Annotated in this window: 57 protein-coding genes and 1 pseudogene (2 of these 58 only partly in view); 34 read left to right on the top strand and 24 right to left on the bottom strand. The window is 41.3% G+C overall.

The annotated features are described in order from the left end of the window. Positions 1-1938, top strand: partial view of a glutamate synthase large subunit gene (gene gltB / locus ACFVS1_RS24000; protein WP_387551329.1) — the end only. Its footprint begins 2613 nt before the window's first position; only the last 1938 of its 4551 coding nucleotides appear in the window; its start codon lies beyond the left edge, outside the window; it ends in the stop codon at positions 1936-1938. 16 nt (positions 1939-1954) lie between these two features. Continuing rightward, positions 1955-3436 (top strand): glutamate synthase subunit beta, encoded by a 1482-nt coding sequence (locus ACFVS1_RS23995; protein ID WP_387551326.1) that lies wholly within the window; start codon positions 1955-1957, stop codon positions 3434-3436. On the opposite strand, the gene ACFVS1_RS23990 is transcribed toward ACFVS1_RS23995, so the two are convergent. From ACFVS1_RS23990 to ACFVS1_RS23980, 3 genes are all read right to left on the bottom strand, one after another. Further along, entirely contained in the window at positions 3433-3681 is a 249-nt protein-coding gene (locus ACFVS1_RS23990) for a hypothetical protein (RefSeq protein WP_387551323.1), read from the bottom strand. The genes ACFVS1_RS23995 and ACFVS1_RS23990 overlap by 4 nt on opposite strands. Before the next feature lie 641 nt (positions 3682-4322). Further along, positions 4323-4958 carry a FusB/FusC family EF-G-binding protein gene (locus ACFVS1_RS23985; RefSeq protein ID WP_387551320.1) on the bottom strand — a complete coding sequence of 212 codons (636 nt, stop codon included), beginning with the start codon at positions 4956-4958 and terminating at the stop codon, positions 4323-4325. 159 nt (positions 4959-5117) lie between these two features. Continuing rightward, on the bottom strand, positions 5118-5381 hold the full coding sequence (locus ACFVS1_RS23980; RefSeq protein ID WP_387551317.1) for a CD3324 family protein: 264 nt from the start codon (positions 5379-5381) through the stop codon (positions 5118-5120). A gap of 358 nt (positions 5382-5739) precedes the next feature. Here ACFVS1_RS23980 and ACFVS1_RS23975 point away from each other — a divergent pair, with 358 nt between their 5' ends. Beyond that, entirely contained in the window at positions 5740-6384 is a 645-nt protein-coding gene (locus ACFVS1_RS23975; RefSeq protein ID WP_387551314.1) for an SDR family oxidoreductase, read from the top strand. A 42-nt stretch (positions 6385-6426) separates the two neighbouring features. Here the strand turns inward: ACFVS1_RS23975 and ACFVS1_RS23970 are convergent, their stop codons facing one another. Next, a complete protein-coding gene (locus tag ACFVS1_RS23970; RefSeq protein ID WP_352926114.1) occupies positions 6427-6993 on the bottom strand; it encodes a sugar O-acetyltransferase in 567 nt (188 codons plus the stop codon). Positions 6994-7354: 361 nt separating this feature from the next. On the opposite strand from ACFVS1_RS23970, the gene brnQ reads away from it, so the two are divergent. From brnQ to ACFVS1_RS23950, 4 genes are all read left to right on the top strand, one after another. After that, a complete protein-coding gene (brnQ, locus tag ACFVS1_RS23965) occupies positions 7355-8686 on the top strand; it encodes a branched-chain amino acid transport system II carrier protein (RefSeq protein ID WP_387551310.1) in 1332 nt (443 codons plus the stop codon). 382 nt (positions 8687-9068) lie between these two features. Beyond that, the gene (locus ACFVS1_RS23960; protein ID WP_387551307.1) at positions 9069-9935 is read left to right on the top strand and encodes an ATP-binding protein; all 867 of its coding nucleotides are present in this window, start codon (positions 9069-9071) and stop codon (positions 9933-9935) included. 15 nt (positions 9936-9950) lie between these two features. Next, on the top strand, positions 9951-11867 hold the full coding sequence (locus ACFVS1_RS23955; RefSeq protein WP_387551304.1) for a vWA domain-containing protein: 1917 nt from the start codon (positions 9951-9953) through the stop codon (positions 11865-11867). 213 nt (positions 11868-12080) lie between these two features. Continuing rightward, entirely contained in the window at positions 12081-12779 is a 699-nt protein-coding gene (locus ACFVS1_RS23950; protein WP_387551302.1) for a hypothetical protein, read from the top strand. A 49-nt stretch (positions 12780-12828) separates the two neighbouring features. Here ACFVS1_RS23950 and ACFVS1_RS23945 read toward each other — a convergent pair whose 3' ends face one another. After that, positions 12829-12948, bottom strand: a complete 120-nt coding sequence (locus tag ACFVS1_RS23945; RefSeq protein WP_061465287.1) for a DUF4023 family protein — start codon at positions 12946-12948, stop codon at positions 12829-12831. Between the two features lie 647 nt (positions 12949-13595). Between ACFVS1_RS23945 and ACFVS1_RS23940 the strand changes: the two genes are divergently transcribed. The 6 genes and pseudogenes from ACFVS1_RS23940 to eutC form a co-directional block, all read left to right on the top strand. Continuing rightward, positions 13596-14972 (top strand): sensor histidine kinase, encoded by a 1377-nt coding sequence (locus tag ACFVS1_RS23940; RefSeq protein WP_387551298.1) that lies wholly within the window; start codon positions 13596-13598, stop codon positions 14970-14972. Between the two features lie 9 nt (positions 14973-14981). Then, positions 14982-15566, top strand: a complete 585-nt coding sequence (locus tag ACFVS1_RS23935; RefSeq protein WP_048686321.1) for an ANTAR domain-containing response regulator — start codon at positions 14982-14984, stop codon at positions 15564-15566. A 144-nt stretch (positions 15567-15710) separates the two neighbouring features. Beyond that, positions 15711-16982 (top strand): ethanolamine utilization protein EutH, encoded by a 1272-nt coding sequence (gene eutH, locus ACFVS1_RS23930; RefSeq protein WP_387551294.1) that lies wholly within the window; start codon positions 15711-15713, stop codon positions 16980-16982. Positions 16983-17000: 18 nt separating this feature from the next. Continuing rightward, entirely contained in the window at positions 17001-18407 is a 1407-nt protein-coding gene (locus ACFVS1_RS23925; RefSeq protein WP_387551291.1) for an ethanolamine ammonia-lyase reactivating factor EutA, read from the top strand. An 18-nt stretch (positions 18408-18425) separates the two neighbouring features. Next, on the top strand, positions 18426-19790 hold the full coding sequence (locus tag ACFVS1_RS23920; protein ID WP_387551288.1) for an ethanolamine ammonia-lyase subunit EutB: 1365 nt from the start codon (positions 18426-18428) through the stop codon (positions 19788-19790). A gap of 29 nt (positions 19791-19819) precedes the next feature. Beyond that, positions 19820-20545, top strand: a pseudogene (eutC, locus tag ACFVS1_RS23915) (ethanolamine ammonia-lyase subunit EutC); the annotation flags it as partial. 518 nt (positions 20546-21063) lie between these two features. Here the strand turns inward: eutC and ACFVS1_RS23910 are convergent. Next, on the bottom strand, positions 21064-21789 hold the full coding sequence (locus ACFVS1_RS23910; protein WP_387551285.1) for a DUF4261 domain-containing protein: 726 nt from the start codon (positions 21787-21789) through the stop codon (positions 21064-21066). A gap of 260 nt (positions 21790-22049) precedes the next feature. On the opposite strand from ACFVS1_RS23910, the gene ACFVS1_RS23905 reads away from it, so the two are divergent. Beyond that, entirely contained in the window at positions 22050-22769 is a 720-nt protein-coding gene (locus tag ACFVS1_RS23905) for a YebC/PmpR family DNA-binding transcriptional regulator (RefSeq protein WP_241593404.1), read from the top strand. Between the two features lie 93 nt (positions 22770-22862). Here the strand turns inward: ACFVS1_RS23905 and ACFVS1_RS23900 are convergent, their stop codons facing one another. Further along, positions 22863-24269 (bottom strand): polysaccharide deacetylase family protein, encoded by a 1407-nt coding sequence (locus ACFVS1_RS23900; protein ID WP_352926135.1) that lies wholly within the window; start codon positions 24267-24269, stop codon positions 22863-22865. 185 nt (positions 24270-24454) lie between these two features. Between ACFVS1_RS23900 and ACFVS1_RS23895 the strand changes: the two genes are divergently transcribed. Together ACFVS1_RS23895 and rsiV are read left to right on the top strand one after the other, a co-directional pair. Beyond that, positions 24455-24970: an RNA polymerase sigma factor SigV gene (locus tag ACFVS1_RS23895; RefSeq protein WP_352926137.1), complete on the top strand. Its 516-nt coding sequence runs from the start codon at positions 24455-24457 to the stop codon at positions 24968-24970. Next, positions 24955-25824, top strand: coding sequence for an anti-sigma-V factor RsiV (gene rsiV / locus ACFVS1_RS23890; protein WP_387551280.1), 870 nt, complete (start codon positions 24955-24957; stop codon positions 25822-25824). Before ACFVS1_RS23895 ends, rsiV begins: the two co-directional genes overlap by 16 nt. Positions 25825-25910: 86 nt before the next feature. Here rsiV and ACFVS1_RS23885 read toward each other — a convergent pair whose 3' ends face one another. Next, positions 25911-26135: a hypothetical protein gene (locus ACFVS1_RS23885; protein ID WP_054399041.1), complete on the bottom strand. Its 225-nt coding sequence runs from the start codon at positions 26133-26135 to the stop codon at positions 25911-25913. A gap of 338 nt (positions 26136-26473) precedes the next feature. Between ACFVS1_RS23885 and ACFVS1_RS23880 the strand changes: the two genes are divergently transcribed. Then, on the top strand, positions 26474-27964 hold the full coding sequence (locus tag ACFVS1_RS23880) for a peptide MFS transporter (RefSeq protein WP_352926141.1): 1491 nt from the start codon (positions 26474-26476) through the stop codon (positions 27962-27964). Between the two features lie 750 nt (positions 27965-28714). On the opposite strand, the gene ACFVS1_RS23875 is transcribed toward ACFVS1_RS23880, so the two are convergent. Together ACFVS1_RS23875 and ACFVS1_RS23870 are read right to left on the bottom strand one after the other, a co-directional pair. Beyond that, the gene (locus ACFVS1_RS23875; RefSeq protein ID WP_352926143.1) at positions 28715-29500 is read right to left on the bottom strand and encodes a glucose-1-dehydrogenase; all 786 of its coding nucleotides are present in this window, start codon (positions 29498-29500) and stop codon (positions 28715-28717) included. Between the two features lie 18 nt (positions 29501-29518). After that, positions 29519-30379, bottom strand: coding sequence for a GRP family sugar transporter (locus ACFVS1_RS23870; RefSeq protein ID WP_387551276.1), 861 nt, complete (start codon positions 30377-30379; stop codon positions 29519-29521). Between the two features lie 203 nt (positions 30380-30582). On the opposite strand from ACFVS1_RS23870, the gene ACFVS1_RS23865 reads away from it, so the two are divergent. Beyond that, positions 30583-31143, top strand: coding sequence for a thioredoxin family protein (locus ACFVS1_RS23865; RefSeq protein WP_387551272.1), 561 nt, complete (start codon positions 30583-30585; stop codon positions 31141-31143). A 135-nt stretch (positions 31144-31278) separates the two neighbouring features. Here ACFVS1_RS23865 and ACFVS1_RS23860 read toward each other — a convergent pair whose 3' ends face one another. After that, on the bottom strand, positions 31279-31824 hold the full coding sequence (locus tag ACFVS1_RS23860; protein WP_387551269.1) for a helix-turn-helix domain-containing protein: 546 nt from the start codon (positions 31822-31824) through the stop codon (positions 31279-31281). Between the two features lie 229 nt (positions 31825-32053). Here ACFVS1_RS23860 and ACFVS1_RS23855 point away from each other — a divergent pair, with 229 nt between their 5' ends. Genes ACFVS1_RS23855 through ACFVS1_RS23845 form a run of 3 tightly spaced genes read left to right on the top strand, consistent with a single transcriptional unit; the run spans position 32054 to position 33980 of the window. Beyond that, positions 32054-32293, top strand: coding sequence for a PLD nuclease N-terminal domain-containing protein (locus ACFVS1_RS23855; RefSeq protein ID WP_241593422.1), 240 nt, complete (start codon positions 32054-32056; stop codon positions 32291-32293). Continuing rightward, positions 32290-33195, top strand: coding sequence for an ABC transporter ATP-binding protein (locus tag ACFVS1_RS23850; RefSeq protein WP_387551265.1), 906 nt, complete (start codon positions 32290-32292; stop codon positions 33193-33195). Before ACFVS1_RS23855 ends, ACFVS1_RS23850 begins: the two co-directional genes overlap by 4 nt. After that, a complete protein-coding gene (locus ACFVS1_RS23845) occupies positions 33192-33980 on the top strand; it encodes an ABC transporter permease (RefSeq protein ID WP_387551262.1) in 789 nt (262 codons plus the stop codon). Before ACFVS1_RS23850 ends, ACFVS1_RS23845 begins: the two co-directional genes overlap by 4 nt. Before the next feature lie 199 nt (positions 33981-34179). Here ACFVS1_RS23845 and ACFVS1_RS23840 read toward each other — a convergent pair whose 3' ends face one another. Beyond that, positions 34180-35571: a hypothetical protein gene (locus tag ACFVS1_RS23840; RefSeq protein WP_352926157.1), complete on the bottom strand. Its 1392-nt coding sequence runs from the start codon at positions 35569-35571 to the stop codon at positions 34180-34182. A 158-nt stretch (positions 35572-35729) separates the two neighbouring features. Here ACFVS1_RS23840 and ACFVS1_RS23835 point away from each other — a divergent pair, with 158 nt between their 5' ends. From ACFVS1_RS23835 to ACFVS1_RS23815, 5 genes are all read left to right on the top strand, one after another. Then, on the top strand, positions 35730-36794 hold the full coding sequence (locus tag ACFVS1_RS23835; RefSeq protein WP_352926159.1) for a C45 family autoproteolytic acyltransferase/hydrolase: 1065 nt from the start codon (positions 35730-35732) through the stop codon (positions 36792-36794). A 210-nt stretch (positions 36795-37004) separates the two neighbouring features. Continuing rightward, positions 37005-37295, top strand: a complete 291-nt coding sequence (locus ACFVS1_RS23830) for a DUF3817 domain-containing protein (protein WP_034305497.1) — start codon at positions 37005-37007, stop codon at positions 37293-37295. A 157-nt stretch (positions 37296-37452) separates the two neighbouring features. After that, entirely contained in the window at positions 37453-38220 is a 768-nt protein-coding gene (locus ACFVS1_RS23825) for an ABC transporter ATP-binding protein (protein WP_352926161.1), read from the top strand. Beyond that, positions 38207-40126 carry an ABC transporter permease gene (locus ACFVS1_RS23820; RefSeq protein WP_387551256.1) on the top strand — a complete coding sequence of 640 codons (1920 nt, stop codon included), beginning with the start codon at positions 38207-38209 and terminating at the stop codon, positions 40124-40126. The genes ACFVS1_RS23825 and ACFVS1_RS23820 overlap by 14 nt, the downstream gene beginning before the upstream one ends. Before the next feature lie 5 nt (positions 40127-40131). Then, entirely contained in the window at positions 40132-40485 is a 354-nt protein-coding gene (locus tag ACFVS1_RS23815) for a YxeA family protein (protein ID WP_387551253.1), read from the top strand. Positions 40486-40530: 45 nt separating this feature from the next. On the opposite strand, the gene ACFVS1_RS23810 is transcribed toward ACFVS1_RS23815, so the two are convergent. Then, positions 40531-41919 (bottom strand): sensor histidine kinase, encoded by a 1389-nt coding sequence (locus ACFVS1_RS23810; RefSeq protein ID WP_387551250.1) that lies wholly within the window; start codon positions 41917-41919, stop codon positions 40531-40533. Further along, the gene (locus ACFVS1_RS23805; protein ID WP_387551247.1) at positions 41916-42626 is read right to left on the bottom strand and encodes a response regulator transcription factor; all 711 of its coding nucleotides are present in this window, start codon (positions 42624-42626) and stop codon (positions 41916-41918) included. Before ACFVS1_RS23805 ends, ACFVS1_RS23810 begins: the two co-directional genes overlap by 4 nt. A 329-nt stretch (positions 42627-42955) precedes the next feature. On the opposite strand from ACFVS1_RS23805, the gene ACFVS1_RS23800 reads away from it, so the two are divergent. Beyond that, positions 42956-44131, top strand: coding sequence for an MFS transporter (locus tag ACFVS1_RS23800; protein ID WP_387551244.1), 1176 nt, complete (start codon positions 42956-42958; stop codon positions 44129-44131). A 73-nt stretch (positions 44132-44204) separates the two neighbouring features. On the opposite strand, the gene ACFVS1_RS23795 is transcribed toward ACFVS1_RS23800, so the two are convergent. The 8 genes from ACFVS1_RS23795 to ACFVS1_RS23760 form a co-directional block, all read right to left on the bottom strand. Then, positions 44205-44942: an amino acid ABC transporter ATP-binding protein gene (locus ACFVS1_RS23795; protein WP_352926172.1), complete on the bottom strand. Its 738-nt coding sequence runs from the start codon at positions 44940-44942 to the stop codon at positions 44205-44207. 29 nt (positions 44943-44971) lie between these two features. After that, positions 44972-45676 (bottom strand): amino acid ABC transporter permease, encoded by a 705-nt coding sequence (locus ACFVS1_RS23790; RefSeq protein ID WP_387551429.1) that lies wholly within the window; start codon positions 45674-45676, stop codon positions 44972-44974. Continuing rightward, positions 45660-46484, bottom strand: coding sequence for an amino acid ABC transporter substrate-binding protein (locus ACFVS1_RS23785; protein WP_387551240.1), 825 nt, complete (start codon positions 46482-46484; stop codon positions 45660-45662). The genes ACFVS1_RS23790 and ACFVS1_RS23785 overlap by 17 nt, the downstream gene beginning before the upstream one ends. 285 nt (positions 46485-46769) lie before the next feature. Beyond that, positions 46770-48350 carry an S-layer protein gene (locus ACFVS1_RS23780; protein ID WP_387551237.1) on the bottom strand — a complete coding sequence of 527 codons (1581 nt, stop codon included), beginning with the start codon at positions 48348-48350 and terminating at the stop codon, positions 46770-46772. Between the two features lie 237 nt (positions 48351-48587). Then, positions 48588-49172: a YjgB family protein gene (locus ACFVS1_RS23775; protein WP_387551234.1), complete on the bottom strand. Its 585-nt coding sequence runs from the start codon at positions 49170-49172 to the stop codon at positions 48588-48590. A 289-nt stretch (positions 49173-49461) separates the two neighbouring features. Further along, complete coding sequence (locus ACFVS1_RS23770; RefSeq protein WP_387551231.1) at positions 49462-49932, bottom strand: DinB family protein; 471 nt, start codon at positions 49930-49932, stop codon at positions 49462-49464. A gap of 257 nt (positions 49933-50189) precedes the next feature. After that, a complete protein-coding gene (locus ACFVS1_RS23765) occupies positions 50190-50663 on the bottom strand; it encodes a GNAT family N-acetyltransferase (protein WP_387551228.1) in 474 nt (157 codons plus the stop codon). A 57-nt stretch (positions 50664-50720) separates the two neighbouring features. Then, positions 50721-50906 (bottom strand): hypothetical protein, encoded by a 186-nt coding sequence (locus tag ACFVS1_RS23760; RefSeq protein ID WP_387551225.1) that lies wholly within the window; start codon positions 50904-50906, stop codon positions 50721-50723. Between the two features lie 210 nt (positions 50907-51116). Here ACFVS1_RS23760 and ACFVS1_RS23755 point away from each other — a divergent pair, with 210 nt between their 5' ends. From ACFVS1_RS23755 to ACFVS1_RS23735, 5 genes are all read left to right on the top strand, one after another. Continuing rightward, complete coding sequence (locus ACFVS1_RS23755) at positions 51117-52007, top strand: TIGR01777 family oxidoreductase (RefSeq protein WP_387551222.1); 891 nt, start codon at positions 51117-51119, stop codon at positions 52005-52007. Between the two features lie 61 nt (positions 52008-52068). Further along, positions 52069-53247 (top strand): LL-diaminopimelate aminotransferase, encoded by a 1179-nt coding sequence (locus ACFVS1_RS23750; protein ID WP_387551220.1) that lies wholly within the window; start codon positions 52069-52071, stop codon positions 53245-53247. After that, positions 53237-53386: a hypothetical protein gene (locus tag ACFVS1_RS23745; RefSeq protein WP_387551217.1), complete on the top strand. Its 150-nt coding sequence runs from the start codon at positions 53237-53239 to the stop codon at positions 53384-53386. The genes ACFVS1_RS23750 and ACFVS1_RS23745 overlap by 11 nt, the downstream gene beginning before the upstream one ends. 196 nt (positions 53387-53582) lie before the next feature. Further along, on the top strand, positions 53583-53855 hold the full coding sequence (locus tag ACFVS1_RS23740; RefSeq protein ID WP_137019549.1) for a phage holin: 273 nt from the start codon (positions 53583-53585) through the stop codon (positions 53853-53855). Between the two features lie 199 nt (positions 53856-54054). Continuing rightward, a complete protein-coding gene (locus ACFVS1_RS23735) occupies positions 54055-54534 on the top strand; it encodes a C40 family peptidase (protein ID WP_387551214.1) in 480 nt (159 codons plus the stop codon). Between the two features lie 86 nt (positions 54535-54620). Here ACFVS1_RS23735 and ACFVS1_RS23730 read toward each other — a convergent pair whose 3' ends face one another. Both ACFVS1_RS23730 and ACFVS1_RS23725 read right to left on the bottom strand, forming a co-directional pair. Beyond that, positions 54621-55157: a GDYXXLXY domain-containing protein gene (locus tag ACFVS1_RS23730; RefSeq protein WP_387551211.1), complete on the bottom strand. Its 537-nt coding sequence runs from the start codon at positions 55155-55157 to the stop codon at positions 54621-54623. Then, positions 55150-56208 carry a DUF2157 domain-containing protein gene (locus tag ACFVS1_RS23725; RefSeq protein WP_352926188.1) on the bottom strand — a complete coding sequence of 353 codons (1059 nt, stop codon included), beginning with the start codon at positions 56206-56208 and terminating at the stop codon, positions 55150-55152. The genes ACFVS1_RS23730 and ACFVS1_RS23725 overlap by 8 nt, the downstream gene beginning before the upstream one ends. A gap of 226 nt (positions 56209-56434) precedes the next feature. Between ACFVS1_RS23725 and ACFVS1_RS23720 the strand changes: the two genes are divergently transcribed. Together ACFVS1_RS23720 and ACFVS1_RS23715 are read left to right on the top strand one after the other, a co-directional pair. After that, positions 56435-56755 carry a PadR family transcriptional regulator gene (locus ACFVS1_RS23720; RefSeq protein ID WP_352926189.1) on the top strand — a complete coding sequence of 107 codons (321 nt, stop codon included), beginning with the start codon at positions 56435-56437 and terminating at the stop codon, positions 56753-56755. Next, on the top strand, positions 56752-57242 hold the 5' portion of the coding sequence (locus ACFVS1_RS23715) for a DUF1700 domain-containing protein (RefSeq protein ID WP_241593478.1). The gene runs 64 nt beyond the window's last position; only the first 491 of its 555 coding nucleotides appear in the window; the start codon lies at positions 56752-56754; its stop codon lies beyond the right edge, outside the window. Before ACFVS1_RS23720 ends, ACFVS1_RS23715 begins: the two co-directional genes overlap by 4 nt.

Genomic DNA, 57242 nt, shown 5'->3' with positions numbered 1-57242 from the left:
GGTTCATTGAGTCAGGAAGCGCATGAAACATTAGCGATTGCGATGAACCGTTTAGGCGGAAAAAGCAATAGCGGTGAAGGCGGGGAACACCCTAGCCGTTACCAATTGGATGAAAATGGCGATGACCGCCGCAGCGGAATTAAACAAATTGCGTCCGGTCGTTTTGGAGTGAAAAGCCATTACCTTGTTAATGCCGATGAGCTTCAAATCAAAATGGCGCAAGGTGCAAAGCCGGGTGAAGGCGGCCAGCTGCCTGGAAACAAAGTATACCCTTGGGTCGCAGAGGTCCGGGGTTCCACACCGGGAGTAGGCCTTATTTCACCGCCTCCGCATCATGATATCTACTCAATTGAAGATCTGGCACAGCTGATCCATGATTTGAAAAATGCGAACCGTGATGCCAGGATCAGCGTCAAGCTTGTGTCAAAAGCAGGTGTAGGCACGATTGCAGCCGGTGTGGCTAAAGGTGCCGCAGATGTCATCGTTATCAGCGGGTATGATGGCGGTACGGGTGCATCACCAAAAACTAGTATCAAACATACTGGTCTTCCTTGGGAGCTGGGCCTTGCCGAAGCACACCAAACATTGATGCTGAATGGCCTTCGCAGCCGTGTAGTCCTTGAAACGGATGGGAAATTAATGACGGGACGCGATGTGGTCATGGCAGCTATCCTTGGAGCGGAAGAATTCGGCTTTGCTACAGCACCGCTTGTGGTTCTTGGCTGTGTCATGATGCGTGCTTGCCATTTGGATACATGTCCTGTCGGGGTAGCTACTCAAAACCCTGAGCTTCGCAGCAAATTCACAGGAGATCCGGATCATGTCGTGAATTTCATGCGCTTCATCGCCGAGGAAGTTCGGGAGACGATGGCTGAACTTGGTTTTAGAACAGTGGAAGAAATGGTCGGCCGCACTGACGTTTTACAAGTGAGCGAGCGGGCACAAAACCATTGGAAAGCGAAGCATCTGGACTTGACGACACTACTTTTCCAACCGGAAGGGATACGTACGTATCAACTTCCTCAAAACCATAAAATAGAAGAATCCTTGGATATCCGTGAGATTTTACCTGTTGTTGAGCCTGCTTTAAATGATCAAACCCAGGTGGATGCCAGCTTCCCGATTACAAACGTGAACCGTGTGGTCGGAACGATTGTCGGCAGTGAAGTATCCAAACGCTATGGTGAAGAAGGGTTGCCTGAAGATACGATCACACTTCGTTTTACAGGATCGGCGGGCCAGAGCTTCGGTGCATTCATTCCAAAAGGGATGTCCATGTATTTGACAGGGGATGTCAATGATTATGTTGGGAAAGGCTTATCTGGCGGAAAAATCATTGTCACGGCACCTTCTGGCAATCAGATCGAGGCCGGGGACAATGTAATTGCCGGAAATATCGCCTTATACGGTGCAACAAGCGGCGAGGCCTACATTAATGGCCGTGCGGGAGAACGATTTGCGGTACGGAACAGTGGAGTCAATGTTGTTGTTGAAGGAATTGGAGACCATGGCTGTGAGTATATGACAGGCGGGCGCGTGGTCATTCTTGGCGGCGTCGGGAAAAACTTTGCGGCAGGCATGTCAGGCGGCATCGCATATGTACTGGCTGATGACGCAGAAGAATTCAAGTCATTATGCAATGGTGAAATGATAGAATTCGAGACACTTGATCATATGGATGATGCAAACGAGGTAAAAGAGATGCTTTACAGCCACCTTCATTATACAGAAAGTGCCAAAGCATCGTATGTACTGGAGAACTGGGAGGATTTCGCTAAGAAATTCGTAAAAGTCATTCCGAAGGATTACAAACGGATGATCAAAAGCATCAATGAGCAAAAGCATGCAGGGCTGACGGATGAAGAAGCGATCATGAGTGCATTTCAAGCAAATGCCGTTCAAGATAAAAAAATCACTAAACAAGCTGTGATGCAGTAAGGAAGGGGAGAGAAAGATGGGAAAAGCAACAGGATTTATGGATTATCCGAGAGAAAAACCAAAAGACCGGAATCCTCTCACTCGTTTAAACGACTGGAGAGAGTATACAGCTCCTTTCTCTGATGAAAAGTTAAGTAAACAGGGAGCGCGGTGTATGGACTGCGCCACCCCTTTCTGCCATATGGGCATGGAATTGAACCGGGTCACAACGGGCTGTCCGATTCATAATCTGATTCCGGAGTGGAATGATTTGGTGTACCGCGGCAGATGGAAAGAAGCATTGGACCGTTTATCGAAAACAAATAATTTCCCTGAATTCACCGGGCGCGTCTGCCCGGCCCCTTGTGAAGGGTCTTGTACGGTGGCGATAAGCGATCCTGCCGTTACCATTAAGAACATTGAACGGACCATCATCGATAAAGGATTTGAAAATGGCTGGATCACGCCTCGCATCCCTGAAAGCAGGACCGGCAAGAAAATTGCCATCATCGGTTCAGGCCCGGCAGGATTGGCAAGTGCCGACCAGTTGAATCAAGCAGGTCATTCGGTCACGGTTTATGAGCGTTCAGACCGTGCAGGCGGGCTGTTGACATACGGTATCCCGAACATGAAGCTTGAAAAAGATGTCGTTGCACGCCGGATCAAATTATTGACCCAGGAAGGCATCGATTTCATTACCAATACAGAAGTGGGCAAAGATATTTCAGCCGAAGAACTGCAAGATCAATATGATGCAGTCATCCTTTGCACAGGTGCCCAAAAGCAGCGTGACCTTGTAATTGAAGGACGCGAGGCAGCAGGCATTCACCTTGCGATGGATTACTTGACGACTTCGACTAAAAGCCTGCTGGACTCCAATTTTGAAGACGGCAAGTTCATAGACACAAAGGGGAAGGACGTCATCGTCATCGGCGGCGGGGATACAGGAGCTGACTGTGTCGCAACTGCCCTTCGTCAAGAATGTAAGAGCGTCGTACAATTCGGGAAGCATCCAATCCTTCCGACGGTCCGTACATCCGATAATATGTGGCCAGCCTACCCGAATGTGTTTTCCCTTGATTATGCATATGAGGAAGCGGAAGCGAAATTCGGTGCAGATCCGCGTCAATACTCAATCCAAACAAAGAAGATTGTAGCCGATGAAAATGGCAACGTGAAAGAATTGCACACAATCTCAATGGAAAAAATCAAAGGCGATGACGGAATGTACATTTTCAGGGAAGTTCCAGGAACTGAAAAAGTATGGCCTGCACAATTCGTTTTCATCGCAATCGGATTTGAAGGAACGGAAATGCCGCTATTAACTCAATTTGGCGTAGAAACAATCAATCAAAAAATTGATGCCGTTTATGGCGATTACAGAACAAATGTCGAAGGAGTCTTCGCTGCCGGAGATGCAAGGAGAGGGCAAAGCCTCATCGTTTGGGCAATCAATGAAGGCCGTGAAGTAGCGAGAGAAGTAGACCGCTACTTGATGGGAGCATCGGTATTGCCTTAAAAGCAAAAAAAGGAAGTGCCATTATGGTGCTTCTTTATTTGTGTGGGGATGTGGTACACACGAGTAAAACAACCGAATTCACGAGTGAAACGCCAAAACTCACGAGTAAATGGTGGAAACTCACGAGTAAAACGCCGAAACTCACGAGTAAATGCCCCGAATTCACGAGTAAAACGCCGAAACTCACGAGTAAATGCCCCGAATTCACGAGTAAAACGCCAAAACTCAAAAAGTAACGAACTCAAAAATTATCAATCATGTAACGGAAAACAACACGTTTAGGAGATTCCTAAGCGTGTTATTTATTATGATTTAAAACTAGCTGGCAAGTATTGTTCACAGACGATGATGTCATCGTCTTTTAGAAAATGGGGATGTGTTTCCAACAATATGGTTTTGAGGTGTCTGGCATCCTCTCACTTTTGTACGCACAAATTAATGGAAACGACAGCTGATTTACAGCTTCATCTACTGTTCTCTCAAATTCCTCTATGATGTGCAGCGGCTCTTCATAGGGTTGCCCATTCCACATGTGCTCATGATCGGAAGGAGATTTTATTTTCAACATAGGGCTGTACCATTTTATTAAAGTATTCTTCGATTGCAGGAGGATGATAACTGCCGCTTAAACAATAGAAATCGAAGTTGTTCACAAAATGAAGGAAATCCATTTGATCTCCCGCTGCGATGCCATCTTGGATATAACTTAAAACCTGGTTAATGTTTTTTGATCTTCAAACAACTGATCATTTTGCTTTTCAATCTATCATTCCTTCTTTCATGTATCGCTTCAATCATACTTAAATTTCCATAGGCAGGACAAAATGAGCATTTTTTAACAAGGACAAAAAGCAATCCTTCGCAAATGAAGGATTGCTTTTCCGGATTATTTCAGCCGCTCGAATAGGTCGGTCATTTTATCCAAATTGCTTATGTTCTGGTTGCATTTCATACTGTCCAGACAAATATAATTCCCTTTTTTAATGAAAGTACCTTGGACGGTTCCTTTTGTTTCAGACATGAACATCCCTACTTCTTCAAAGCGGCTGCATATGGCACAGATCCCTTTTTTGTTGGCAGGTTTAATGGTTCCGTGCAATCCGGTGAGTTTATTATGATGGGGTGCAATGATGTATTTCTTTCCGGATCCGAGATCATCCCATCCCAAGTAGGTAATCTCTCTCAAATCGATGTTTTCCAACAAAGGGGCTTTCAATTTCTTTGCTTTCGGAAATAATTTTTTTATCGTTTTTTCGGTTACTTCTTTAAAGGGGATCACAAATGGCTTTACCTGTAAAAGAAAGGCTTCGGCATGGGCGGGATCCTTGATGGTATCTACTGGATCCAGCAGTTGTTGTTGCTCTTCGCTCAAGTCACTGAATAAGCCTAGAACTCGTTCTTTGGCGACTGTTTTCAGGGTGTTGATCACATCCTTATCGTTGGCAGTCGCGTGTCCATTTATGAGAATCTTCGTTTGGGATTTTATGAAGTTGTACTGCTCGCTCCTGATAAAAGGTTCCATTTTCTTCACTCCTGTTTCTGTTGCTCAATACTTGCCACAGTGTACCGTTTCTCTTTACTTTACAGAAATCGCATCTGCTTTAAAAGGGGGAAAACGACTAAGAAACGTACTCGGCATACGAATAGCACTGATATCATTATCAGTGCTACTCCTGCAATTCTATTTAGAATAAACGATTTTCTTGATGGTTTCCTCGGAGAGAAAATGTTCCTCGGCTAATTGATGGATGGAATGCCCGTGTTTGAATGCATATTTTATAGAGGCATTTCGGTCATCGATCATTTCCCTTGATCCCGAACGGGTTCCCCATTTGTGATGTGCCTTTTCAGGTTTAGGGATATATATGGTTTCACCTTGCACATATTTTTGAATTTCAACGATCAGCTTTTCAGGCAAAACGGCCGTTGCTTTTACATATCTCATTTCTGCCAGCCCCTTATTCTTTTTTAAGAATGAAATAAGGTGCAAAGCCGAATATTAGAAATGATAAGGCGGGCGATTAAATTTAGATTAATTCAACCCCATGCAAAGTATCGCCTCCAATACTAGGCTTTGCATGAGATGCTGCAGAAGGTGGCATTAACATTCGTATTGCCATCTTTACACCTCCCCTTTGTGTTTCTGATGAACACGTATTGTTCTTATTATAAAATAGATAAGGGTGGTTGCCAAACTTTTTCCAATGTTAAAGCTGAATCGGCGGGCTGATTGTTTGATAATGTTTTGAGTCCATGAAATAATTTGAAAGGAAACCAAACTAACCATTATGGGAGCTGACTTTATGAAAGTATTCGTAGTTGGGGCAAATGGGCAGATCGGTAAACATCTTGTAGATTTATTAAAAGAAAGCCCCGATCATAGTGTACGGGCAATGGTTCGCAAAGAGGAACAAAGTGAGCATTTAGAGAAAAAAGGAATTGAATCTGCAGTCGTCAGTTTAACTGGAACAGTGGATGAGATTGTGAATGCGGCAAAAGGCTGTGATGCCATCGTGTTTACTGCAGGGTCCGGAGGAAGCACCGGTGCTGATCAAACGCTGTTGATTGATCTGGATGGTGCAGTTAAAACGATTGAAGCGGCAGAAAGCTTGGGAATCGACCGATTCATTATGGTGAGTGCTTTTCAGGCCAATAATCGCGAAAATTGGAATGAAGCGATCAAACCGTATTATGTGGCCAAGCACTATGCAGATAGGGCATTGCTACAAAGCGATTTAAATTATACGATCATTCGGCCTGGCGGTCTGGTGAATGAACCGGGAACGGGAAAAGTGACAGCCGCCGAGGAATTGGAAAGAGGTTCGATTGCCCGTGAAGATGTGGCCCGAACGATTCTTGCGTCATTGACTGAGGAAAATACCTACAAGCGTTCTTTTGATTTAATCTCTGGCGATACTGCAATCGCGGAGGCATTGAGGAAAATTTAACGAAAAAAGGAGGCAGAGCCACTCAGGCGGAGTGGGCTCTGCTTATTTAATTCCTTCAATATGCTTGATGACCTTCGCTGGGTTTCCACCGACGACAACGCCTTCAGGAACATCCTTTGTTACGACGGCACCTGAGGCGACGACGGAATGACTCCCTATTGTAACGCCAGGATTGATGATGGCCCTTCCGCCAATCCATACATGATCCCCTATCGTAACCGGCTTTCCGTATTCCACTCCAGAACTGCGTTCAAAGGGATCCAGCGGATGTGTGGCTGTATAGATATGCACGCCGGGAGCCAACATGCAATCCCTGCCAATTTTCACTTCACAAACATCCAAAATGACACAATCAAAATTAGCATAAAAGTTTTCCCCGACAGAAATGTTGTATCCATAGTCACAACGGAAAGTGGGTTCAATATATACATTTAGCCCAGAGGAACCTAAAAGCCGCTTCAGCAATGCACTCCGTTCATCCCCTTGGCTTTCCGTAGTCTGATTGTATAACCGGGTCAATTTTCTGGCATTTTCCCTGTCTCTGATTAATTCCGGATCAGCGGCCATGTAAGGTTTCCCGCTCACCATCTTTTCTTTTTCAGTATTCATGTGTACTCCTCCTGTTTCTTTTTTTATATAGTTTAGATAAATATCTGAATATTAAAACATTTTTTTGCAAAATAAATTGCAGTACTTTTTACTCAACTTTTCTGTTGAATCTAATGCCTCACTCGTTTTCTTGAAAAGAAGTAAGAAAAGAAAGATTTTTCCGAATAATGAATGAGATAGCTTTGACAAACGTTCCGCCGGATTTTATAGTAAGGAGAGTTATGGATGATTCATAGTTTCATGAAGGTCCATTTTAACAGATAAGTAGAATGGTTCGAAGTTCATGTCACTTTTTTTACCGGAAATAGATGGACAACTCTTTTCTTCATTAAGATCATCACAAAACAATGGAGGGTTCTATATGTCACAGAAAGCACCGCTGTCTTTTGTCATTGTAACAGGATTAATGCTTTTTGCTTTGTTTTTTGGTGCAGGAAACTTAATTTTTCCTGCCATGCTCGGTCAATCCGCGGGGACCAATTTATGGTCGGCCAGTTTAGGATTCATCATTACTGGTGTTGGACTGCCATTCATTACAATATTGGCCTTTGGTTTTTCGGGAAAAAATGATGTTCAATCGCTTGCAAGCAGGGCGCACCCGTTATTCGGAATCATTTTCACAGTCGTACTTTATTTATCTTTGGGACCGCTTTTCGCGCTTCCAAGAACGGGAAGTGTATCCTACGAAATAGGGATTAAACCTTTCCTATCTAATGATGCCAGTTTTTTACCATTGCTGGTCTTCACGATCATATACTTTGGAATTGCCTGTTTGTTATCCATCAATCCATCAAAAATGCTCGATATCGTCGGAAAAATATTAACACCGCTATTATTGATTTTCATCGGGATTCTCATAGTGGTGGCCATCATTAACCCAATGGGTGAAATCCAGTCACCAGCGACTGATTATTCAGATAATTCTTTCTTCAAGGGATTTAAAGAAGGCTATTTGACCATGGATACGCTGGCTGGATTTGCATTTGGGATCATTGTCATCAACGCGTTCAAAGATAGAGGGATAACATCAAGAAAAGAAGTGTTAGGCTACTGTCTGAAAGCCGGCTTAATAGCTGCCACCTTGTTGGTGATCGTTTATGCGTCCATAACTTATGTGGGGGCAACAAGTGTGGAAAAACTAGGTCAACTGGGGAATGGCGGAGACGTTTTGGCTCAAGCCTCGAATCATTTTTTTGGACCGGCTGGTGCCGTATTATTAGGGTTGATAGTAATCGCTGCTTGCCTGACTACAAGCATCGGTTTGATAACGGCTTGTGCTACGTATTTCAATAAAATACTGCCTGCCGTATCGTATAAATCATATGTCGTCATCTTCTCCGTTTTCAGTGCGGCTGTTGCCAATGTAGGTTTGACCAAGCTCATTTCCATTACAGTCCCTGTGTTAACGGCGCTTTATCCCGTGGCGATCGTTTTGATTGTTCTTACGTTCTTCCATTCCTTATTCAAAGGGAAATCGGAGGTATATTTAGGAAGCTTATTATTAACGGCCATCATCAGCATAATGGATGGAATAGTGGCATCAGGCATTAAAATGGATGCCGTTTCGGACCTTTTCACTCAATACCTTCCACTATATAGTGTAGGGGTGGGATGGGTGATTCCTGCCATCATCGGCGGTGTATTGGGCTATATGGTTTACCTGATGAAAGGTGACCCTAAGGAAGCCTATTAAGGGATATCATTCACTTTCATCGAATCTTGAAAGGAGCTGTCTTGATGACAGCTCCTTAGTTTGTCTGCAAAAGTGAGTTCGGCACCTCGAACCATGATTTTAAAACAGGACTAAATTACATGTTTTTTACTATAACCTCGTTGGATTGTAGAGATTTGCGACACCCTGCCGAATATCTGGCTAGCCAAGACCCCACAGGCGCTTTCGGTGAGGAGGCTTGGCAGACAGTCGGCGGAAAGGGAGCGGATTTCTGAATGGAAAAATGCAGGACAAACTCGCTTTACTCCGGTCTGGGAGCTGTCTTGATGACAGCTCCTTTTCTTAGTGTTTGTTTTTAATGGGAAAGAGCCTTAAAATGTTCAGAAAGGGGTGTAGGAACATAATGATCAATCGATTACCAATAGAAATAGCAAATATATTACAAGCTAGCAAAAAGAATCCTGCTCAATTTGAGGAATTGATCAGGAGCGGCGGATATCTGCCTCCCGAGATGGAGTTGATGGTGGATGCCATCACGGCCTTAAGCATGGGGAAGAATATCCTTTTGAAGGGTCCGACGGGGGCTGGAAAGACAAAGTTTGCCGAGACATTATCGAATTTATTCAACCAGCCGATGTTCAGTGTCAACTGCTCAGTCGACTTGGATGCCGAGAGCTTACTGGGCTTCAAGACGTTGGCTTACAAAGAGGAAAAACAGGTGATAGAATTCGTACCTGGACCTGTGACCAATTCGATGAATCACGGTCACTTCCTATATATAGATGAGATCAACATGGCAAAACCTGAAACTCTGCCGCTTATCAATGGTGTGCTTGATTACAGAAGGACCATAACGAATCCGTTCACGAATGAAGTCATAACGGCAAAAGAAGGCTTTAATGTGATTGCTGCAATCAACGAAGGGTATGTCGGTACAGTGCCGCTGAATGAAGCGTTAAAAAATAGGTTTGTCGTCATTGAAGTTCCTTATATCGAAGGGGAGCAGCTAAAGCGATTGATAGAAACCAATACAAAGTTGAAGGACCCAAGAAGTATTGAATTGTTCGTTAAACTGTCGAGTGATTTGATAAATGCCGTGAATCAAGGGAAAGTGGCTGAAGATGCGGCATCGATCAGGGCTTTGCTTGATGCTTGCGATCTGAGTGTGTTGATCCCGCCGAAACGGGCGATTCTTCGTTCCATTGTAGATAAGTTGGACGAGGAACGGGAGCGTGAGTTTGTAAAGAACTTGGCTGACACATTATTCTAACTAGGAGAATGCCAAATGAAGTATATCCGGTTCAATGATTCAATAATAGATACGGCTCTTTTTTTACAGCTGCAGGATCTCTCGACTGTTTTATCTGGCATTCCTGAGCTGGAATTCGAATACAATTATGGCTCCTTCATTGATTTGGTCGAAAATAAGGTCACAGCCAGTCACTTTTGGGAAAATGGCAATAAGGAAGTGAAGGAAGCGGGACTGAAAACGGACGTGCTCCTTAGAACGATAGGTACGCTGCATCATACCACAATCCAGAGTATGAAGGATTATCAGGACATCATTGGGGAATGTTCGCTGCCGAAGTTTTCAGCCCAATTATTCGCTTTACTGGAAGATTTAAGATTGGAAGAATTGGTGAAGAAAGAAAGGCCAGGCACGAAAAAATGGTTTTCGGTAAGGGGAGCTTACCTTAAACAATATTTTGAAAGCCAGTTGGCGACGAATGTCACAAGAAGTTTTGCACTGGATGAATTATACTGCCTCATCTATTTACTGCTTCAATCTGACAGGCCGGATCCGATTTTTCCAAGGGCCAATGTAAGGCAGCTTGAAGAACTGGAGAAACTCAAACCGTTCATCCATTCCGTCTTTGAAGCCACTAAAACCAGTGATATCACTAGGATTTGCGAGCAAATCGTTTTCCGTGTGAACGATGGATACGAGGATACGATGAATGAGTATTTCATCTTCCCCATTGCAAATGTGGAAAAGTATAAATCAAATACCTTATTTGATGAACTGACAAGAAATGATGAACTGTTGAACGATGATACAGAAGATGCAGACGAAGAAAAAAGTGAGTTCATTGATGAAAAATTCTCGACTTGGCACCGGGAGAATAAGAACGGCGAGAGTAATTCGACATTTCTTCAATTTGAATTGGAGCAGGGAACGAAAACAAGTCTGATGGGCGGCGGTGCCCGGGAAGCGGAAGATGCAGACCAAGCACTGGCTTCGATCCAGGGTTCATCAGGGGAAAGTCAACAAAAGGAATACAATCAGCAGGAAACGCTGGAGAAGAAACAAACCAATATGGGCAAAAGCGGTGAACATCCATTTGGTGAAGAAAATAAAGACGTTGTCCAAGTGATCAAGGAAGCAAAAATTCCAACACTAACGGAAGAGAAGCGCTACCGTGAGTTTGTTGCGGATATCGAACCGTTTAAGAGAAAACTCTCCAGTACAATTGAAAAAACACTGGAAAATAAAAAGAACGCGCCAAGAAAAGATTTGGCTTTTGGCCGTTTATCGAAGAAATTACTGCCGCTTGTATTTGAAGAGAATCCACGGGTTTTTTATAAAAAGAACCAGGATTCAAATGAAATGGATGCCGTATTCACATTGCTTATCGATTGCTCGGCTTCCATGCATAACAAGATGGATGAAACGAAAAGGGGGGTGGTCCTGTTTCATGAAGTACTGAAGAAATTAAGGATCCCCCACTCGATCGTGGGATTTTGGGAAGATGCAAATGAAGTGAGAGAAGGATATCAGCCAAACTACTTCCATGTGATCCAATCCCATTCCGATTCTCTTTATCTAAACTCAGGAGCTAAAATCATGCAACTTGAGCCAGAGGAAGACAACCGGGATGGATACAGTATCAGGGTTGCCGCAAAGGAATTGGAAAAAAGACGCGAAAAAAACCGTTTCTTGCTCGTGTTTTCCGATGGTGAACCGGCAGCTGCCGATTATGATCAAAATGGCATTGTCGATACACATCTTGCTGTTTCGGAAGCCAGGAAAAAAGGCATAGAAGTCATCGGCCTGTTTCTAGCAGATGGAGGCATCGAGGAAAGTGAAGAAATGACGATGAAAAACATTTATGGCAAAGAACGCCTAATGATTCCAAGCGTAGCGGAATTGCCAGAGCAATTTACACCGCTGCTAAAAAAGCTGCTGCTGAAGAGCATATGAGAAACGAAGTTCCCCCACTCGTCATTTAAAACAAGCACATGCATTTGATTAGAATATTAGTCAAAAAACGCAATAGGATTCAAGATCTTACTGCGTTTTTTGTTTGTCATGCCAGTTATTTGCAATAATTGAATATATTGAAGGGGAATTGAAAAAATGAATGCGATTCTTTTGTGGGGATTTGGGTAAACCATAGATGAGGAAGTGATCATTTTGTTGAATTTACTTTTTATGTTGCTTTATCTTATAATCATTATTCTTGTTATTGAAATATCGGTTACCTTGATGAAATTGACTGGATTAAAAAGCACAGTGGCAAGATTTCAGGTTATCTCCATGCTGACGGGTACCGGTTTTACAACTGACGAGTCAAAATCCATTATTGATCATCCCATTCGAAGGAAAATAAGCATGTTCTTGATTTTATTTGGTGCTTTCTCGCTTGCTGTCATCATTTCATCGATTAGTACATTGCTTACAGATGATCTGCGCTTGATGGAGTTAAGCATCATTATAGGGATACTGGTGGTTTTAACCATTTTAGTGAAAGCTCCATTCCTGAATAATAGAATATCGAATAAGATGAAAAGTGAAATGTACAATCATTATGAATTATGGGAACACCCGATAGAGGAGGTCCTGTTTTTAGAAGAGGAAGACGTGGTCATGGAAATCGATATTTATGAGAACTCCCAATTCATCGATGTCAAAGCCTTTGATGTCATTTCAGATGGAGCCGACATCAATATTTTATTTATTGAAAGCGGAGAAGTGAAAATCAGAAAAGAGCTATATGAGTATAAAATCAAATTAGGGGATAACCTCTTTTTATATGGAAATAAAGAAGAGATAGAAGAAACATTTTCTAATGAAATCGAAGAGATGAAGAAGAAGAAAAGTGCATCAGACTGAAAAGATCCCAGCCTGAATTTAAGGCTGGGATCTTTTGAAGAGGGCTTCATTAATGTTTTTTATTCGGTAATTTCTGAGCGGGATTCCCATTGCCTTGACGGCGGAAATTGCCTTCTTCCTTTTTCTGCTGCTCTTGAATGCTTTCAACAAACTCCTTTGAACTTTTCATGGAATGTACCTCCTCCGTTATTTTCTTTTTTACTATAACCAGAAGAGGTGGAATTCATGAGTAATGCATGTGATCTGACTTCATTAACGGGGAGAAAAGACTAACTATCATAAGAAGCATGGACACTACATGCAAAAAAGGAAGCCTCTGGACGAAGTTATGAATGATGTATCCATTACACAACCATATTCCATCAATTGCTTCCGCACGACCACTAGCATTGCACCACCCGAAACGCCTCGAAGTCCTTCATTAATACCCTTCAAAAATTTCTGTTAAATATAACGCGGAAATTAAACCAAAAAGGATTCCTTACGCCTTTCTAAGATGGACACACCTTTGCCGATACACTGGATATATTTTTTTAAGATATTGGATTTCAAAAATGAATTGTCAAGATTCGATTCAGATGATTGAATTGAGTAATAAAACCTGTACTCAATTAAACTGAATTCAAAAAAGTGAAGCAGACCTACTACCTATAGGATCGATACAGTTTTATTGTTTGGAAAATATCCCTTTAAGTATCACAATCTAGTGTTAGAATACATTACATTAGAATATTTTGAATATTGACAAAAATATGGACGATATCTATAATAATCAATAATAATATCCATGAATAAACGTTTATTGGAGTTTTGCCTATGGAACGGACAATGACTGTCCGCGATTTATGTGAGGTGCATACTCATTTACTGGACAATGATATTCAAATTCTTGAAAACCTATCAACGAATTTATCGTTGATAGCTAATTTGAATAAAGCGAATGTATTTATTGATTGTCCGGTGCTTGAAGGGAAGCATGCCATTGTCGTCGCAGAGGCATGCGGGCATTCCGTGAATTCGGTTTATGATTATCCGGTTGTCGGGAAATTTGCCTATGAGGCTTTCGAACCGGCCGTATTTTATGTATTGCGTACCGGAAAGGACATGTTCGTGAATCGGGCATTGACTCAAGAGGGAGCAATGGTCCAGCAAAGTGTCGTTCCCATCAAGGGGGAATCCAATCGGGTCATCGCCGTTTTGATCATGGAAAAGGTGATAGACGAAGAACCTGAAGCTTCAAATCAGTTTGATAGGCAAGATCAAAAGAATTCCTTAGTTCCTGAATTTATCGAGGAGTCCATTTTCCTGATTAATAATCAAAATCTGCTTGTTTATACGAATCCTTCTGCCATTAACTTAGTGTCGGAAATGTGCATGACGGAATGTGTCTTAGGGGTATCCATTTTCGACTATTTTCCTGACTTTGCCGAAGTTCTTGCTTCAAAAGAGGACATTTTAATGAAGGAAATGAACATTGGTAAAAAGATTTTCCAAATAAAGAAATTCCACTTGGGCAATAAGAATTCCAATGAAACGTTCATCATCATCCGGGACCTGACTGAACTGCGGGATAAAGAGAGAGAGCTGATTAGCAAATCAGTAGCCATTCGTGAAATTCATCATAGGGTGAAGAATAATTTGCAGACAGTTGCCAGTTTACTTCGGCTGCAAATGAGGATAGGGGCCCCTGAAGAAATCAAGCCCCATTTATTGGTCAGCCTGAACCGGGTGTTAAGCATCTCGACAGTTTACGAAATCATTTTGGCAAGCAGTAAGGTCGACCATGTGGATCTTCTGGAGCTTATTAGGAAAATAGGCGATATGATTGTTCATACGGAGGATCAAGCTCGTCAAAGCCTAAGCATTGAATATAGTGGTGGTGAGTTTCATTCCATAGATTCCGACATTGGCATTTCTGTCGCGCTGGTGGTGAATGAGCTCATTCATAATTGTGTGAAGCATGCTTTCAAGGAAGGGACGGAAGGGAAGATTACCGTATGCTTGCAAAAGGATGGTCCTGAATTGGTAATTCAAGTTAGAGACGATGGCATTGGATATTCACCTGCAATGAAACCAACTTTAGGGCTGGATATCATCCGCATGACGGTGGAAAATGATTTGGATGGGGAGTTTTCGATTCATCGGATTAAAGAAGGTACCCTGGCTTCTGTAAGATTTCCATACAAGAGGTAGGTGGGAGAAGTGGTCAAGAGGATTTTGGTCGTGGAGGATGAATCGATTGTTCTGCTTGATATAACGATCATGCTCAAGGATGCAGGCTTCGATGTGGTAGGACATGCCCGTAATGGCGAGAAGGCGATTGAATTGGCACATGCATTACAGCCGGATCTCGTTTTGATGGATATCAAAATGCCAAAAATGAATGGGCTTAAGGCTAGCGATGTGATATCCAATACCTTTCAGATTCCGGTCCTGCTTTTAACCGCATTCAGCCAGCGTGAATATATCGATGAGGCGAAGCGGGCGAATATCGTCGGTTATCTTGTAAAGCCGATTACGGAGGCGAATTTGATTCCGGCAGTGGAGATAGCTTTGCTGCAAGCAGCCAATACAAAGAAGTATCAGGAACGAAATGCTCAATTGGATGAAACGCTCACAAATCGTAAAGTCATTGAAAAGGCAAAAGGAATCATCATGAAAAGGAAGAATGTAACTGAAGAAATCGCTTACAATAAACTGAGAAGGTTAAGCATGGATAAGCAGCTTTCCATGGAGACGGTGGCACGACGAATCATTGCAAATGATCAAAAACAAGTAAATAGATGAAGCAATGGCGCTTTGATGGACCAAATTGGTTGTAGGCAGGCATTTCTGCCGAAAAACCTGAATTTGGGCTATAAGAGGCGTCTTTTTTATACCCTTTTTTAAAGTCGATAGGCCAAATCAAATCCGAATTCAGGGGGAATATGTATGGAGATGGTAGGTAAATTCGTTATTTATATCATTATGGTGTGTGCCGTTGTCGGTGCTATTGCATCGATTAAAGACAGTGAGCAGGGCTTGGGGAAACAGTTCATGGAAGGTTTGCATACCGTTGGCCATATATTTATCCCGGCAGCTGGTATCATGGCTTCGATTCCTTATTTATCATGGTTCATCGATACAGTATGCGGCCCGATTTTCGCTGCGATCGGTGCAGATCCTGCCCTCGCCGCAACAACGATTTTGGCAACGGATATGGGGGGTTACCAATTAGCTGCCGAGCTGCAGGAATCATATGAAGGCTGGATCATGGCGATGATTGTCGGCTTTATGTCTGGGGCAACGATTGTATTCTCGATTCCAATGGGGCTTGCAATGCTGGAGAAGCGTGATCATAAATACATGGCACTTGGTGTCATGTCAGGAATCCTGACGATTCCGATTGGCGCTTTTATCTCAAGCGTGCTTGTGGTGGCAACGAATTCGAAGATCCGCGAAGTGATTTCCACAAATGCGGATTCTACTTACGAATTCGCGTTGAGCTACTTGAAAATTGCCCTGAATCTTTCCCCTCTTCTTATTTTTGTCGTCTTGCTGGCGTTAGGTCTTTATTTCCTGCCGGATTTGATGATCAAAGGTTTCATGTGGTTTGGAAAAATATTGGATGCCGCGATAAAACTTATACTCGTGTTTTCAATCGTGGAAATTTTCACCGGACTGTTTTCTAATGTATTTGGTGCTTGGGGTTTCCATCCGATCATGGCCGATAAGGCAGACCAGTTTCGTGCCCTGGAAACGGCCGGGTATATCGGGATCATGCTGGCAGGTGCTTTTCCAATGATTTACCTGATTCAAAAATATGCAGGCAAGCCTTTGGAAGCGATGGGCGGGAAAATCGGATTGAGCAAAGCTGGGAGTGCAGGGATATTAGCCACGGTAGCCAATATATTAGCAATGTTCAAGCTTGTTAAAGAAATGCCGCCGAAGGATAAGGTCATAAACATTTCCTTCGCTGTGTGTGCAGCCTTCCTATTAGGCGATCATTTATCATTCACAGCCAACTTTCAACCCTCCTTGATATTACCGATCATTGTCGGAAAGCTATCTGCCGGAGCGATTGGAATCGGTCTTGCTTACTGGCTGTCCGTTCCGAAAGCTTTGGAATTAGAAGAAAAGGATCGTGCAGCAGGGGTTATCGGCATAAATGAATATAAAACGAAAAGCGAGGAAGAAAAAAGCAACGAAATCCAAGTGGTGTAAAACTGGGGTGTGATTTTAATGTATGAACAGGTGGAACGAATCATCAGTGCAGGAATTGATATTGGCACCAGTACGACGAAACTTGTTATCAGCGAGCTTTCGCTTAGGAATGTGGCGGGTGGCGGACAGGTACCAAAAATCGAAATTACCGATAAGGAAGTTCTATATCGAAGTCCCATTTTCAGGACCCCGCTTGTATCAGAGACGGTAATTGATATACCTGCTGTTCAAAGAATGGTGGAAAGTGAATACCAAAATGCGGGAATCACATTCGATAACATACAAACAGGGGCTGTCATCATCACTGGGGAAACGGCAACCAAACAAAATGCAGAAGAAATGGTATACCGGTTATCTAAAGCGGCGGGGGAATTCCTTGTAGCGGCAGCCGGCCCGGATTTGGAGGGAATCATTGCCGCCAAGGGGTCCGGTGCCTATCAACATTCCATCAAGACAAGAAAGACTGTAGCGAACATAGACATTGGCGGTGGAACGGCGAATATTGCCGTATACCGTTCTGGCATGCTTTGCGGAACTTGCACACTGCATATAGGAGGCCGTTTGGTGGAGTGGGAGGGGGCAAAGGTTAAGGTTGCTTCTTCAATAGGAAAATGGCTGAAATCAAAGGGGCTCTCTCCTTTGAATGGTGATGGGGCAATCATCGCAAATGAAATGGCAAAGGCACTTTCGAGGTTTTTGGCTGGTTCATTCACAAAAGAAGATGAACTTCTTTTAGTGGGGAAGGAGCCATCATGGGAAGGACGAATCGATGTGTTGATGTTCACGGGTGGTGTCAGTGATTGCATCTATCATCAAGAACGGGAGGACAAAAGCTTCCGGGATATCGGCATGATGCTTGCGGCCTCTATTAAGGAAAATGGAGAATTGGCTGGATGGGAGTGGGAACAGCCTGTTGAAACGGTTCGGGCGACTGTTCTTGGAGCAGGCGCACATACAACTGAAATCAGCGGAGCAACCATCGAGGTGAATGATTCTCATCTGCCAGTTCGTAATATCCCAGTCTATCGGGTCGATTTTCATGGCGTGCTTGATGATGTAACCGCGAAAATGGCACAAGCTGTTAAGGATGCGATCACAATATACGACGCCTTGCAGGAGGGGCTTAATTTTGCCTTTTATTTAACGAATTTACCTTATCAATCATTTCGGGACATTCACCGGCTCGCAGTCGCTTGTACCGAGGCTTTGATGCAAAAACCGAATCGGCAGCAGCCTCTGATCATTGTCATGGATAGTGATTATGGGAAGGCACTTGGTCAAACCATTCTAGCGAACCAACCGGATCTGCCGGTCATCTGCATTGATCAGACAGTAGTGGAACATGGTGATTATTTGGATATAGGAAGGCTGCTGCGGACAGGGGTCGTTCCAGTTGTAGTAAAAACGCTAACCTTTCACAGTTAGGAAAAGGAGGATTATACGATGAAATTATCCACTCAATACTTTGGGGAAATCCATCAATTCAAATCGTTGAAAGAAGTACTGGCCAAAGCGAATGAAGAGAAATCAGGAGATAGGCTTGCGGGAATTGCAGCAGATTCCGTCCAAGAACGGATTGCGGCGAAAGCGGTGCTTAGCGAATTGACTTTGGCTGACATCAGGAACTATCCCCTGCTCTCCCCGGAAGAGGATGAGGTGTCGCGGATCATAGATGGTCTCATCAATGGGACCATCTATCAATCCGTGAAGAACTGGAGCGTTGCCGAGCTGCGTGAATATATTTTGAGTGACGAAACGACCGGCGAGGATTTAAAGCGATTAAGCAGGGGATTGAATAGTGAAATGATTGCTGCGGCAGCCAAGTTAATGTCGAACCTCGACCTTATTCATGCAGCCAATAAAATCGAAGTGCTCACCAAGAATAATAGCACGATCGGATACAAAGGAACGCTTGCTTCGCGACTTCAGCCTAACCACCCGACCGACAATGTGGATGGCATGCTGGCTTCTTTAAAAGAAGGCCTCTCCTATGGAGTCGGGGATGCACTCATTGGAATCAACCCTGTCGATGATTCGGTCGAAAGCGTAAAGCGGCTGCTTCATGCTACACAGGATGTCATCCAGAAGTGGGACATTCCGACCCAAAATTGTGTGCTTGCGCATGTGACCACGCAAATGAAGGCCGTACAGCAGGGGGCGCCTGCTGATATGATCTTTCAAAGCATAGCCGGAACGGAAACGGCCAATCGCTCTTTTGGAATTAACGTACAATTGCTCGAAGAAGCTAATGAGATCGTGAAGGCCTATGGGACCGGCACAGGTCCGCAGCATCTTTATTTTGAAACGGGGCAAGGCTCGGAGTTATCGGCTGAAGCGCATTTCGGTATCGATCAGGTGACGCTTGAAGCCAGGAACTATGGATTTGCCCGCTACTTTGATCCGTACATTGTCAATACGGTCGTCGGATTCATCGGACCTGAATATCTTTATAACAGCAAGCAGGTCATCCGAGCCGGGTTAGAAGACCATTTCATGGGAAAAATGCATGGATTGCCGATGGGTGTGGATATTTGCTATACGAATCATATGAAGGCGGATCAAAATGATATTGAGGACTTGGGTGTTCTTTTAACGGCAGCTGGTGTGAATTTCATCATCGCAACTCCGATGGGGGATGACTGCATGTTAAACTATCAGTCTTTGAGTTACCACGATATAGCGACTTTGAGGCAAACGATGGATAAGCGGCCTGCCCCATTATATGAAGCTTGGCTGGAGAAGATGGAGATTATGGAGAATGGAAAATTAACGAAGCGTGCCGGTGATCCAACTATATTTAACAATTAGGAGTGGATGATATGGGGATGAATAAGGAAGATTTGGATGCCTTGATGGCGAAAACCCCTGCGCGAATAGGTGTAGGCAGGTCAGGGACCCGGCCGAAAACGGATTCTTGGCTGAAATTCCGTTTTGACCATGCGGCGGCCGTCGATGCTGTATATGGTGAAGTCAGTGATATTCTTTTGAAACGCTTGGATTTATTCAAGGTGAAAACGAAGGCCGATGATAAGGAAGTCTATTTACGGCGGCCGGATTATGGCAGAAAGCTTTCGGATGAAGCAAAGCGGGTGATAGAAGCTAAATGCAAAAAGGCTCCAACAGTTCAAATCATCATTTCCGATGGCTTAAGTGCCAAGGCGATCGAAGAAAATGTGGAGGACGTCTATTTATCTTTCAAACAATCTTTGATGGTGGCAGATCTGGATACGGGTACACCTTTTTATATTGAAAAGGGCCGGGTTGCCGTGATGGATGATATCGGTGAAATCCTTGGTCCTGAGGTCATTGTTCTGTTGATTGGTGAACGGCCTGGTCTAGTCAGTGCTGAATCATTGAGCGCTTATATTTGCTATAAGCCACGTTTGGGCACCATTGAAGCAGAAAGGATGGTCATTTCCAACATTCATAAAGGAGGGATTCCCCCGGTTGAAGCTGGAGCACATCTTGGCACGGTCATTCAAAAGATCCTCAAATACCAAGCGAGCGGCATGTCCCTCGTGAAAAAGGAACATGAAGAAGAAAAGCGTGAAAAACTCGGTTGAAAAAAGTGAAGGAGCGAATCACTTCTCTTAGTTTGCAGGCAAAAAGGGGTTTGGAATGTTTTCATCCCAAACCTTGATTAAAACAAGGATAAACTTTATTGTTTTCAACGTTGATTTCCACTACAGGCACACGCTTTCAGCGGGCGGTCCGGGAGCTTCCTCGGCGCTCTTTGCGCCTGTGGAGTCTCCCTTAGAAGCGCTTTCCCCGCAGGAGTATCGTACCTTCCATTTCAATCAACTTTGTTTAAAACTTTAGATTGAACTCCTATTGTCTAAAAGTTTGTAACGGTCTCATCTCGAACCATGATTACAATATAAGACTAGATTATTCTTGATGTTTTTTACTGTAATCCTTATTGGATTGAGGAAATTTGCGACACTCCTGCCGAGGAGGCCTGGCAGACAGTCGGCGGAAAGGGAGCGGATTTCTGAAATCAGCTGGCACGTTTTTAAATAAAAACTGCAGGCATACTCGATTTATTGAATTTGCCTGCAGTCTGGGGGAGCGAATCGCTCCTCTATTTACTTGTTCCTAAATTCCATAATCCAAACGGGTTGTAGAAGGGATGGTCTTCTTCATATCTAAAATCCTGAAGGCCCGTCAATATAAAGTCGGGTGCATCTTGCTGAATGCTAAACGTTTCGCCATTCTTAAAGAGAGGCCGTTCACCTACATGGTAATAATTAAATGTGTTAAGCAGAGCAGCCGCCTCTTTCGGGCTCATTGTGTTAAGTGTCACGGCATCCGGAAGACCGAAGGCTTTCATTCCGAATGAACAATAATAGTCTTCCTCTCCGATGATCGTGACAAAATGGGCATATACCGAGAGAATATCGGGGCTATGATGTAGATGCTGCCAATCTTCTTTTGAATGGGCAATTCCAGCGGTTTCTATCTTCACTGCCATTCCGCCTGCCCTTAGGATCGCTGCCCCGGCATCAATCAAATCGATAACAGTTCCGGTATTGGATATATCGGCTATTATATAAACGGTATAGGTATGGTCATGGATTTCCTCTAATGCATTCTCTGAAAAGGCGTCTTTACTTGCGTAAGAAAAGCTCTCTTTTAAAGTGGGTTCATAATCATGGATCTCCGCCTGAAACGTAATGTTTTTATCACTGTTATGAAAAACATTCCCGGCTAACAGATACCCTTCGCTTTGGGAAGCGACCGTTTGAATCAATTCTGTCCGGTCCTTCCATTTACCGGGTATCCCGATGATGATTTGGTTGTCCTTCATGGATCATCTCTCCTTTCCAATCACTTCATACTATACCACTGCTGATGATTTCCATAGTATTTCAAAAAAAATAATGCCAATCACCGATAAATGCCAGTGAGGGATGTGCAGGACTTTTTCAAAATTATACAATTGATGTATAATATAATCTAGTAAACGTATAGCCTATCTTCATAGGAATTCCCCTTGTGGGTTTTCTCATAGGGCCGTATCTTAATAATCTATTCGTATATATCAATGATGAAAGAGAGTGGAATATAATGGGTCGTAAGTGGAATAACATAAAAGAAAAAAAAGCGTCAAAAGATGCTAATACTAGTCGGATTTATGCTAAGTTCGGACGGGAAATATATGTAGTGGCAAAACAAGGTGAACCAGATCCAGAATCCAATCAGGCATTAAGGGTCGTGCTTGAGCGTGCGAAAACGTACAATGTTCCAAGAGCGATCATTGACCGTGCGATCGAAAAAGCCAAAGGCGGTTCAGAAGAAAACTATGACGAACTTCGTTATGAAGGGTTCGGTCCAAATGGTTCAATGGTCATCGTGGATGCATTGACAAACAACGTGAACCGGACAGCATCTGATGTACGTGCCGCATTTGGGAAAAATGGCGGGAATATGGGTGTCAGCGGATCTGTTGCTTATATGTTCGATGCAACGGCTGTCATCGGGATTGAAGGTAAAACGGCTGATGACGTTCTTGAACTGTTAATGGAAGCGGATGTTGATGTACGTGACATCATTGAAGAAGAAGAAAGTGTCATCGTTTATGCCGAACCTGAACAATTCCATGCTGTACAACAAGCATTCAAGGATTCAGGAATCAGCGATTTTACAGTGGCAGAGCTGACGATGCTTGCACAAAATGACCTAACCCTTCCAGAAGATGCACAAGCACAATTCGAAAAGATGATTGATGCATTGGAAGATTTGGAAGATGTTCAACAAGTTTATCATAATGTAGATCTTGGTGAATGAAATAACAAGCAGACCTTTGCTATATGATCAAAGGTCTGCTTATTTTATATGAAAGAAAAGAGCCTGTTTACGAAACAGGCTCTTTTCTTTTGATTATTCACTTATGGTAATTCCGGAAAGTTCACGATCCTTCTTTACCTTTTCCAATTCCGAGATTGTGACAAGTTGATAACCTTGGTCATGCAGTTGTTTGATGATTTTTCCTGCAGCCTGGGCGCTAGTTTGGTAGATATCATGCATTAAGATGATACTGCCATCTTTGGCTTTGCTCATCACTTTGTTTACGATTTTCTTTTCATTCCGTTCTTTCCAATCTTCGGGATCGATATCCCAAAGTGTGACTTTCATATCCTCCATGTATTCACGCACATTATTGTTAATCGCTCCATATGGGGGACGGACGAGATTTGGCTCTGCCCCTGTAGCTTTTTCTACAGCGTCTTGGGTCTTTTCGATTTGATCTTCGATTTTGCTTTTGCTTAAGCGCGTCAGCTGCGGATGATCCCATGAATGGTTGCCGATCTCATTTCCTTGCTGCAGCATTTTTTGAAGAACTTCCGGATAGTGCTGAACGCGGCTTCCAAGCACGAAAAACGTCGCGTGACCATCATACTTTTTCAGGTTTTCAAGAATGGACATGGTATGACTTGGATGCGGCCCGTCATCGAACGTCAAGGCAATGACCTTTTTTGAAGGGTCGATCCATTCATTTTGCACGGGCAGTTTGGCAACGATATGTTTCGGCTGCCATTCCTTTACACGATCCTCATTCAAATCTTGACTTTGATAGGAATCTAGCAAACTATCTTTAAAAAGTTCCTTCTTGATGGCTATTGTATGGGTCTTGGTTGAATGATCAGTCTTAACGTAGAATACAAGCGTATTTTTCAAGACTGAAAAAGAATTGAAGTTGGCTGCCTTCAGTTTGTTTTCCTTTTTAATGAGACTGTTTGAAATGCCTTCTTCTTCCTTCTCCGTTAACTCTTCAAAAACAATATCGGATAAAACGGATAAATAATCAGTATCCGTGGCAAAGATGTCTTCTATGGAGAGCTTTTGCTGAGATGGAATATCATAAGTGAAGATCTGGGTTCCAGACTGCTTCTTTCCTTCCACTTGCTCATATTTATCGAAGGAAATCGTAATGGTCTGTTTGCTGAAATGGAGGATTGTATAGGTGAGGTTAAGCTCTGAAGCTTTGCCGTCGGATGCTTTCCATTTCTTTTCATAATCCTTAATTTCTTTCTTTATGTAGGCTTCTAGCTGCTTGTCGATATTTTCTAAATGCAGAACGGGCCTGCTGGCTGAATATCCGCCTTTCGTATTATCTTTCACATACGTTTGAATATCGGCTTCTGGGTAATTTATATCGGTTGTATAGGCCGAAACCGTTCTTTTCTTATCAAAAGCAAGGCTTTTGATGGCTAACCCCAACGTTCCCACAGCAGCTGTTAGACAAAATAGAAAAACAAAGACTTTTTTATAATTTAATTTACTCATGATGCACTCCACCTCGATAATCATTCTACTATATAGACGCGCCAAAAGCCTTAAAAGTTTGTTAAAAATTTCATTTTTTTATTTTTATATATTTCCTTGTTCATTTTCAAACTTTAATGGCTGCACAAACGTCTATCCTTTGTACCCAGGATACGTAATTTAAATGTAAGGAGCTCTTTCATGCAATGAAAAATCTAGATATGAATCAATTAATCGCGGCCCGGATAACCGAACGGCAAGAAAATTTGTACAGACTTGCTTTTTACTATGTTAAAAACCAGGAGGATGCGCTTGATATCGTGCAGGAATCAATCAGGAAAGCACTGGCCTCCAGCAGTAAAATCAAAGACGCTGCTTCTATAGATAGCTGGTTATATAAGATCATCGTCCGAACGGCATTGGATGTTTTGCGGAAGAAAAAGAAACTGACCGTCGCCGATGATGAAACAATAGAATACTTACGCAGCGGTGAGGAAGATCACTACCCTGACCTGGATTTACAAAAGGCCCTTGAAGGACTTTCGGTCAAGTACAAAACGGTAGTCGTTCTCCGTTTCTTCGAGGACCTGAAGCTGGATGAGATAGCGGAAGTACTGGAAGAGAACGTAAGCACGATTAAAACGAGATTATATAAAGCGCTGCAACTATTGCGGATCAACATGACTGAACGGGAGGAAACAAAAAGATGGAAAAAAAACTAAAAGATCTGCGGGAAGAATATCTTAAAACACCCATACCAAAGGAATTGAATGATGTCGTCCAAGCAGCCTTGAATGAAAAGCCCAGGAAGAAGCCAAGGGTTGGCAGGAATATCCTTGTGTCAGCGGCAGCGGCGCTACTGATTGTGACAGCTTCCGTAAACATCAGTCCGGCAGCGGCGAAAGCCATGAGCGATATTCCAATAGTCGAGAAAGTCATCAAAGTGATTACCTTTGTCGAATGGAAAGAAGAAGCGAATAATTCCTCAGCAGTAATCAAAACACCTGCTATATCCGGTCTGGAGAATAAAAAGCTCGAAAATAGCTTGAATGATAAATATTTAGCGGAAAGCAAGCAGCTTTATAAGGAATTCACGGACTCCATGTCAAAACTGAAGGAAGGGGAACAGGGCAATATCTCGGTGGAAAGCGGATATGTGATATTGGCGGATAATGAAACGATATTATCTGTACAGCGTTATACGGATACGATTCAGGCCTCAAGTTCTACAGAAAGTCAATTCGATACAGTCGACAAAAAAAACGAAGTGCTATTAACGTTAAATAGCTTATTTAAAGATGATCGTTATCTTCAGGTGATCAGTGAAAACATCAAGGAACAGATGAAGCGGCAGATGGCTGAAGATCCGGAAAAGATATATTGGGTCGAAGAAAATGACCTTACTGCGTTTAAAGGCATCGATGAAAACCAAAACTTTTATATTAACGAAGATGGCAAGCTAGTCATTGCTTTTAACAGCTACGAAGCTGCGCCGGGATATATGGGGGCCGTCGAGTTCATCATCCCGACAAAGGTGCTGTCAGACCTTCTTGTTGGCGATCAATATATCCATTAAAATGGCCTATTGGAATTCTTATGACGGGCGGAAGGTTTTTAAAACGGCACAATACCCATCGAAAAAGACGAACCAACGTTACTTGATTACAGTAACCTTGGTTCGTCTCTTTTTTGTTCGAATTTCATCTGATCCAGTTCCAGCCTCATTTTTTCCGTCTCCATAAGGAAGTTTTCATGTTTAAGTTTTTCAAGTTCCAATTCAACTTGTAGCATCTTGTGTTTGTTTTTTGACTGTTTTTCGAAATGGCTTGTCAGTATGGCGATTATAGGAATGGAAAAAATCATCACGACGGTTATGATTCCGAACATTATGGAGCCTCCTCGTTTTTATATCTAGTATACGGTGAATAGAAAGGTTGTGGTGGGGTTATTTCAAAATTCGTCATTTCCGATTCGCATTAATAAATGGATGGCAACCAAAGTGATATGAACGTAATACCATGGGTGAAGTTAGGGCAATATATCATTGATGGTCGATTCCTATAAGACTTTATAGAGTGTTTTCTTCTGTATAATACCAACTTTTGCATATGTGGTGGAAAGCCACTTCTATATTATTTTGAAATTAATTATTTAAATATACTAAATATTTGTTTACAATAGAGAAAATTAAATGTTATTATACAATAATAAAAGGAGGGCTAGGTATGGCAACGATAAATAAACAGAAAATTGTGGATAGTGTACCTCAAAAAGGTTTCTTTGGAAACCCTAAAGGACTTTTCACCCTTTTCTTTACTGAGTTCTGGGAGCGTTTCTCCTACTATGGCATGAGGGCCATTCTTGTATACTATATGTATTACGAAGTTTCTAAAGGGGGACTTGGCCTTGATGAAACTACTGCTCTTTCCCTTGTATCCATCTACGGATCTTTAGTATATATGTCAGGAATAATTGGCGGCTGGCTCGCCGATAGGGTTTTCGGGACTTCAAAAGCCGTATTATACGGTGGTATCTTGATCATGCTTGGGCATATAGTCCTTGCTGTACCAGGCAATCTCTCCATGTTCTTTGTTTCCATGGTACTCATTGTTCTGGGTACTGGTTTATTAAAACCGAATGTTTCCAGCATTGTCGGTGAAATTTACGCAGAAAATGATGAACGCCGGGATTCCGGTTTCAGTATATTCTATATGGGTATCAACATGGGTGCATTCCTTTCACCACTCATTGTTGGTTCAGTCATGAACTACAGCTTCCACCTTGGGTTTGGTATATCAGCAATTGGTATGTTAATTGGACTTATCGTCTTTGTTGCAACAAAGAAAAAGAACCTGGGCTTGGCTGGAACTTTTCCTGCTAACCCATTATCACAAAATGAAAAGAAAAAAGTATTCACTAAATTGGGTATAGCTGTACTTATCATAGCTGTCATCATTGGCATCACGGCTTCTGCAGGCATCTTAACGATTGAAACCTTTATTAACCTTGTAGGTATTCTAGGAATCGTTATTCCGACCCTTTATTTCATTTTCATGTATCGCAGCCCAAAAACGACTTCTGTTGAACGTTCACGCTTGCTTGCTTATATTCCTTTGTTCATAGCAGCTGTCATGTTCTGGGCGATTCAAGAGCAAGGTGCAACAATATTGGCAAACTATGCAGATAAACGGACACAGTTGAATTTTGCTGGAATCGAAATAAACCCGGCATGGTTCCAATCTTTGAACCCTTTGTTCATCATAACCCTTGCACCAGTATTCGCATGGTTATGGATTAAACTAGGAAAGCGTCAGCCGACGATTCCTCAAAAATTCTCAATCGGTCTACTGTTCGCCGGTCTATCATTCCTGGTGATCCTGCTTCCTGTTTATTTCGGTGGATCAGACGCATTAGTCAATCCGCTATGGCTTGTACTTAGCTATTTCCTTGTAGTACTTGGAGAACTTTGTTTATCTCCTGTAGGACTTTCAGCTACTACAAAATTAGCTCCAGCTGCATTCTCGGCACAAACGATGAGCCTGTGGTTCCTGGCAAGTGCAGCAGCACAAGCACTGAACGCACAAATCGTCAGATTCTACACACCTCAAACCGAAATGGCTTATTTTGGAGTGATCGGTGTTGCCTCAATGGTTCTTGGACTTGTCCTGATGGCCTTATCACCAAAGATTCAAGGCTACATGAAAGGCATTCGCTAACGCATTAAAAAAGATGACCCCCGAATTAACGGGGTCATCTTTTTTTCATTTTTCGTGCCCACGAAAATTCTCGAATGGGTGCTATATCGATTTTTATTTGAGGTCGTGATTCAAACCTTTAACTTTTTTTTTATAGGATCCACAGTAAACACTAAGAAAAAAAATAAAATAATCTTGGGAATGGGCTCGATATCAAAGATAAAAAAAATACAATATCCTAAAATGAAATATATCGAAAATAGAATACCTAAGTACAATCTATTTTTCATTTAAACCCACCTCATTCCTTAATAAAATAAATATCTGGCTATGGAACGAGCTGAGTATCCATCCCAATTCCGCTTAACGCAATGGTCTTGCTTAGCTTTTTTTCCGGCTGCAGCGGCATTATTCCATTTAGAAGTTGAAATACCTATTCCTATTGCGAAAACACCCATACCTGTACCTATATACTTATTTGTTTTTTTTTTGCCATTATCATTACCTCCTCACTATATATCTAGTGATTCAATAATAAACTAAGTTTCAAATTGATAGATTCCAAAAGTGATCAGTGGAATTTTAGAAATGATACTGTTGCCAGGTAGAAATAAACGAATATGAAAAAAAGAGCATCCTTTATAGGATTGCTCTTTTTTTCGGTTGTAAGAACCTTTTCCTTTATTGGGTCAAACGCGTCATTTCACCAATGGTTTTCTTATTGGTTTTATTCGTTTTAGTCAATGAACTGGTTCATACCATTAGTTAAGTTCAGCCTTTTCCTGCCTGGAATCCTGGATACTTGGTCATTCCGCCATCAGCATATAAGGTCATTCCCGTTACGTAGCTAGATTCGGCGGAAGCTAGCCAAGCGGCACAAGCCGCAATTTGTTCCGGTTTTCCGATATATCCCATCGGTATCAGGTCGATGACTTCTTGTTTAGATTTTGGATCATTGAATTTTTCGGCATTGATGGGTGTGTCGATTGCTCCAGGTGAAATATTATTAATGCGAATCCCTTTAGGAGCATATTCAAGTGCAAGGGTTTCTGTCATCATCTTGACTCCGCCCTTACTTGCTGCATAGTGGACAAAATGAGGCCAAGGGATCCGGTCATGAACGGAAGACATGTTAATGATATTCCCCTTGATGCCATGATCGAGCATATAACTGATTGCTTCTCTGCTTGCCAGGAACATTCCGGTTAGATTTACATCGATGACTTTCTGCCAATCTTCAAGAGTCAATTTTTCGCTGGGCACTTCATTTTCAATACCAGCATTGTTGATCATGATGTCGATTGTGCCAAAGGTGTCCGCAGCGAATGAAAGCAATTTCTTCACATCGGCCTCCTTTGAAACGTCGCCTTGAATGGCTGCGGCTTTCCCGCCTGCCGCTTCAATCGTTTTGATGATTTCTTTATGGTCGTCATTTTCCGTGTGATAATTCAATACGACATGTGCCTTTTCTTTACCGAATCTTTCGGCCATGGCTTTTCCTAACCCTTTTGCCGCCCCAGTGATCACTACAACTTTTTTCTCTAAATCTTCATACATCATTTATCGCTCCCTTGACTATTCTTTTGTAAAGCCGATCATGATTCCGCCAGCAATTACGAGTGCACACCCTGTGATGACGAAAACCATTTGCTTTTTGGATTTTTTTTCTCCTAAAAGAAAGATGCCGCCTAAAGTGGAAATGACGATCCCCATTTGGGAAAATGAGAATGCGATGGCAACGCCTACTTTTGGATTTGCCAGCAGGAGGCCGATATTACCGACTGCCCACATCATTCCGGTTAGAATATTTCTTCCGGCATATTTATTAAACGGTTTATGTTTAATGGATAGGAGCAGGGCAGCCAGGAACATGCCAATTGCTTGCGGCAGGATCGCAGACCATCCGTCAACTTCATTCCATCTGACGACAATGACATATGTAACATAACCCACTGTTGAAATGGCAAGATATAAAACCCCTTTTTTCATGCTTCCTGCTTTTTTGTTTTCACCATCGCCGTAGCTAGTCAGCAAGACACCTGTAATCAAACAGATTATTGCAACGATGCCAATGATGATTGTCGTCTTGTCATTCCATTCCCTAAAAATGATAACTGCAAAAAATGTATTTCCCAGAATTTGCAGTCCTGTTGAAATTGGAACGGTTTTCGATACCCCGATTTCCTTGACGCTGTTGAATTGAAATAACTGCCCGAATGCCCAGCCTATCCCCGAAATGATACCGACAATCCACACTGTACTGCTCCATTCCGGCGGATTGATGAAAGACATCATGATGGCGAACAGTAATGAACCGATTGTAATGCCAAGTGTTTGATTATAAGAGTTGCCTCCGAGTTTTTCGGAAACAAGCACTAAGCTGCCCCATGTCAATGCAGGGAGTAGCGCAAAGAGAAAACCTTCCACAAATTTCATCTCCTAAACTAGAAAACAATGTTTTAATGAATATAAAATAGTTAGTTAGTAAGCTATTGAATGTATATAGAGTTTTCCCCTTATACGGGAAAGAAAACATGGTTTTAATTTACCAATTTGGAATTTTATTTTTCAGTGTGGAAACAATGAAAAAATAAGGGGTTTATGGTACTTTTAACTTAAAAACAGTTAGGAGAATTAATATGACGACACTGAATGAATGGTTTGAAAAGGGGATTCCCGCTAAAGAATTTGTATCTTCGATGAAAGTTCATAAAGAAAACTTACAATCAATTCAGGAGGGTTTTTCTGTTTCTGCAGAGGACCAAGGTTTTTTTGATGAATTAAAGACAAAGGAACTTCGAGCCATTGTCATTACGGAAGACTGGTGCGGAGACGCAATGATGAACATTCCAATACTGCTGAATATAGCTGAAGCGGCAAATATTGAAACTCGGATGGTTTTACGAGATCAAAATCTTGAACTGATGGATCAATACTTAACGAATGGAACAGCGCGTTCAATTCCCATTTTTATATTCATTGATAAGAATGGTGAAGAAAAAGCTGTTTGGGGACCACGTGCACCAAAGGTACAAGAGTATGTAATGGAGTTAAGATCAGACCTGCCGGCCAAGGATGATGAACGTTTCGAGTCAGCGCAAATAGCAGTCATCAAAAAGATAACTGCAGCTTTTGCTGAAGAAAAACACCTGTGGGATGAAGTATACAGCAGTATCAAGGAAACATTGGGAAGCTGCTGACAGCGGGGCTAACCCTTTTTAACCTTCCCTAATGAAGGGCTGTTTCAAAACGGAGACTGCAACCATTTTGATTGATGAATCTATAGTATTCATGGTTCTTTTAGTCCAAGGTTTGGGAACAGCCTTTTCATTTACTTATGATTCCGGAATGATTGTTACGCCGATTGTTCGAATAGGAGAATCTTGTGTAGCACTCTGATTCGAAGCATTGTAGTACTTTACCATTAAATCGTTCAATTCATTTTGAAAGTTACTAAAGCTTTCATCATCAAGCTTTAGTTCTAAAAGGGAAAAGGTTGAACCATCTTCAGCGTAATCTCTTTCTTCTAATTTAGTAAGATAGTTTTGATATTGAGTCATAAGGGATAATTGATAATAAGAAAAGTAGTTCACCTTTTTCTCATTAGAATATTTTTTCCATTCTTCCCCGCTAAGTCGCGCCTCTTCTTCATTTAAAACATAGTATTTTTCGGAAACGGATCTCACTTTTTTCTCTTTTACAATGCGGATGACCCCTGAATCAAATAGAACCTGTATATGTCTATATAATGTTGCTTGGGGTACATCTTTAATGATTTTTAACATTTCCAATGGTGTTAAACCATTTTCCCTGTTTCTCATTAAAGCTTGGGTAATCTTCATTCTTACAGGATGCATTAAAATTTCAGCTTTATTAATCATTTTATTCTCCTCACATTGGAAATTAAATAATTTCAATTGTAAATAATCCATGTCTTCATGTAACAAGGCTTAATAAATAGGACTATATTTTTATTGTTATTCATAATGATAATATTATCATTATGAATAACAATAAAACCTCAAACAATATTTTATCTGGAAAAAAGTAGGTGAAAAACCCCATGTTAAATGTTATCATTAATGATAATGAAAATAAGGAGTGGTATATATGAAATTGCATTATGGATGGGACGAGTTTAAAGATATTGATTTCATGCCTATTCTGCCGATTATTATACCGGTAATCGCTATTGGGATGATTTTAATCCTTATTGCATTAATTGATTTATACAGAAATCGAAAGACACGGAAAAATGTTTTATTGTGGACACTCATCATTATTTTTGCAAATACTATCGGTCCAATTCTTTACTTCGTTATTGGTAGAAAGGACAGTGACAGAATATGAAATTGGAGATTAATAATGTCACAAAAAAATTCAAAGAAAAAATAGCCGTCAATAATTTTTCAATGGAATTGCAATCTGGAGAATGTGTTGGATTGATAGGGCCCAATGGGGCTGGTAAGTCGACACTAATAAAAGTCATTGCAGATATTATTGATCCAACTATGGGTGAGGTATTGCTTGACGGTAAGAAAATTTCAAAAATGAAAAAGGAAATAGGCTACTTACCACAATACCCTAACTTCTTTCAATGGATGACTGCCAAAGAAACCCTTACATTCATGGGGCAGCTCTCGGGTATCAAAAAGGAAGAATTATTAAGCGGCATTCCAGAGATATTGTCGAAGGTAGGGTTGAGCGGTGAAGAGAATACAAAGGTGCGGACTTTTTCAGGCGGAATGAAACAAAGGCTTGGAATTGCACAGGCGCTGTTACATAAACCAGCATTGATTGTCATGGATGAACCGGTTTCTGCATTAGATCCGATCGGCCGGAGAGAAGTGTTAAATATCATAAAAGAGATAAAGAAAGATACGACCATTTTATTATCGACGCATATATTAAGCGATGCAGAAGAGATATGTGAGAGGTTTGTCATTATAAAAAGTGGTGAAAAAATTGAGGACACAACAATTTCTGAATTATTAACCAGGAATAGCGGAAATAAAATCAATGTCGAGATAACCTCTAGAAGTCAAAAATGGATTGAACATGTTAAAAGCTTGAACTTTGTCAAAGGTGTAGAGGTAATCGGAAATAAATTGAAGATAGAAGTGGAAAATATTGATTCAAACAAGAATATGTTGCTTGCGAATGCTTTGGAGCATAATGTTGATCTTATAAGGTTCGAAATAGATAACGATACATTGGAAGAGATTTTCTTGAAATTGGTGGTGGAAAAATGAGTGATTTTGCCGTTTTAGCTAAAAAGGAATTTGTTCAGATGGTACGTGAATATAAAGTGATTTGGCTGCCGCTTGTATTTATATTTTTAGGAATAACTCAACCAGTCGTAAGTTATTATTTACCTTCAATTTTAGAGGCACTGGGCGGGAGCCAAGGGATCACCATTGATCCAAGCATGGCAGCCCAAAAAGGCGGCGAAGTTCTGGCTAGTACCTTAGGGTCTCAATTTGATCAGCTAGGGATCATGATCATCATCGTTTCCACGATGGGAGTCGTACAATCCGATAAAGCAAATGGTATGCTGGCTTTCATTCTTACAAGGCCTGTGACGGTAGGATCTTACATAAGCGGGAAAATCATTTCCAATTATCTGTTTGTTGCCTTCAGTGTAGCATTGGGATATTCGGTTTCATATCTGTATGCGGTTTTCTTGTTTACGAGTGTTGATTTTACGGATTTAATAGTGGCTTTGCTATTCTATCTGCTGTGGATCCTATTTATCGTTTCATTCACGATGATGATCAGTACCATTTTTAATAGTCAGGGTATTATTGCATTAATTTCGATAGTATTTCTCCTCGGCTGTAGAATCATAGTTGGATTAAGTCCCGCAATGGACAATGTGAATCCAGCAAGCATGAGTAAACATGCCATGGAAGTACTGGTTTTAGGCACAGTCGATTCACAGGCGATTTGGGGTGCATTAGCGGCACTTGCATTGACCGCAGTAGCGATATTGGTAACGAACATATGGATTTCAAAAAAGAAGTTCAATAACGAATAAGTTGAGTATGAAGGAAAAATATATGACGAATACAGTTATATCTCCGAAAATGGGAATATATCAACGAAATCTATAGTTATATCTCCGAAAATAAAAATATATCAGCGTAATCTACAGTTATACGATTGAAATGAAAAAGGACTGATTTTTTACTCAGTCCTTTTTCAATATAAAGCCTGCATAAATCAGCGCAGGTCGATTAAATGAGAAACATCGCGACTATCGTTGTCACTGCTAAACCAATGGATACAGGAAGCAGATTCCGGCGGGCGAGTTCAAAGGGACTAACATTACATATAGCTGCGGCTGGTATCAGTGCCCATGGAATCAGAGTCCCTCCGCCAACCCAAATCGCGGTTATTTGCCCGAGTGCGGTCAAGGTGGCGGTTCCGCCTCCGATTGCCGTGCCAAAAAGTTTGGCGACAGATCCCGCTAAAGAAATGCCTGAGAAGCCCGATCCATCCAAGCCAGTGATGGCACCGATGCCCGTTAATGTGACGGCGGCTATTTCTTTCGTTAAAGGAACGGAGGCCGCTAAGGCGGCACCGAGGTCATTGACGATGCCGAGGGATGTTTTTGGTAAGTAGTCACCGATGATCTGATTGAATCCAGAATCACCTAGATAGAAGAATGCGGCAATCGGAATGACGGGTCCGAATACTTTAAAGCCAAATTGAAAACCCTGAATCAAATAGGCCGTTGATTTTTCAAGTCCTTGTTGTTTATGTGCGACAAGGGATAAAATCAGCAAAATGAAAACGGCAGTACCCCCAACCAATGCCGTTGCATCTCCGCCTTGCAGCTTCAAAATCGACAATGCCACAACATCCAACAGAAAGGCAATCGGAATGAAAATGGCAAAAAACCTCTTTTGTCTCAATGTAAGCAGATCTTCATTCATTGTCTGATCTTGGACAATCCCCTCATTATCCTCAGCCTTGATTTTTCCCAGCTTCATATCCCGCTTTAAAAGGATAAAGGCGGAGATGGTGGTGACGACCCCCATTGTAATGACAAGGGGGATGCTTGCAGCGATGACATCACCGACTGGTATGGAAGCAGCATCACCCGTAAGTTTAGGTGCAGCCTGAATGATGAAATCCCCTGATAATGCTATTCCGTGACCAAAAAGGTTCATCGCCATCGCCACGCCAAGGGCTGGTAAACCAGCCCGTAAAGCAACGGGGAGCAGAACAGCCCCAAGTAAGGCAACGGCAGGTGATGGCCAGAAAAACCAGGATATCATCATCATGACGATTCCGATTACCCAAAAGGCAAGTGTAGGATTTTTAATGAATTTCGCAAACGGTGCAATCATGACATCATTAATGCCCGACCTCGTTAAAACCGTGCTCATGGCAACGATGATTGAAATGATTAAAATCGTGGACATTAATTCCGTGATGGCAAAAATGAAGCTGTTGAATATCCCGCTTACGGATGAGGCTAAACTGCCTGTAGCCACTAAAGCCAAAAGGAAAATGCCAATTATGCAGATGAGGGTAGTATCACGACGTTTTACCATAAACCCAATTATCAATGCAATGAATACAACATAAATCCAATGGAGTGCCGTTAATTCCATCTCCATGATCCGTCCCCCTCATAAATATGCCTAGTTACAGATTATGAGGGAGGTACGGGGTGGTGAGTTGTTTCAAAAATTTTAAAGGCATATCTTCTTTATTTTCAACAATACTTCAAGTATCCTTAGTTTGAATAGCAACTACTGTAAATGAGGGATAAGCCGTGAAGCAAATATATAGTGATGTCATACAATTTCGGGGTACACATTATGAGTTTGGATACATGCAAGGGGAGGAATTAAAAGATTCATTAACGGTAAAAAATCGTGAAGATCAGTGGAAGATCAGACAGCCTCGGTTTACGGTTGAAGAAGAAGAGGTCAAGAAAGCCATTACGCAATTCGCCCCTGGAGTTTGGGAAGAATTACTTGGATTGCAAGAAGCGCTGAAATGGCCAATTGACCGCGTGCTGCAAGAGTTTGGTGGATACCGATTGGATTATGTTCGGTCGGGCTGTTCCATCATGACAGGCGATGATTATCTCATTCGCAATTATGATTACCACCCGAAGACCTATGAAGGACGCTATGTCTTATTCCAGCCAACCGATCAAGGGTATTCAAGCATCGGCCCTAGTCAGCGAGGGACTGGCCGGATGGATGGAATGAATGAAAAAGGTTTGGTGATAGGCTATAACTTCATGAATCGCAAGAACCCCGGTGATGGTTTTATTTGCTGCATGATTGGCAGACTGATTGTTGAATCTTGTGCGAACGTTCAGGAAGCGGTCGCGATGTTGAAGGAAATCCCGCATCGTCATTCTTTCACTTACGTCGTCTATGATAAAAGCGGAAGTACCTATATTGTGGAAACCTCCCCGAGAAATGTAGAGGTGCGTACGTCAAATGCCTGTACAAATCACTTTGAAATCATGAAAAATGAAAACCGTAACCATCTTATCGATTCAAAACGCCGATTGGGGATCATCCAAGATCAGGAAGGGAAACTTTCATCTGCATACGATGCTTATAGGTTGTTTAATGATACCAATCAAGGTGTCTTCTCGGATTTGTATAGCAGCTGGGCAGGAACGATCCATACATCCGCTTATTTACCTAAGGAGATGAAAGCTTGGATTGCCTTGGGAGGGAACCAGGAGCCAACTTCAATAGATTTTGCAAAATGGCTCGAAGGGGAAGATGTTGAGTTAAAACGAATCAAAGGTGTAATTGATACGGATATTCCCTTCGTGCATATGGATGAGGGAGCGAATTGGTTTCGGAATTGAACGTTTGAAGTGATGAATCTGAACCTTACTTTCTTAAAAGGCCCAATCCTTGGATTGGGCTTCTTTTGTTGTTCTATTTTTAGGAAAACCTGGTACTATTTATTAGTGGGTGTCACCGTAATATAATATGATAAGAGTAACAGATTTGGATTTGGGACAAGAAGTTGGATTTGTGTGCTGTACTTGTACAATGAATAAGGGGATGTGCGAATGTTTTCGACAGCTATTGGTTGGTTTCGATTTATTACAATAATTGAGGGAATCTCATATGTTTTATTGCTTGCCATTGGTATGCCCATTAAGTACATATTGGATATTGGGGAAGCAACACTCATTTTAGGCAGCATCCATGGTTTCTTATTTGTCGTATTTGGGCTTTTATTACTTTATGTGAGCATCATATCAAAATGGTCCTTTTTAAAAATGGCGATGATTTTCATCGTTTCATTCATTCCATTCGGTAATTTTGTAATCGATCGCAGGCTATTGAAGCAAAGTTAAATACTTTTACTTTAAAAATATCCATAAAAAACGTCTTCCTATTTAAATGGCAGGCGTTTTTTTTATGGATTTAAGCTTGCTGTAAGGTTGGCACAAACATGCTGTAAGAATGGGCATGTAAAGTATAAGTATCAACAATACTGAAGAGGTGAAACAAATGGAACCATTATTAAAAGTGGAAAATATAAAAAAAACTTATGGTAAATCAAGCGCTGCCTACACAGCGTTAGAAAATATATCTTTTGACATTCATGAAGGGGAGTTTGTAGGGATCATGGGACCTTCTGGAGCAGGGAAATCGACGTTGCTCAATTTGTTGGCAACCATTGATTCGCCGACTGAAGGGGAAATTTTCATGAACGATACGAGCATTCACGAAATGAAAGGGGCTGACTTAACGGACTTCAGACGTGATAATCTTGGTTTCATCTTCCAGGATTATAATTTGCTAGACTCACTGACTGTGAAGGAAAATATATTATTACCACTGGCGATTGCAAAAGTTCCAGCGAAAGAAATTACTGCCTTGGTGAATCGTATTGCTAAAGTATTTGGGATTGAAGGTTTATTAGCTAAATATCCATACCAGATCTCCGGTGGGCAAAAGCAAAGAACAGCTGCAGCTAGAGCGCTTGTGACAGAGCCTGCATTGATCCTGGCTGATGAGCCAACAGGTGCACTTGATTCAAAATCAGCAACAGGCCTTCTGGAAAGCTTAAGTGAACTAAATGAAAATAATAATTCCACCATCATGCTGGTGACACATGATGCATATGCCGCAAGCTTCTGCCGACGGATCATTTTCATCAAGGATGGGACGCTTTCAACAGAAATTTATCGTCGTGGCCAAACACGTAAAGCTTTCTTCCAAGAAATTATGGATGTCCTTGCAACAATTGGAGGTGAGGTAGATGACGTTATTTAGTCTGGCGAGAAAGAATATTGGTCGAAACCTCTCCCAATATTTTTTATATATTGCATCCATGGTATTTAGCATTATCATCTATTTTACATTTGTAACGTTAAAATATAGCGACACAGTTGCAGAACAAACGGCTTCATCACAGAAACTGGATTCATTGATGAGTGGTGCCGCAGTTATCCTAATTTTTTTCGTTGCCATTTTTATTGCCTATTCCAATTCATTCTTTATGAAAAAGCGTAAAAAAGAAGTGGCATTATATGCATTGCTTGGCGTACGTAATCGTCAGATTGGTTTTATGCTCTTCTTTGAAAACCTATTGCTAGGTTTGGTTTCATTGGTTGTGGGAATTTTACTTGGATTTCTTTGTTCAAAAGGGTTCATGACGTTTTTGATCTATTTAATGGGCTATGATGTCATCGCACCATTTACATTTTCGGGATCTGCAGCTTTGAACACCTCTATCGTATTTCTGATTATTTTCTTGGTGACATCTTTCCAGGGCTATCGTTTAATTTATCAATTTAAACTAATCGATCTCTTCCATGCATCGAAAAAAGGAGAGGCAGCTCCGAAGCCATCGATGACTGTAGCTTTTCTGGGAGTTTCCCTGATTGTCATGGGTTATTGGTTGGCGATGCAAGATCTTTTTAGTTCTAAAGTGTGGGAAAAGGTCGGCTTTTTAATGACGGCACTCATCATTTTGACAACGGTTATTGTCGGTACGTTTTTGTTGTTTCATAGCGTGACAGGCTTTGTGTTGGCCGTGATTAAGAAAAATGAAAAATGGCTTTGGAAGGGCCTGCATCTGATGACGATCTCGCAACTGCTATATCGTATACGGGGTAATGCACGGACATTGACCGTAATTGCAGTGTTAAGTGCTACAACGGTAACGGCAGGCGGTGCGGTTTATGGCCTTTATTATAACGCGAATGACCAAGTTATGACCGTTGATCCGAACACCTTCATGTATCAGCAAACTGATGCAAAAAGCGATCAGCAAGTCAGCGCTGTATTGCCAGATACAAAGTATGATGAAAATGTCGAAGCACTATCAGTCACATTTAATACGAAAGAACTTAGCAGGGGATCAGCATTCGATAGCTCTGATAAAAGGATTTACACGATAATCGATGAAAGAACATATAACAAATTAGCTGAAGTACAAGGTAGGGAAGCGTTGCTTGTGAATAATGGCAAAGCAGTCATTTTGGATATTGGATTTGACAAAAGATTCTCACCTGAATACAAGGACAAGACGATCAGGACAGAAAACAACACAGCGATAACATTTCAAAGCTTTAAAACACAAACAGTTTTAAATGCCAAAACCGCAGGCATTGCAGTGGTCGTATCGAATGATCAATTTAAATCATTGCAAAAAGAAGGGGAAGCCCTAAACTATCGTGTTATCGGAGTTGATCAAGCTTCCACTGATTTATCGAGGGAAATTGCAGAACAATTGCCTGAAGAAGCGCTATTTTCCAGTGCCCCTCAAGATTTTCAAACAAGCATTGAAGGTGTAGGCTCCTTGCTCTTTATCGGAAGTTTTCTTGGTCTTGTTTTTTTAGCGGCAACAGGCAGTATCATTTACTTTAAAGTTTTAACGGAAGCTGAGGAAGATAAGTCACAATACAATATGCTTCATAAAATGGGCGTTAACGCAAAAGAAATGCGGAAATCCATTGCATCACAAGTGTTTGTAATCTTTTTCGTTCCACTGGCAGTGGGGTTATTACACAGTGCGGTCGCTTTAAAAGCCTTCTCCGGCTTATTGATGATGGACCTGGCAAAACCTGTGTTGATCTGGATGATCGCTTATACCGTTATTTACGGTCTGTATTATATCTTAACGGTAGCGTCCTATAATCGTATTATCACACAAAATAATGAAACAGAAGGATGATCGAGATGAAGAAATTTATTATGGTAGTTGGCATTTTGATTATACTGGGAGCGGCAGGGGTCTTCGCGCTTACTAAAATAGACTTTAACCGCATGAATGCCGCTAACTATTATTTGCAAATTACAGAGGATGGGGTACAACATGAAACCAAACTGGATGATGGTACAGTGATGACTTACTATTCTTATATGCTGGACGCCAAAAATGCAGCTGGTGAAACGATACCCCTTGAATTCACGGCACAAAAAAATCTTCGAAAAGACGCTTACTTGAGGATGTACGTGAAAAATGGTGATGAGGTTTCGTCATATGATGAAGTGAAATTTGAGGATATCCCAAAAAAGGCACGAACAAAATAAATGAAAGAAGGGCTGTCTGTAAATTATGGACAGCCCTTTGAATAATTATAAAAGTATCGTAATTGTGGTTCCCTTATTTTCAACGCTAGTCAAATCAAGTTTACCTTTATGAGCCAGAATAATGTCCCTTGCAATGGCCATTCCTAAACCGGTCCCATGTGTACTGGCAGTATTCGTACCACGATAGTAGCGTTCAAAAACCTGTTCCAAGTCTTTGTCGGGAATACCGCGGCCATTATCGGCAATGGTAATTTTGGTATGAAGTTCCGATTGTGGACCAATATCATCAATTTGTATCTTCACGACGACATTTTCATCATTGTGCACGAGCGCATTGTAGATAAAGTTAAAAATCGCCCGTTTCAGTAATTTTTTATCCACATTATGTGTTGCTTTATCCACATTTGCCTCAAATTCAACCTGTTTATCACCAAATTGTGAATCATTTAAAAGCTCGATCGTCATTTCTCTTATAAACCCAACGATATCAACCTCTTCAAAATGCAAAGGAAGTCGCTGGTTGCGCAAACGCATCGTTAAATTGAGATCATCCAACAAATCTTTTATATATACGGACTGTCTATTAATAATGGATGTAAACTCATGCAATTCCTGTGGTGTTAATTCAGTGGCATTATCCTTCATCCATTCTGTATACCCATGGATGGAGGCAAGTGGTGTCTTCATGTCATGAGAAACATTGCTAATCCATTCCTCACGCATTTGGTCGAGTTGATCACGTTCCTTTTCATACTGATCCAACTTTATAGATAGTTCATTCATATTGCGAAATACATCTTCATAAACGCCTTTTGGTATACTCATCTTTTTGAAACGTCTTTCGCGAAGCTGCTTTATTCCTTCTATTAAAGTATTAAGTGGTGTCGTTAATCTTTTACCAAATAATAGTCCAATGACTAGGGCGATAATAATATCCACGGTTAAAAACAGTAAAAGTATGATGTTGATGTACTTTAAAATGTTAACATAATTGTAGGACATTACATAACGGCCTATTCCTCGATCTTTAACCCCTACAAAATAGCTGAAATCATGAGCTTCGCCGACAAAAACAGTCGTCTCTGCATCCATTTCTTTATACTTATACATTTGGACGATTTCAACAGGAGAATATACGGTTTGCAATTTTTGAGGTGTGTAATAGGCAGCAACTTGTTCACCCTTATCATTCAAAAATTGTATCCAGGCGTTATTGTTCCGCAGTTTTTCCCGCCCTTCTTCATTTACCATCGGTTTGTCATCTATCAGTTCTACATATTGTGAAAAAGATCGGCTAAAGTTTTCCGCAGATTCCTCTTCCGTGTCAAAATGAACAAAGAGTAAGCATAAAAGTAAAATTGTATTTACGATCCCTACGATTACAACAATTGTCACAACGGATCCTAAAAAGCGCCGTGTCAATTTCCACTTCATCTTGTTTCACCCTTGGTTTGTAATTTATAACCAAGTCCTTTAACGGTTATTAAAAAAGAAGGATTTGAAGGATCTGCTTCGATTTTTTCGCGTAAACGGCGAATATGAACCATAACTGTATTATCAGAGCCAAAGAAATCATCGGCCCACACATGTTCAAATAAAGTTTCCTTGCTCAAAATCTGATTTGGGTGATGCATAAAACAGCTCATCAGTCCGATTTCTTTAGCTGTGAGCTCTAGCGCTTTGCCATCCTTTTTCACTTCATTTTCATTTGCACTAAGCTCAAAAGGACCAACTTGAAATTTTTTCGGAGCAGCTTTTTCCTCTGAAAAGCCCGCACGCCTCAGCTGCGCCTTTACCCGATATGCAACTTCCTTCGGACTGAATGGCTTGGTAATATAATCATCCCCGCCAATCGCCAACCCTAAAAGCTTATCAATTTCCTCATCCTTTGCCGACAAAAATAAAATGGGCACATTCGACACTTCACGAATTTGCTTGCATAAATCATAGCCCTCACCATCTGGCAGCATAATATCCAGCAAGACCAGTGATGGATCGAACTTCTGAAACTTTGCCCACCCTTCCGCAATCGTCCCCGCCGTAACAATATTCGCGATCCCTTCTTTATGTAAAACCGTCTCCATGAGACGTGCCAAATCCTCTTCATCGTCAATAATTAAAATCCACTGGTCATTAGACATTCTTTTACCTCCTAAACATCAATCATACCCTACAGTATAGAGTACCCCTTAACAAAAAATAAGGGGAGGGAAAGTTTTTTACGAACTCATCCATTATTTTCACGAAAGTTCCATTACATGAAAAATTAATGTTGAGATCAGGAAACCTGTTGTCTGTTCTGTATTTAGTTAAGGTGGTATGGATAAGAAGATTGTGCTTCATACTGATTTGGTAAAGGTTGTATGATAAACTGTTTAAAGTATTGTTAGGAAGATTATGCTAAGTAATATGATTCAGGAGTTCATTGCCGTATGCAGCGAATGTGGAAGAGTAAAAGGAGAAAAAAATAATGGAAACAAAAAAGGTGTTACCCGTTCTTTTTTTAGTGATGTTTTTAGTCATGGTCGGATTCGGGATCATCATTCCCGTCATTCCGTTTCTTGCAGAAAAGGTTGGTGGCAGTCCTACTGAGCTTGGACTTTTAATGGCTGTTTATTCATTAATGCAATTGTTTTTTGCCCCGGTGTGGGGGCGTATATCTGACCGGATAGGACGTAAGCCTGTCATGATAATCGGAATTGCTGGCTTGGCTCTTTCGTTTTTTATCACGGCTTCGGCAGATTCCTTATGGGTATTATTTGTAGCAAGGATCATTGGCGGGATTTTGTCATCGGCAAACATGCCGACCGCAATGGCGTATGTGGCTGATATCACGACGCCGGAAGATCGAGGAAAAGGGATGGGAATCATCGGTGCCGCTACAGGGCTTGGATTCATCTTTGGACCGGCGATTGGCGGGGTATTCTCCAAATCAAGTTTGAATTTACCGTTTTACATTGCTGGAATATCCTCCTTGATTACTTTATTCTTAGTGATTGCGTTACTGAAGGAATCACATACCGTTGAAAAGAGGGCCCAACAGTCAAAAAATAAAGAGTCCATGTGGAAAGCCTTTAAAGGGCCTCTTAAAACCATGTTCTTTCTGCAATTGATCGTCACCCTTTCAATGGCAGGACTCGAAACGACTTTTGCCTATTTTGCAGCCAAAAAGGCTGATATAAGCCTTGTCCAATTAGGCTATATCTTTATGATCATGGGGTTTGGCAGTGCGATCGTTCAAGGTGGATTAGTAGGTAGGATGACAAAGAAATATGGGGAGGGCGCGGTCATCCGAATGGGAATCATCGTATCGGCAGTTGGTTTCATCCTCATCTTGTTTTCTTCCGGTTTTTGGACATCGGCGGTCTTCCTGACGATTTTCGGAGTGGGTAATGGGTTCATCCGGCCGGCAATTTCGGCACTGCTGACCAAAAGTTCCATGACGGGCCATGGCAGTGTCACTGGACTTCTATCTTCCTTCGACTCGTTCGGCAGGATTGCAGGTCCTCCGATAGGCGGTTGGTTATTTTCCATTTCGATTGATTTGCCATTTATATCAGGAGCAATCCTTTCCGTTTTTGCTTTGCTTCTCTTTCAGTTATATCATGCACGGACACAGACTAAACAGGTCCAAGCATCTCATTAATTTTATGGTGGTCAAAAAACCCCCCATTTCTAAAAATGGGGGGCTGCAAGCGGTGCTATTCAAGCACCGTTTTTTATTGAATCATATTGAGGAATTTACGTGTGCGCGCTTCTTTAGGGTTTGTGAAAATCTGCTCGGGTGTTCCCCGCTCCATTATTTTTCCTTCATCCATGAAAATGACTTCGTCGGCGACTTCACGGGCGAAACGCATTTCATGGGTTACCACGATCATGGTCATGCCTTCTTCTTTCGCAAGGTCTTTCATGACCTGTAACACGTCTCCAACTAGTTCGGGATCTAAAGCTGAAGTGGGTTCATCGAATAGCATGACCTTTGGCTCCATGGCCAGGGCCCTTGCAATTCCGACTCGTTGCTGCTGTCCGCCGGACAATTGAAAGGGATAAAAATCGATTTTTTCACCTAAGCCGACTTTTGTAAGCAGGGCAGCAGCCGTTTCCTTCGCTTGCTGTTTGGCTATGTTTTTTACAATGATGGGGCCTTCCATTACATTTTCCAATGCTGTTTTGTGGGGGAAAAGGTTATAGCTTTGGAAAACCATCCCTGTCAAACTGCGAAAAGAAGTAATCGAATTCTTTCTAACGGTTTTTTTGAAGTCCATTACCGTTTCATCGATTTCAATCGTCCCGTCCGTTGGTACCTCAAGGAGATTCAAACACCGAAGAAAGGTTGTTTTACCTGAACCCGAAGGACCGATCAATACAATGACTTTACCTTGCTCCACTTCCAAATCGATGCCCTTTAATACTTCAAGGTCACCAAACGATTTATGAAGATTCTTAATGTTGATCATTTTAAAATCTCCTTTAACTACTGCGGTTCTTATTTTGCTACATAACGATTAAGTCTGTCCTCTAAGCTTCCTTGAATGAAAGATAGAATAGTGCACAAAATCCAATATAAAGCAGCTGCTTCTATGTAAAGTAGTAGAAATTCATAGTTTTTTGCAGCGATTTCTTGAGCTTTACGGAATAATTCCGTTACAAGAATGAGTGAGGCAAGCGATGTATCTTTTAAAAGGCTAATGAACGTATTGGATAATGGGGGAATGGATACCCGCGCAGCTTGAGGCAAAATGATGCGCTTTAAAGCCTGGGTATATGTCATCCCGATCGAATAGCCTGCTTCCCATTGCCCTTTTGGTATGGATAAAATGGCTGCTCGGATAATTTCCGAAGCATATGCTCCTACATTTAAAGAGAATCCTATAATAGCCGATATGAAAGGATTGATCGTTACACCTAAATTTGGAAGTCCATAGAAAATGATAAATAATTGCACAAGTAAAGGTGTCCCGCGGATGATTGACACATATACACGCGCAATTATTTGAAGAATCCTTATGGAAGATAATCTAGCCAATGCTGTGAGTACAGCAAGAATAAGGCCGAGAACGAATGTGATCAATGTTAGTGGAATCGTATATTGAATAGCTCCCTCTATCATAGGATAGAGGGAGGTTTGAGCGATTGAAACAAGCTGGTTCATACGCTCGGGGTCAGCGAAAATATTACTTAGGAGAAACATCTTCACCAAACCATTTATCCGAGATCTTCGCGTACGTGCCGTCGTCTTTCATTGCCTTAAGTGCTTTGTTTACTTCTTCCACTAATTTGCCGCTGTCTTTTCTGAACATTAAACCACTTGCGGCTCCGCTTTCTTCCTCATCAGCCACTTTGATAGGTGCATCCGGGTGTTGCTTTTTATAATCAAGATACGATAATTTGTCATTGATCGTGGCATCTACACGTTTAGAGACAATAAGCTGTACGGATTGAGAAAATCCTTCAACGCCTGTAACTTCAGCACCATGTGATTTGGCTAGATCATTGTAATTACTCGTTAAAGATTGTGCAGAGGTCTTGCCTTTCAAGTCATCGAAGGATTTAATATCCTTATTATCCTTGTGTACCAGTAATACCGCTCCTGATTGAATATAGGGGTCAGAGAAATCATATTTTTTTTGACGGTCTTCATCGATGCCCACTTGGTTTGCGATCATATCAAAACGTTTTGCATCCAAGCCTGCAAACATGCCGTCCCATTGTGTTTCCTTGAATTCAGCTTTCACTCCAAGGCGTTTTGCCACTTCTTTGGCAATTTCAACATCAAACCCCGTTAGTTTATCTGAATCATCGTGGAATGTGAAAGGAGGATATGTTCCCTCTGTTCCAACAGTTAATACGCCATCTTTTTTGACTTTATCATATAGACTTTCTTGAGATGAAGATTTATTGTCGGTATCGTTTGCCTCATTTTTGGTATTGGTACCACAAGCAGTAAGTACGACCGTGAAAGCTAACAATAGCGATAAAAGTGTAACCATTTTTTTCATTTTGGTAAACCTCCTAGTAATCTGATAGGGATTGATACTCTGTGATACTATACAAGAAAAGGAAAAAAGTCAATGAAAATAACTTATATCATTAGTGTTAATGAATCTTGGTGAATTATACGGTTTTTCTCGCATTGAAGTGAAAATAAAACTAAAAGAAAGATGTATCGTTATCTAGGGAATGAGCTGAACCTATATCCATTCTAAGGAGACAAAAAGCCCCTTATCCACGTCATCTATTAGCTAAGTGGAAGAGGGGCTTTTTGGACTGTCCAGAACTTTAACTTAACGTTTTTTATCCTCTACACTGACGAAGATAGGGTTCGAATAGAACCAAAGGTCTTTATAGTTACGTTTGTTTATTTCCAAAAAGCGTGTTTCGTTATCCTCGATTTCAGTACTTGCATCGATCAGCGGTTCACCGTCCATCGTTTCTCCAGGGACATTTTCCCTTAGATTCGTGCCACGCAAACGGAAATATTGATCCTTATTTGCTTTGACTTTGTAAGTGATGGTAGGAAAACCATCGCGATCGGTTTTCCAGTCTTTACTTGTAAAGCGTTTAACCACTTTTGTCGTATCATTGGTGGCTTTATTATAAGCAGGTGTTCCAGGTTCTGCTTTCCCGGTTACTTCCCCGGAAATTAAATCCACGTGATCCACCTTGACCGGGTCCCCATTATTGTTCTTTTGGGGGCTCTTAAATCGGATGGTGATCTTGACCATCTGTCCTTCCTTCACTTTAAGATCCCCGCCCATACCTGCCTTGTTGTTTCCTTTTTTAGCATGGAAATCAAGGGCGTCGATCAAGTCACCAAAAACGGAAAAGGATTTCCCTGATCGCATGCCATCAAGGACGGATTGCATCGATGAACCATTTACCCATGTATAATTCTTGGAATATTCACCTGGCCAGTAGCCGCTAGAGTATAGGCGGTTTTCACTGATTTCAAAATGGGAGTCCGAATTGGAAAAGTTCCAGAACTTACGACCTTCCCCAAGAAGCGCATCCCATGCACCTCCTACCTTAGCGAGCATGTAATCGGAACCGCCATAGGTCCGGTTTTCCGGTGTTATCAGATTTAAACCGCCTCTATCCGGCTCCATCTGGTTACCAGGCATACCTTCAAATCCGAACATGACATCCGGGGCTATATTGTTGAAGTCGCGAAAATCAGATATGTTGTACACCCTTTTTCTTGACGGGTGGTTCAATATGGCATAACTTGTATTCTTATAATTTTTCTCGAGCCATGCCAATGCTGTTCGAGCATCCTCGGATGTCTTATTGGCTCTTCGATCCTGTGCTTTCCAGACGGCTACATCATCAGGATCAAACATCTTTTCATCCTGGTTGGTGAACAGATATTCGAACTGATTGCCAGCATTCAGACTTTTCGGAGATCCCGGCTGGTCTCCCAGAATGCCTATGCCGACATGCTCGTATGTGGGCATATCCCATTCGAAGCCTGAAAAGATGACTTTATTTTTAAATTTGCCCTCTTTTTGCAGTTGCTGCATTTTCGGGGCTTGATATTGTATGATTCCCTGAGATAGCGGTATCGGCCCGCCTGGAATCAAATTTCCCTCAGCATCCCTTGAAGACATCCTCAGGTGGTCGGAAATTCCCATCCAATCCATACCATACTTATCAAATGCTTTATTTAGCAAGCTCTCAAGGCTCTGTGATCCCTCGGCGTCATCGGACTGAGTGGTATGGGCATGATATTCCCCCTTCATCCATCTGCCTCCCGGATTTGTCTGATTGTCTGCTGCATCTTTTGCAGCAACCGCGGCTGGAAGGCCTTGAAAGAGGATGGCTATGCTTAGAACCGATACTGTGAAAGCCCTGAATTTGTTAATCATTTTACCGACACCCTCCATATATTGAAATAATGTTGAACATGTTCATTTTATTGTGAAAATATGAAGAGCCCGTTTGGGGGGAGTGTGGATTTTGTAAATTAAATGACCGGTTTGCTTCCATAATATGTTACAGGGAGGTGAAGCCGTTTGGAAGTTGGAGGGGAAAGGAGGGGAGGGGCATGAAACAAAAAAGGCTGTAGAGAAAGTTTTCTTTCTCTACAGCCTGCGACAACTATATTATTTAGCTTCGAGTAGATTGATATGATTTACAGTTTGATCTTCACCGACAATGAATTGCAGTTCATAATTCCCTGTCTTGTAAATGTAGTTGATTTCATTCGTACTGGAAATATGGCGTATTTCGTCAGCACTGCCGAGTTGTTTTCCTAAAACTTTAGGAGTGATGCTTCCTAGGTTATGGTCACGTTCTACATTTGTCCCAAAATATCGGATTTGTGAGATGGTTTTGTCATCGTTATAGGTAAATGCAAATCCTGGATGCCCCATTTCTGCGTGGTAATAGTCAAAACTCTCATCTGTGTTACCTGGCTCAGGGGGAGGACCAAATGCCTCATATACTTCATTTTTTGTGTTTTCATTAATTTTCAAACCCACGGCAGTATAAGGCATTTCCCCTGAAAAAGCTTTGTTGTAGATTTCATGTAAGGTGGTAAGAGCGTGTTCCTCAGCTATGCCAGAAGCGGAATCCATTGTGGGTGCAGCCCCAACCGGTTCTGTTGGAAACGATGCACCTGCCCCTAAAAGAGAGCCTGTTAGAATAACGGCGCTAACCATTCTGGCCGCTGGTTTTTTAGATAACATTTCTTATCCCTCCTATATCATTACTTTTCCACAATTTTCTTACATGAAACATTTACTTGGTGATTGATTGGAATGTTTGGTTATGGTGGAGCATCAAGAACATTTCATAGTCTTTCATTTTGTGACCGCTTTACTTACATTTTTAAGAATATATAACAAAGATGATAGATTTGATTATGGTTGAGCTGTCTTTGAACTCAGGTTATAGGTCAATAAGGGATGTTTCATGCCTCCGAAAAAATAAAAAAGGTGCTTCACCGTGATGAAACACCTTTTGAAAATGATGCAGTTAATCCCAAATGCTAATTCTAAGAGCTCCAGCAGTTCTTAAGTAGTCCAATAATTGACCAGTATGTACAGTCTCATGATAAGCGATCCTTAGCAACATATCTCCTAAATCCCTGATATACCCAATATCGGAGCGATCAATTTTAATAGTGGATAAGTCGTCCTCACTGAAGGACATGATTGTTTCCAAAAACTCACGCCTGTAAGGTTCCGCAAACTTTAATTCGGCTTCGACAGAGATAAGCGGCTGTTTTTCAAAGGGTGATTCATAAACGGATAAGCTGCCTTGATTTTTAATGGATAAATGATAGTAATGCTCACTATCAAGGACATGTCTAACCATTTCTAAACAGCTCATTGCCTTGTCGTCTGGCTTCCAATGCAGTGTGCTTTTAGGTATTGAAGTCCATAGTTTAATGTTTCTTCTTCTAACCTCTTCCAGATTCAAGATAATAAGTTCTATCGATTTCATAAAGATCCCCCTTTTAGCAGGTATACATTTACTATACAAGAATGAAAGGTGGAAATTATGGGATTTATTTGAAAGAATAGAAAATTAAATGAATGATTAGAGGTAGTGAATTTATTGCTTATTCTTACTATTATTTATAAGAGTACAAGGAAAATGCCTATGAACCCATGCAGAATTTACAGGCGGTTTCATACCCTGGTTTTGTATGGAGGAACTTTTTAATTACGCAAAGAGGGGAAAGGTGGCACTTGTTATGTTTATATAAAGGATTGAATTAGAATGTCATCTTGATAAGTTAAAATTGGTTTAAAGCCAAGGTCTTTAAATTTTTGCAATGCATCAGGGTTATTTTTGTTTACCAAACCGGACACTGCAAGGAACCCTTTTTCTCTCGCATGAGCTACTAATTTCGGTAAAAGGGATTGCAGAATTCCCTTTCCTCTATATTTCTTGTCAAGGACAACATAATTAACATGAGCGACTTTATATAAATAAAGATTATAACAAAGAAATCCCATTACTTTACCTTTATCATTACAAATCACAAGTACCTTATGTGACCTTTGCAAAATTTCATGTACTGTATCAGACGAAACCCGAAAATTACTTACCGTAATATCCGTTAAAGTCTTGATATCTTTTTTAGGTTTCCAGTCTCGAAAATACATCATAACTTCTCCTTTTTCTCTATTAAACCAAACTGCGGAAATCATATTATTGTTTATTAACATGGAAACCCTTTAGAATATTCCAAAGGGTTTCCATGTTAATCTCAAAAAAGAAATCTCTTAATTCTTTTTGATTTTCCTGATTGAAATAGGTTCCTTGATTGAAGTACCTCTATTATTGTTTAATAAATCTTTTAAGATTTGTCTCAAAGCAGACCTAACACTGCTATTTCCATTTTCGGAATTGCCATTACCTGAACCGCCATTATTGGATTCACCAGTTCTTCTTAGTTTTTTGTTTGACACTGCAGTCATCCCTTTGCTTTATAAATTTTCACATTACTAATTTATGTGTCATATTCCTTTTTGATTGGACAGGTTTACCATTTTGCATTGTTATGTATTCATGATACCTATTAATGTAATAAGATGGTATAATTGTGAAATAATTCACAAAAAAAGGCCAAACTGGTTATGATTGACCTATTCACTTATATAAGAAAGCGGGTTGGATATATGCTGAAGAAAGTGGTTTTAGCTGGCGGGACTGGTTTTGTCGGTCAATACTTTGAAAAGCATTTCAGGAATTTGGGATATGAGGTAAGGATCATCTCCAGAAAAACTCCGCATATTGGCTGGGGAGATATAGAAGGAATAAGGGAAACGATCGATCATTCGGATATGTTAATCAACCTAGCAGGAAAAACGGTCAATTGCCGCTACAATGCCAAGAATAAGAAAGAAATATTGGATTCACGAACCGATACGACGGAAGTGCTAGGTAAGGCGATGGAGCAATGTGAAAATCCTCCTTCATTATGGATAAACTCAAGTACTGCAACGATATACAGGCATGCTGAGGATAAACCAATGACAGAGGGGGATGGTGTAATCGGTTCAGGCTTTTCCGTAGATGTGGCGAAAGCGTGGGAGAGCTCATTTTTCGATTTCCGGTTACCAAAGACGAGACAAATTGCTTTACGGATCGCCATTGTATTGGGAGATGGGGGAGTGATGACCCCATATAGGAACTTGGTTAAATTCGGACTGGGAGGTCATCAAGGATCAGGAAATCAGAAGTTCAGTTGGATACATATAGAGGATTTATTTAACATTGTCCTTTTTCTAAGAAAGAATCAGGATTTGAGCGGGGCATTCAATTGTTCATCGCCGCATCCAGTTACAAATCGTGAATTGATGGCTCATTTGAGAAAGCTCATGAATATTAGGATAGGACTGCCCTGTCCAACACCCATGCTTGAAATGGGGGCTTTCTTTATGGGTACCGAAACGGAGTTGATATTAAAAAGCCGGTGGGTCATACCTGAGAGATTGGAAAAGGCGGGGTATGCATTTAAATTCCCTCATCTTGATGACGCTCTGGAACAGATACTGATGAATTCTTAAAATACTCGAGATGGACTGCTATAATGATAGATAGAAATCATTAATGGAGGGGAATTGTAGAATGAATATGACTCCATCTGAAAAAGTCGGAAGATTCACAACAGGGATATTTTCAGAGTTGGCGACACGCAAGCAGGATGCAATGAAACGTGGGCTGGATGTTATCGACTTGAGTGTAGGAAGTCCAGATTTACCACCGCCTGATTTCGTAGTGGATACGCTTGTGAAGTATGCGCAGGATCCCGGTTCCTATGGGTATACGTTAAAAGGCACACCTGAATTCCATGAGGCAGTCCGTTATTTTTATCGGAAGCGTTATGGAGTGGAGCTGGATGCAGAAAGGGAAGTCCTCCAACTGATGGGATCGCAGGATGGCCTTGCACACTTGGCAACGGCGATGATAAACCCTGGAGATTATGTGCTGGTGCCAGATCCGGGATATCCTATTTACGAAGCGAGTGTAGAGCTTGCTGGCGGAATCATTTATCCGATGCCGCTTACTGCTGAAAATGGATTCCTGCCGCAGCTCGAAGGAATTCCGGATGAAATAGTGAAAAAGGCCAAAATGATGATCATCAGTTATCCAGGAAATCCTGTCACCGCCCTTGCTGATGAAGCTTTCTTTTCAGAAGTCATATCGTTTGCGAAAAAGAATGAGATCATGGTGGTTCACGATTTTGCTTATTCCGAATTGATTTTTGATGATCATCCGCAAATTAGTTTTATGTCCATTCCTGGTGCCAAGGAAGTGGGGATTGAGTTTAACTCACTTTCCAAAACTTTTAACATGGCCGGCTGCCGCATTGGGTATGCGGTGGGCAATCGAGAGGCGCTGAATATCCTGGGAACGTTGAAATCACACATCGATTATGGGGTTTTTTATCCTATCCAAAAGGCTGCCGAGATGGCGCTAACTTCCAATCTTTCGCTGCTGTCAGAACAGGTAAAGGAATACGAGTCCCGACGTGATGCATTAATATCAGGTCTTGCTGAAGCGGGCTGGCATGTTCCGAAAACCTCAGCTACCATGTTTATTTGGGCCAGAATTCCTGCTGGCTGGAAATCGCGTGATTTTTCCTATGCATTGATTGAAAAAGCAGGGGTCACGGTCGTTCCAGGCGATGCTTTTGGAAAGCAGGGTGAAGGGTATGTTCGGATGGCCTTGGTCCAGCCGGCCGAAAGATTGACAGAAGCTGCTGAGAGGATCAGATTGTTTTTGGAGGGGAAAATTGGAGTGTGAGATTGAGAGAAATGGGTTACGGCCGGTGATTTCCGATTTACTTATGGATGCAGAAGCTTGTTTTCTAAAGGAAGGTGATCAACTGCTTGCTGAGGATTATATAGAGCTTAGGGTAGTTGTTGCTTACTTGTTAAAGTAAGGCACTCTATCGTTTTTTCAAAACTACTTTGAAGTTTAAGAGAAGGTCCATCCTCGGATGGGCTTTTTTATGTTTATGGGAAACTAGAACGATAGATTATTTATGGAATGTCCGAACGTAAAAAGGACAAGCCGCATAATATATAGCAAGTCTGCAACTTTTTTCGGACTTAATATGATAGAGAGGGGGAAAAGCAATGATCAACTGGAAAGTGCGTCTTAAGAATCCGACGTTTATATTCACGGTACTCCTTCCTGGGCTTTTATTATTGGCGCAGATGGTTGCCGCGTTCATAAACAATTTCATTACCCCTATAGGCTTTACCATCACTGATGATGCATTGAACGGGGCTTTAGGCATCATTAACTTCATTGCGCTTACATTCTTTGGGGTCGGCGGTGTGGTCGATCATACTACTAAAGGTCTAAGCGATAGTGAGAATGCACGACAATACGATGAGCCTAAGTAATGGGCGCGCTATTCTTTCATCCATTGAAGAGTAGAATATACCAGATAACACCGTAACTTGCTACAAAACGGCGTTATCTGGTTATTTGTATTTTTGCAGAAATGATCATGCACCAATTAAAAATTGATTTTGGTCTGAAAACCGAAATGCGGCATACATTTAAAATTGTGGTTCATTTTCAATTTGGGGAGGAAAAAGGATGAGTTATAGTTTACCAGTTTCAAAATGGCTTGCAGCCATAGTTTTGATCGGGGCATTATTGATGGCATTCATATTCAGTCCGGCTAATGCTTCAGCCTCTATCAATTATGGTGATGAAGTTGCCGCTTTGGCAAAAAAGCAGGTGGGAAGCAAATATAAATATGGGGGGACGACACCAAAAGGATTTGATGCTAGCGGTCTAACCCAATATGTATATAAAAATGCCGCGACAGAAATGAAGATTCCAAGAACGAGCGCGGAACAATATAAAACCGGAAAGGCCGTTAAGCAAAAAGATTTAAAGGCGGGAGATTTGGTCTTCTATGCGACAGGTAAGAAAGGGCAGGTCTCTTTTGTAGGAATCTATTATGGAAATGGTACATTTATCGGGACCACGAGCAAAGGAGTCAAGGTCGTCAAAATGAGTGATACGTATTGGAAAGAAAAATATATAGGGGCAAAACGAGTCATTAAGTAACATCTGATGTTCATATGAAAAAATTCCAGCAATAAAAAGAGCATCGAAAAACCGATGCTCTTTTTGCTAGTCATTTCCGGGTTCATTCATTCAATGATGATATCCGTTAAAACAACATTCCCATTACGGACCTTTACGACGGCGATTGAAGGATTGGCCAATGCTTCTTTCTCCATTTCCTTTGCCTTTTCTTCGGATGCGAAATAATTGTCCAGACCGTATCTGATCTGAATGGTTTCAGGATTTTGAAGGTCATATGGGATTTCCAACTCCCCTTTTAGGTAAACGCCTTTGCCGGGTTTTTCTTTAGTTACGTAATCGACAATGTATAGTCCATCCTCATTTTGTTTTAAACGTACATAGACCTTTTTAAAATCACCCATATTTTTTGTAGTGAACTCGGTTTTAATCGAGTCATCGATCTGTGATGGCTTAACGGATTCAATTTCGTATTTCAATGCCACGTAGCTTCCTCTAAACAAGTCAGTCGGGTCGACCGGGGCTGTTTTGATCTTGATTACATCTCCTGTCATTGTTGTCCAAACCGGAGGAATCGCCAAGACTAACAGAATCAAGACTGGAATGGAAAATACGATAAGTGGCCGGAATAATGGATTATTCATTGAGCTTCCCTCCTTTTTTTCGTTGATTTTCAAAGAAGAAGCCAAAACCGATTAGCATGATTCCGCCGATGATGAATGTAAGTGATTTTGGCAGGAAGTCAAAAGAATAGATGTAATATCTGAAAATCAGTGCACATATTATCACGATGCTGGTCAAACTGCCTTTTAGAATGAGATAAAGCAGAAAAACGAAATAAGCTAAAGGGAACCAGATTGAAAAATCAAAGGTAAGGAAGAGTGCAGTAATACCATGTAAAATATGCCCTTGTATGTGGGTGATGTTTTGTAATTTGGCTTTTATCGGAATATAGGCAAGCACGATTCCCAGCACAAACAGAATGGAAAGGACAATCGTATTCGAATTTTCAAACTCCAGCTTAGGCACGAATTCCATAAGAAATAAGGCAATTGTATTGATGGCTAAAGCGTTAATGAAAAAGGTCAGATATTTAGGGTAATCGAATTTCTTTAACATAATGTATAAAGCCGGTAGAAATATAAGAATGGCAAGCGGATAAGCTGTTTCATCAACGAATATACTTCCGTTCATATAAATGAAAAGCAGGAAAGATGTAAAAAGGAGAACGAAGACATCCTTCAAATAATATCCAATGAATAACGTACCGATCGCCCATAATAAAAAGGAACTATTGAAATTTATGCCGATATTAAACATTTGCTCGATTAGAAAAATCCCTGCACCAAAGATCAGAATACCTGCATAATGCAGACTTCGTGACGTTTTTGGAAAGCGTACCTGCACCTTCACACCAGCAAAGTTCACTCCGATGAGGCATGCAATGATAAGCAGGAATTTAACCGCTTTACTTAAATAGATCCAGTTACTGGCTACGAAGGTCAATACGCCTAAACCTAAAAGAAGTGCCCCAATGGATAATAGAATAGTGATGAAGCTCAAATTACCTTTTACGTCATAGGAGTCCAACATCCTCACTTTCTCTTGCTGGGAGATGACTCCTTCCTTTTCAAGGTAATTAAATTCATGTTCAAGAAACTCGAATTGCTTTTTTGTTATTTCTTTGTTGGCCAAAGTAACTCCTCCTTCCACATTTTACTATTATACATCGTATTCTCATGCAGCTTTGAATATAATGTTAATTTTCTTCCACCCTTATTGAAATGCATGTAAGACAAAAAAACAGTACCTTGCAATAAACAATACCGTGTGGTAAATTATTTACATAAGATGTATTGTTCGGTGTTCAGTACTGTTTATTGAACTATACTAAAAGACTCTTGGAAGGAGTGATGGTGCTATGAATGTACAATTTAAGAAAGGTGTCCTGGAACTATGTGTGCTGGTCTTACTGGATAAACAGGATCGCTATGGATATGAACTTGTACAAAAGATTTCCGATCAAATTGAAATATCGGAAGGGTCGGTATATCCACTTTTACGACGATTGACGAAGGAAGAGTATTTTACGACATATTTGCAGGAATCAACAGAAGGGCCTCCACGCAAATATTATACATTAACCGATAAAGGCCGTAGATACCTTCAAGAGCTGTTGACGGAATGGAATGAATTTTCCAATGGGGTCAATCAATTAATCAAGGAAGGTGTGAACCGATGAATAAAGAACAATTTTTAAAACAATTGAATGCTTCTTTAACCAGACTTTCCTTAGAGGAACGGGAAGATATCCTTCAAGATTACGAAGAGTACTTCGAAATTGGAATGGAAGAGGGGAAGTCAGAGCAGGAAATCTCCAAATCGCTTGGGAATCCTAAACAGATTTCCAAGGAACTGATGGCATCCTATCATCTTGGTCAGGTCGAACAAACGACTTCTGCAAGTAATGTAATGCGGGCAGTTTGGGCAGTCATTGGTTTGGGATTCTTTAATTTAGTGATCGTTTTGGGACCATTTATCGCATTGATCGGAGTTGTCATTGCAGGATGGGCTTCGGCGATAGCGTTCATTCTAGCTCCGTTTGGGGTTCTTTTTAACCTTGCGATAGGTAACTTTCAATTATTCGATCTTTTCTTCGCATTGGGACTATGCGGGATTGGCATTTTCATTGCCATGGGAATGTTTGTCGCTACGAGTGCTTTAACTAA

This window comes from Peribacillus sp. NPDC058075 (genome assembly GCF_042885195.1).
Lineage (GTDB): Bacteria > Bacillota > Bacilli > Bacillales > DSM-1321 > Peribacillus.
The sequence above is the reverse complement of the archived record's forward strand: the minus strand, read 5'-3'. Positions and strand labels throughout refer to the sequence as shown.

Bases quoted from the DNA above. Each gene is read 5' to 3' on its own strand.
- ACFVS1_RS23880 (WP_352926141.1), top strand. From the start codon at position 26,474: ATGGCAACGATAAATAAACAGAAAATTGTGGATAGTGTACCTCAAAAA.
- ACFVS1_RS23870 (WP_387551276.1), bottom strand. From the start codon at position 30,379: ATGAAATTTGTGGAAGGTTTTCTCTTTGCGCTACTCCCTGCATTGACA.
- ACFVS1_RS23955 (WP_387551304.1), top strand. From the start codon at position 9,951: ATGAAGTATATCCGGTTCAATGATTCAATAATAGATACGGCTCTTTTT.
- ACFVS1_RS23805 (WP_387551247.1), bottom strand. From the start codon at position 42,626: ATGTCTAATGACCAGTGGATTTTAATTATTGACGATGAAGAGGATTTG.
- brnQ (WP_387551310.1), top strand. From the start codon at position 7,355: ATGTCACAGAAAGCACCGCTGTCTTTTGTCATTGTAACAGGATTAATG.
- ACFVS1_RS23750 (WP_387551220.1), top strand. From the start codon at position 52,069: ATGAATATGACTCCATCTGAAAAAGTCGGAAGATTCACAACAGGGATA.
- ACFVS1_RS23790 (WP_387551429.1), bottom strand. From the start codon at position 45,676: ATGTTTCTCCTAAGTAATATTTTCGCTGACCCCGAGCGTATGAACCAG.
- ACFVS1_RS23985 (WP_387551320.1), bottom strand. From the start codon at position 4,958: ATGGAACCTTTTATCAGGAGCGAGCAGTACAACTTCATAAAATCCCAA.
- ACFVS1_RS23995 (WP_387551326.1), top strand. From the start codon at position 1,955: ATGGGAAAAGCAACAGGATTTATGGATTATCCGAGAGAAAAACCAAAA.
- ACFVS1_RS23845 (WP_387551262.1), top strand. From the start codon at position 33,192: ATGAGTGATTTTGCCGTTTTAGCTAAAAAGGAATTTGTTCAGATGGTA.
- ACFVS1_RS23855 (WP_241593422.1), top strand. From the start codon at position 32,054: ATGAAATTGCATTATGGATGGGACGAGTTTAAAGATATTGATTTCATG.
- ACFVS1_RS23895 (WP_352926137.1), top strand. From the start codon at position 24,455: ATGAAAAATCTAGATATGAATCAATTAATCGCGGCCCGGATAACCGAA.
- ACFVS1_RS23980 (WP_387551317.1), bottom strand. From the start codon at position 5,381: ATGAGATATGTAAAAGCAACGGCCGTTTTGCCTGAAAAGCTGATCGTT.
- ACFVS1_RS23875 (WP_352926143.1), bottom strand. From the start codon at position 29,500: ATGTATGAAGATTTAGAGAAAAAAGTTGTAGTGATCACTGGGGCGGCA.
- ACFVS1_RS23885 (WP_054399041.1), bottom strand. From the start codon at position 26,135: ATGTTCGGAATCATAACCGTCGTGATGATTTTTTCCATTCCTATAATC.
- ACFVS1_RS23830 (WP_034305497.1), top strand. From the start codon at position 37,005: ATGTTTTCGACAGCTATTGGTTGGTTTCGATTTATTACAATAATTGAG.
- eutH (WP_387551294.1), top strand. From the start codon at position 15,711: ATGGAGATGGTAGGTAAATTCGTTATTTATATCATTATGGTGTGTGCC.
- ACFVS1_RS23770 (WP_387551231.1), bottom strand. From the start codon at position 49,932: ATGAAATCGATAGAACTTATTATCTTGAATCTGGAAGAGGTTAGAAGA.
- ACFVS1_RS23900 (WP_352926135.1), bottom strand. From the start codon at position 24,269: ATGAGTAAATTAAATTATAAAAAAGTCTTTGTTTTTCTATTTTGTCTA.
- ACFVS1_RS23780 (WP_387551237.1), bottom strand. From the start codon at position 48,350: ATGATTAACAAATTCAGGGCTTTCACAGTATCGGTTCTAAGCATAGCC.
- ACFVS1_RS23755 (WP_387551222.1), top strand. From the start codon at position 51,117: ATGCTGAAGAAAGTGGTTTTAGCTGGCGGGACTGGTTTTGTCGGTCAA.
- ACFVS1_RS23825 (WP_352926161.1), top strand. From the start codon at position 37,453: ATGGAACCATTATTAAAAGTGGAAAATATAAAAAAAACTTATGGTAAA.
- ACFVS1_RS23865 (WP_387551272.1), top strand. From the start codon at position 30,583: ATGACGACACTGAATGAATGGTTTGAAAAGGGGATTCCCGCTAAAGAA.
- ACFVS1_RS23960 (WP_387551307.1), top strand. From the start codon at position 9,069: ATGATCAATCGATTACCAATAGAAATAGCAAATATATTACAAGCTAGC.
- ACFVS1_RS23735 (WP_387551214.1), top strand. From the start codon at position 54,055: ATGAGTTATAGTTTACCAGTTTCAAAATGGCTTGCAGCCATAGTTTTG.
- rsiV (WP_387551280.1), top strand. From the start codon at position 24,955: ATGGAAAAAAAACTAAAAGATCTGCGGGAAGAATATCTTAAAACACCC.
- ACFVS1_RS23925 (WP_387551291.1), top strand. From the start codon at position 17,001: ATGTATGAACAGGTGGAACGAATCATCAGTGCAGGAATTGATATTGGC.
- ACFVS1_RS23940 (WP_387551298.1), top strand. From the start codon at position 13,596: ATGGAACGGACAATGACTGTCCGCGATTTATGTGAGGTGCATACTCAT.
- ACFVS1_RS23815 (WP_387551253.1), top strand. From the start codon at position 40,132: ATGAAGAAATTTATTATGGTAGTTGGCATTTTGATTATACTGGGAGCG.
- ACFVS1_RS23860 (WP_387551269.1), bottom strand. From the start codon at position 31,824: ATGATTAATAAAGCTGAAATTTTAATGCATCCTGTAAGAATGAAGATT.
- ACFVS1_RS23720 (WP_352926189.1), top strand. From the start codon at position 56,435: ATGAATGTACAATTTAAGAAAGGTGTCCTGGAACTATGTGTGCTGGTC.
- ACFVS1_RS23840 (WP_352926157.1), bottom strand. From the start codon at position 35,571: ATGGAGATGGAATTAACGGCACTCCATTGGATTTATGTTGTATTCATT.
- ACFVS1_RS23810 (WP_387551250.1), bottom strand. From the start codon at position 41,919: ATGAAGTGGAAATTGACACGGCGCTTTTTAGGATCCGTTGTGACAATT.
- ACFVS1_RS23795 (WP_352926172.1), bottom strand. From the start codon at position 44,942: ATGATCAACATTAAGAATCTTCATAAATCGTTTGGTGACCTTGAAGTA.
- ACFVS1_RS23765 (WP_387551228.1), bottom strand. From the start codon at position 50,663: ATGTTAATAAACAATAATATGATTTCCGCAGTTTGGTTTAATAGAGAA.
- ACFVS1_RS23800 (WP_387551244.1), top strand. From the start codon at position 42,956: ATGGAAACAAAAAAGGTGTTACCCGTTCTTTTTTTAGTGATGTTTTTA.
- ACFVS1_RS23905 (WP_241593404.1), top strand. From the start codon at position 22,050: ATGGGTCGTAAGTGGAATAACATAAAAGAAAAAAAAGCGTCAAAAGAT.
- ACFVS1_RS23970 (WP_352926114.1), bottom strand. From the start codon at position 6,993: ATGAATACTGAAAAAGAAAAGATGGTGAGCGGGAAACCTTACATGGCC.
- ACFVS1_RS23910 (WP_387551285.1), bottom strand. From the start codon at position 21,789: ATGAAGGACAACCAAATCATCATCGGGATACCCGGTAAATGGAAGGAC.
- ACFVS1_RS23820 (WP_387551256.1), top strand. From the start codon at position 38,207: ATGACGTTATTTAGTCTGGCGAGAAAGAATATTGGTCGAAACCTCTCC.
- ACFVS1_RS23740 (WP_137019549.1), top strand. From the start codon at position 53,583: ATGATCAACTGGAAAGTGCGTCTTAAGAATCCGACGTTTATATTCACG.
- ACFVS1_RS23920 (WP_387551288.1), top strand. From the start codon at position 18,426: ATGAAATTATCCACTCAATACTTTGGGGAAATCCATCAATTCAAATCG.
- ACFVS1_RS23975 (WP_387551314.1), top strand. From the start codon at position 5,740: ATGAAAGTATTCGTAGTTGGGGCAAATGGGCAGATCGGTAAACATCTT.
- ACFVS1_RS23785 (WP_387551240.1), bottom strand. From the start codon at position 46,484: ATGAAAAAAATGGTTACACTTTTATCGCTATTGTTAGCTTTCACGGTC.
- ACFVS1_RS23850 (WP_387551265.1), top strand. From the start codon at position 32,290: ATGAAATTGGAGATTAATAATGTCACAAAAAAATTCAAAGAAAAAATA.
- ACFVS1_RS23775 (WP_387551234.1), bottom strand. From the start codon at position 49,172: ATGTTATCTAAAAAACCAGCGGCCAGAATGGTTAGCGCCGTTATTCTA.
- ACFVS1_RS23730 (WP_387551211.1), bottom strand. From the start codon at position 55,157: ATGAATAATCCATTATTCCGGCCACTTATCGTATTTTCCATTCCAGTC.
- ACFVS1_RS23945 (WP_061465287.1), bottom strand. From the start codon at position 12,948: ATGAAAAGTTCAAAGGAGTTTGTTGAAAGCATTCAAGAGCAGCAGAAA.